The organism is Curtobacterium sp. NPDC089689, from assembly GCF_044749145.1.
Classification (GTDB): domain Bacteria; phylum Actinomycetota; class Actinomycetes; order Actinomycetales; family Microbacteriaceae; genus Curtobacterium.
On the sequence record NZ_JBIVHJ010000004.1, the window covers coordinates 57,102 to 114,772 of the forward strand.

Annotated in this window: 49 protein-coding genes and 1 tRNA gene (2 of these 50 cut by a window edge); 31 read left to right on the forward strand and 19 right to left on the reverse strand. The window is 71.1% G+C overall.

Features of this window, described 5'->3' with window-relative positions:
- From ACIPYW_RS15095 to ACIPYW_RS15120, 6 genes are all read right to left on the reverse strand, one after another.
- Positions 1 to 638, reverse strand: the start of a protein-coding gene (locus tag ACIPYW_RS15095; protein WP_400414933.1) for an SPFH domain-containing protein. 817 nt of this gene lie to the left of the window's left edge; the window shows 638 of its 1,455 coding nt (coding positions 1-638); its start codon is at positions 636 to 638; its stop codon lies off the left edge, out of view.
- Between the two features lie 164 nt (positions 639 to 802).
- Positions 803 to 1,870: an ABC transporter permease gene (locus tag ACIPYW_RS15100; RefSeq protein WP_400414935.1), complete on the reverse strand. Its 1,068-nt coding sequence runs from the start codon at positions 1,868 to 1,870 to the stop codon at positions 803 to 805.
- A gap of 2 nt (positions 1,871 to 1,872) precedes the next feature.
- Positions 1,873 to 2,958 (reverse strand): ABC transporter permease, encoded by a 1,086-nt coding sequence (locus tag ACIPYW_RS15105; protein ID WP_400414937.1) that lies wholly within the window; start codon positions 2,956 to 2,958, stop codon positions 1,873 to 1,875.
- Positions 2,955 to 3,797: an ABC transporter ATP-binding protein gene (locus tag ACIPYW_RS15110; RefSeq protein WP_400414939.1), complete on the reverse strand. Its 843-nt coding sequence runs from the start codon at positions 3,795 to 3,797 to the stop codon at positions 2,955 to 2,957. Before ACIPYW_RS15110 ends, ACIPYW_RS15105 begins: the two co-directional genes overlap by 4 nt.
- Positions 3,794 to 4,618, reverse strand: a complete 825-nt coding sequence (locus tag ACIPYW_RS15115; RefSeq protein WP_400414941.1) for an ABC transporter ATP-binding protein — start codon at positions 4,616 to 4,618, stop codon at positions 3,794 to 3,796. Before ACIPYW_RS15115 ends, ACIPYW_RS15110 begins: the two co-directional genes overlap by 4 nt.
- A 76-nt stretch (positions 4,619 to 4,694) precedes the next feature.
- Positions 4,695 to 6,377, reverse strand: coding sequence for an ABC transporter substrate-binding protein (locus tag ACIPYW_RS15120; RefSeq protein ID WP_400414944.1), 1,683 nt, complete (start codon positions 6,375 to 6,377; stop codon positions 4,695 to 4,697).
- Positions 6,378 to 6,527: 150 nt separating this feature from the next.
- Between ACIPYW_RS15120 and ACIPYW_RS15125 the strand changes: the two genes are divergently transcribed.
- A complete protein-coding gene (locus tag ACIPYW_RS15125) occupies positions 6,528 to 7,172 on the forward strand; it encodes a TetR/AcrR family transcriptional regulator (protein ID WP_400414945.1) in 645 nt (214 codons plus the stop codon).
- Between the two features lie 58 nt (positions 7,173 to 7,230).
- Here the strand turns inward: ACIPYW_RS15125 and nadE are convergent, their stop codons facing one another.
- The 3 genes from nadE to ACIPYW_RS15140 all read right to left on the reverse strand — a co-directional run bounded on the left by nadE (position 7,231) and on the right by ACIPYW_RS15140 (position 10,532).
- Entirely contained in the window at positions 7,231 to 8,067 is an 837-nt protein-coding gene (gene nadE / locus ACIPYW_RS15130) for an ammonia-dependent NAD(+) synthetase (protein ID WP_400414947.1), read from the reverse strand.
- Positions 8,068 to 8,092: 25 nt separating this feature from the next.
- Positions 8,093 to 8,263, reverse strand: a complete 171-nt coding sequence (locus ACIPYW_RS15135; protein WP_400414949.1) for a hypothetical protein — start codon at positions 8,261 to 8,263, stop codon at positions 8,093 to 8,095.
- 184 nt (positions 8,264 to 8,447) lie between these two features.
- Positions 8,448 to 10,532: a choice-of-anchor G family protein gene (locus ACIPYW_RS15140; RefSeq protein WP_400414951.1), complete on the reverse strand. Its 2,085-nt coding sequence runs from the start codon at positions 10,530 to 10,532 to the stop codon at positions 8,448 to 8,450.
- A 404-nt stretch (positions 10,533 to 10,936) separates the two neighbouring features.
- Between ACIPYW_RS15140 and ACIPYW_RS15145 the strand changes: the two genes are divergently transcribed.
- Both ACIPYW_RS15145 and ACIPYW_RS15150 read left to right on the forward strand, forming a co-directional pair.
- Positions 10,937 to 11,380 (forward strand): MarR family winged helix-turn-helix transcriptional regulator, encoded by a 444-nt coding sequence (locus ACIPYW_RS15145; RefSeq protein ID WP_400414952.1) that lies wholly within the window; start codon positions 10,937 to 10,939, stop codon positions 11,378 to 11,380.
- 213 nt (positions 11,381 to 11,593) lie between these two features.
- Complete coding sequence (locus tag ACIPYW_RS15150; protein ID WP_400414954.1) at positions 11,594 to 13,027, forward strand: MATE family efflux transporter; 1,434 nt, start codon at positions 11,594 to 11,596, stop codon at positions 13,025 to 13,027.
- Between the two features lie 192 nt (positions 13,028 to 13,219).
- Here the strand turns inward: ACIPYW_RS15150 and ACIPYW_RS15155 are convergent, their stop codons facing one another.
- On the reverse strand, positions 13,220 to 13,891 hold the full coding sequence (locus ACIPYW_RS15155) for a hypothetical protein (protein WP_400414956.1): 672 nt from the start codon (positions 13,889 to 13,891) through the stop codon (positions 13,220 to 13,222).
- 52 nt (positions 13,892 to 13,943) lie between these two features.
- Positions 13,944 to 14,513, reverse strand: a complete 570-nt coding sequence (locus ACIPYW_RS15160; protein WP_400414958.1) for a TetR/AcrR family transcriptional regulator — start codon at positions 14,511 to 14,513, stop codon at positions 13,944 to 13,946.
- A gap of 91 nt (positions 14,514 to 14,604) precedes the next feature.
- Here ACIPYW_RS15160 and ACIPYW_RS15165 point away from each other — a divergent pair, with 91 nt between their 5' ends.
- Positions 14,605 to 15,627, forward strand: a complete 1,023-nt coding sequence (locus ACIPYW_RS15165) for an aldo/keto reductase (RefSeq protein ID WP_400414961.1) — start codon at positions 14,605 to 14,607, stop codon at positions 15,625 to 15,627.
- Positions 15,628 to 15,664: 37 nt separating this feature from the next.
- On the opposite strand, the gene ACIPYW_RS15170 is transcribed toward ACIPYW_RS15165, so the two are convergent.
- The 3 genes from ACIPYW_RS15170 to ACIPYW_RS15180 all read right to left on the reverse strand — a co-directional run bounded on the left by ACIPYW_RS15170 (position 15,665) and on the right by ACIPYW_RS15180 (position 18,265).
- A tRNA-Arg gene (locus ACIPYW_RS15170) sits at positions 15,665 to 15,736 on the reverse strand.
- A 68-nt stretch (positions 15,737 to 15,804) separates the two neighbouring features.
- Positions 15,805 to 15,969 (reverse strand): hypothetical protein, encoded by a 165-nt coding sequence (locus ACIPYW_RS15175; protein WP_400414963.1) that lies wholly within the window; start codon positions 15,967 to 15,969, stop codon positions 15,805 to 15,807.
- Between the two features lie 331 nt (positions 15,970 to 16,300).
- Entirely contained in the window at positions 16,301 to 18,265 is a 1,965-nt protein-coding gene (locus ACIPYW_RS15180; protein ID WP_400414965.1) for an AMP-dependent synthetase/ligase, read from the reverse strand.
- 144 nt (positions 18,266 to 18,409) lie between these two features.
- Here ACIPYW_RS15180 and ACIPYW_RS15185 point away from each other — a divergent pair, with 144 nt between their 5' ends.
- From ACIPYW_RS15185 to ACIPYW_RS15195, 3 genes are all read left to right on the forward strand, one after another.
- Entirely contained in the window at positions 18,410 to 19,363 is a 954-nt protein-coding gene (locus ACIPYW_RS15185; protein WP_290132121.1) for an ROK family glucokinase, read from the forward strand.
- 34 nt (positions 19,364 to 19,397) lie between these two features.
- Entirely contained in the window at positions 19,398 to 20,123 is a 726-nt protein-coding gene (locus ACIPYW_RS15190) for a lysophospholipid acyltransferase family protein (protein WP_400414967.1), read from the forward strand.
- Between the two features lie 95 nt (positions 20,124 to 20,218).
- Positions 20,219 to 21,604 (forward strand): class II 3-deoxy-7-phosphoheptulonate synthase, encoded by a 1,386-nt coding sequence (locus ACIPYW_RS15195; RefSeq protein ID WP_400414970.1) that lies wholly within the window; start codon positions 20,219 to 20,221, stop codon positions 21,602 to 21,604.
- 393 nt (positions 21,605 to 21,997) lie between these two features.
- Here the strand turns inward: ACIPYW_RS15195 and pknB are convergent, their stop codons facing one another.
- On the reverse strand, positions 21,998 to 24,073 hold the full coding sequence (gene pknB / locus ACIPYW_RS15200; RefSeq protein WP_400414972.1) for a Stk1 family PASTA domain-containing Ser/Thr kinase: 2,076 nt from the start codon (positions 24,071 to 24,073) through the stop codon (positions 21,998 to 22,000).
- A 128-nt stretch (positions 24,074 to 24,201) separates the two neighbouring features.
- Complete coding sequence (locus ACIPYW_RS15205) at positions 24,202 to 25,494, reverse strand: LysM peptidoglycan-binding domain-containing protein (protein WP_400414975.1); 1,293 nt, start codon at positions 25,492 to 25,494, stop codon at positions 24,202 to 24,204.
- Between the two features lie 172 nt (positions 25,495 to 25,666).
- Here ACIPYW_RS15205 and ACIPYW_RS15210 point away from each other — a divergent pair, with 172 nt between their 5' ends.
- Positions 25,667 to 26,023, forward strand: a complete 357-nt coding sequence (locus ACIPYW_RS15210) for an Rv2175c family DNA-binding protein (RefSeq protein ID WP_290132116.1) — start codon at positions 25,667 to 25,669, stop codon at positions 26,021 to 26,023.
- 90 nt (positions 26,024 to 26,113) lie between these two features.
- Here ACIPYW_RS15210 and ACIPYW_RS15215 read toward each other — a convergent pair whose 3' ends face one another.
- A complete protein-coding gene (locus ACIPYW_RS15215) occupies positions 26,114 to 27,232 on the reverse strand; it encodes a polyprenyl synthetase family protein (RefSeq protein ID WP_400414978.1) in 1,119 nt (372 codons plus the stop codon).
- An 83-nt stretch (positions 27,233 to 27,315) separates the two neighbouring features.
- On the opposite strand from ACIPYW_RS15215, the gene ACIPYW_RS15220 reads away from it, so the two are divergent.
- The 20 genes from ACIPYW_RS15220 (at position 27,316) to ACIPYW_RS15315 (ending at position 49,325) form a co-directional block, all read left to right on the forward strand.
- Positions 27,316 to 27,708 (forward strand): DUF3040 domain-containing protein, encoded by a 393-nt coding sequence (locus tag ACIPYW_RS15220; protein ID WP_290132114.1) that lies wholly within the window; start codon positions 27,316 to 27,318, stop codon positions 27,706 to 27,708.
- Positions 27,709 to 28,604: 896 nt separating this feature from the next.
- Positions 28,605 to 29,036, forward strand: a complete 432-nt coding sequence (gene mraZ / locus ACIPYW_RS15225) for a division/cell wall cluster transcriptional repressor MraZ (RefSeq protein WP_290132113.1) — start codon at positions 28,605 to 28,607, stop codon at positions 29,034 to 29,036.
- Positions 29,037 to 29,143: 107 nt separating this feature from the next.
- On the forward strand, positions 29,144 to 30,103 hold the full coding sequence (rsmH, locus tag ACIPYW_RS15230; protein ID WP_290132112.1) for a 16S rRNA (cytosine(1402)-N(4))-methyltransferase RsmH: 960 nt from the start codon (positions 29,144 to 29,146) through the stop codon (positions 30,101 to 30,103).
- Between the two features lies 1 nt (position 30,104).
- Positions 30,105 to 30,806 (forward strand): hypothetical protein, encoded by a 702-nt coding sequence (locus ACIPYW_RS15235; RefSeq protein ID WP_400414983.1) that lies wholly within the window; start codon positions 30,105 to 30,107, stop codon positions 30,804 to 30,806.
- An 88-nt stretch (positions 30,807 to 30,894) separates the two neighbouring features.
- Positions 30,895 to 32,664, forward strand: coding sequence for a peptidoglycan D,D-transpeptidase FtsI family protein (locus tag ACIPYW_RS15240; RefSeq protein ID WP_400414985.1), 1,770 nt, complete (start codon positions 30,895 to 30,897; stop codon positions 32,662 to 32,664).
- Between the two features lie 14 nt (positions 32,665 to 32,678).
- Positions 32,679 to 34,316, forward strand: a complete 1,638-nt coding sequence (locus tag ACIPYW_RS15245) for a Mur ligase family protein (RefSeq protein WP_400414988.1) — start codon at positions 32,679 to 32,681, stop codon at positions 34,314 to 34,316.
- Positions 34,313 to 35,839, forward strand: a complete 1,527-nt coding sequence (gene murF, locus ACIPYW_RS15250; protein ID WP_400414990.1) for a UDP-N-acetylmuramoyl-tripeptide--D-alanyl-D-alanine ligase — start codon at positions 34,313 to 34,315, stop codon at positions 35,837 to 35,839. The genes ACIPYW_RS15245 and murF overlap by 4 nt, the downstream gene beginning before the upstream one ends.
- Positions 35,836 to 36,939 carry a phospho-N-acetylmuramoyl-pentapeptide-transferase gene (mraY, locus tag ACIPYW_RS15255; protein ID WP_290132107.1) on the forward strand — a complete coding sequence of 368 codons (1,104 nt, stop codon included), beginning with the start codon at positions 35,836 to 35,838 and terminating at the stop codon, positions 36,937 to 36,939. The genes murF and mraY overlap by 4 nt, the downstream gene beginning before the upstream one ends.
- Complete coding sequence (gene murD / locus ACIPYW_RS15260; protein ID WP_400414992.1) at positions 36,929 to 38,467, forward strand: UDP-N-acetylmuramoyl-L-alanine--D-glutamate ligase; 1,539 nt, start codon at positions 36,929 to 36,931, stop codon at positions 38,465 to 38,467. Before mraY ends, murD begins: the two co-directional genes overlap by 11 nt.
- On the forward strand, positions 38,439 to 39,857 hold the full coding sequence (ftsW, locus tag ACIPYW_RS15265) for a putative lipid II flippase FtsW (protein ID WP_400414994.1): 1,419 nt from the start codon (positions 38,439 to 38,441) through the stop codon (positions 39,855 to 39,857). The genes murD and ftsW overlap by 29 nt, the downstream gene beginning before the upstream one ends.
- Positions 39,854 to 41,089: a UDP-N-acetylglucosamine--N-acetylmuramyl-(pentapeptide) pyrophosphoryl-undecaprenol N-acetylglucosamine transferase gene (locus ACIPYW_RS15270; RefSeq protein ID WP_400414996.1), complete on the forward strand. Its 1,236-nt coding sequence runs from the start codon at positions 39,854 to 39,856 to the stop codon at positions 41,087 to 41,089. The genes ftsW and ACIPYW_RS15270 overlap by 4 nt, the downstream gene beginning before the upstream one ends.
- Positions 41,086 to 42,504 (forward strand): UDP-N-acetylmuramate--L-alanine ligase, encoded by a 1,419-nt coding sequence (gene murC, locus ACIPYW_RS15275; RefSeq protein ID WP_400414999.1) that lies wholly within the window; start codon positions 41,086 to 41,088, stop codon positions 42,502 to 42,504. The genes ACIPYW_RS15270 and murC overlap by 4 nt, the downstream gene beginning before the upstream one ends.
- Positions 42,501 to 43,721: an FtsQ-type POTRA domain-containing protein gene (locus ACIPYW_RS15280; RefSeq protein ID WP_400415002.1), complete on the forward strand. Its 1,221-nt coding sequence runs from the start codon at positions 42,501 to 42,503 to the stop codon at positions 43,719 to 43,721. The genes murC and ACIPYW_RS15280 overlap by 4 nt, the downstream gene beginning before the upstream one ends.
- 170 nt (positions 43,722 to 43,891) lie before the next feature.
- A complete protein-coding gene (ftsZ, locus tag ACIPYW_RS15285; RefSeq protein WP_400415004.1) occupies positions 43,892 to 45,058 on the forward strand; it encodes a cell division protein FtsZ in 1,167 nt (388 codons plus the stop codon).
- A 115-nt stretch (positions 45,059 to 45,173) separates the two neighbouring features.
- Positions 45,174 to 45,851, forward strand: coding sequence for a YggS family pyridoxal phosphate-dependent enzyme (locus tag ACIPYW_RS15290; RefSeq protein WP_400415253.1), 678 nt, complete (start codon positions 45,174 to 45,176; stop codon positions 45,849 to 45,851).
- Positions 45,852 to 45,894: 43 nt separating this feature from the next.
- Complete coding sequence (locus tag ACIPYW_RS15295; RefSeq protein ID WP_400415007.1) at positions 45,895 to 46,449, forward strand: cell division protein SepF; 555 nt, start codon at positions 45,895 to 45,897, stop codon at positions 46,447 to 46,449.
- A gap of 117 nt (positions 46,450 to 46,566) precedes the next feature.
- Complete coding sequence (locus ACIPYW_RS15300; protein ID WP_290132099.1) at positions 46,567 to 46,866, forward strand: YggT family protein; 300 nt, start codon at positions 46,567 to 46,569, stop codon at positions 46,864 to 46,866.
- Positions 46,867 to 47,045: 179 nt separating this feature from the next.
- Complete coding sequence (locus tag ACIPYW_RS15305) at positions 47,046 to 47,735, forward strand: DivIVA domain-containing protein (protein WP_290132098.1); 690 nt, start codon at positions 47,046 to 47,048, stop codon at positions 47,733 to 47,735.
- A gap of 2 nt (positions 47,736 to 47,737) precedes the next feature.
- Positions 47,738 to 48,391 (forward strand): signal peptidase II, encoded by a 654-nt coding sequence (lspA, locus tag ACIPYW_RS15310; RefSeq protein ID WP_400415010.1) that lies wholly within the window; start codon positions 47,738 to 47,740, stop codon positions 48,389 to 48,391.
- Between the two features lie 10 nt (positions 48,392 to 48,401).
- Positions 48,402 to 49,325, forward strand: coding sequence for an RluA family pseudouridine synthase (locus ACIPYW_RS15315; RefSeq protein ID WP_400415012.1), 924 nt, complete (start codon positions 48,402 to 48,404; stop codon positions 49,323 to 49,325).
- Between the two features lie 247 nt (positions 49,326 to 49,572).
- Here ACIPYW_RS15315 and ACIPYW_RS15320 read toward each other — a convergent pair whose 3' ends face one another.
- The gene (locus ACIPYW_RS15320; protein ID WP_400415014.1) at positions 49,573 to 50,982 is read right to left on the reverse strand and encodes an MDR family MFS transporter; all 1,410 of its coding nucleotides are present in this window, start codon (positions 50,980 to 50,982) and stop codon (positions 49,573 to 49,575) included.
- A 68-nt stretch (positions 50,983 to 51,050) separates the two neighbouring features.
- On the opposite strand from ACIPYW_RS15320, the gene ACIPYW_RS15325 reads away from it, so the two are divergent.
- From ACIPYW_RS15325 to ACIPYW_RS15335, 3 genes are all read left to right on the forward strand, one after another.
- On the forward strand, positions 51,051 to 51,629 hold the full coding sequence (locus ACIPYW_RS15325) for a TetR/AcrR family transcriptional regulator (protein ID WP_400415016.1): 579 nt from the start codon (positions 51,051 to 51,053) through the stop codon (positions 51,627 to 51,629).
- Between the two features lie 309 nt (positions 51,630 to 51,938).
- A complete protein-coding gene (gene dnaE / locus ACIPYW_RS15330) occupies positions 51,939 to 55,421 on the forward strand; it encodes a DNA polymerase III subunit alpha (protein ID WP_400415254.1) in 3,483 nt (1,160 codons plus the stop codon).
- Between the two features lies 1 nt (position 55,422).
- Positions 55,423 to 56,220, forward strand: coding sequence for a hypothetical protein (locus tag ACIPYW_RS15335; RefSeq protein ID WP_400415018.1), 798 nt, complete (start codon positions 55,423 to 55,425; stop codon positions 56,218 to 56,220).
- Between the two features lie 117 nt (positions 56,221 to 56,337).
- Here ACIPYW_RS15335 and ACIPYW_RS15340 read toward each other — a convergent pair whose 3' ends face one another.
- Positions 56,338 to 57,671 carry the 3' portion of a glycosyltransferase family 2 protein gene (locus tag ACIPYW_RS15340; RefSeq protein ID WP_400415019.1) on the reverse strand. 121 nt of this gene lie beyond the right edge of the window, so 1,334 of the gene's 1,455 nt are visible here — the last part of the coding sequence; the start codon falls outside the window, past its right edge; the stop codon is at positions 56,338 to 56,340.

Sequence of the window (57,671 nt, forward strand, 5' to 3'; positions counted from 1 at the left end):
CGGACACGGGCGCGCTCGGCACGACCGAGGTCGCTGATGTACTCGTTGCGGTCCGAGATGCCCTTGATCTCGAACGAGTCGACGTCGAGGCCCTGGCTGTGCAGGGCGTCCTTCGCGACGTCGAGGACCGCGACCGTCAGCTGGTCGCGGTTGCGGATGATCGTCGACACATCGGTCGCGCCGATCGAGGCGCGGAGCGAACCCGACAGGACCTCGCGCGCGAAGTCGTCGATCTTCTTCTCCTGGCCGAGGAAGCGCTGCGCCGCGGCACGGATGGAGGCGTCCGCCTCGCCCACCTTGACGAGCGCCACCGCCTCGACGTCGATCGTGACGCCGCGGGAGTCCTGCGCGTTGACGTTGATGTCGATCGCCCGCGAGCTCAGCGACAGCTTCGCGACCCGCTCGAAGAACGGGCGGACGAGCACGCCGGCGCCGAGGACGACCTTGATGCCGGACTCGACGGTCTCGGTGCCGTCGGCGTTCTTCACCTTGCGCGACCGCTTGCCGGTGATGATGAGCGCCTCGTCCGCACCGGCGTTGCGGTAGACGAGCTTGGCGTAGACGAGCACGATCACCGCGAGGACGATCACGCCCACGATGACCAGCGGGACGGCGCCGAGTGCGAACAGGACTTCCATGTCTCCCCCTCACGGAAGCCGCCGTCCGGCGGGCGCCGAACCGGGATTCCGCATGTGTTGTTCTGTTCGCCCCACCCTACCGGGCCGCATCGACGGACGGGAGGCGCGGTGCAGGACGGACCTGCACCGCGCCTCCCGGCCGGCGTCGCGTCAGCGCGCTGACGTCACGATCCCCCCGCACCGTCCGGGGCGCCCGACCCGGTGCGGACCTGCGTGACCGCGGCCGTCGGGTTCATCCCCTTCTTCTTCATCGCGCGCGCACGCTCGCCCGCCGAGCGGAGCCGTGGGTTGACGTACTCGTCGATGCCGAAGTTGATGAGCGACAGCGCCACGCCGAGCAGCGCGATGCAGAGGCCGGCGGGGACGTACCACCACCAGTAGTCCGGGAACGCGTTGTTCTGCTGCGCCCAGAACAGGATCGTGCCCCAGTTGAGGTTCGACACCGGGATGACCCCGATGAACGCGAGTGTCGTCAGACCGAGGACGGCCGCGGTCATCGTCCCGACGAAGCTCGACGCGATGATCGCCATGAGGTTCGGCAGCATCTCGACGAGGATGATGCGGTGCAGCGGTTCGCCGTTCGCCCTCGCGGCCTGGATGAAGTCCCGGTTGCGGAGCGACATCGTCTGGGCGCGGAGCACGCGGGCACCCCACGCCCACCCGGTGAAGCCGAGCACGGCGGCGACGACCCAGAGCGGCGGGTCCTGGAACTGCGACGCGACGATGATCATGAGCGGCAGGCCCGGGATCACGAGGAACACGTTGGACAGTGCCGACAGCGACTCGCTCTTCCACCCGCGGAGGTAGCCCGCGGTGACGCCGACCGCGATCGCGACGACGGTCGCCATGATGGTCGCGAGGAAGCCCACGACGAGCACGCCACGCGTGCCGTAGACGAGCTGGCTGAACACGTCCTGCCCGATGTGCGTCGTCCCGAGCAGGTGCTGGAACGACGGGGGCTGGAGCGTCGCGTCGAGGTTCTGTGCGTTCGGGTCGTCCGGCGCGATGAGCGGTGCGGACACCGCGACGATCGCGAACACCCCGAGGATGACGAGGCCCGTGGCGGACTTCGGGTTGCTGAACATCGCCATGGAGGCACGGAGCTGCGACCAGAAGGTGCGGTCACCTCCGCGCGCGGTGCGTCCGGAGGGCTCGTCGGTGACGACCGCCGCGGTCTCCGGGGCACCGGCACCGACGGGGTTGATCAGGATCGGCGTCTTCTCGGTGGTCATGGTCAGGACTCCGTCTGGCGGGTGCGGGGATCGAGGATGGCGTACGCGACGTCGGCGACGACGTTCGCGACGAGGACGGCCAGCACGAGCACGAGGAAGATCCCCTGCATGAGCGCATAGTCCTTGGCGTTCGTGGCGTTGAGGAGCAGCAGGCCGATGCCGGGGTAGGAGAACACCATCTCCATGACGAGCGTCCCGCCGACGATGAAGCCGATCGCGAGGGCGAAGCTCTGGATCTGCGGGAGGACGGCGTTCCGCGCGGCGTACTTCCAGAGGACGCGACGGTTCGGCATGCCCTTCGCCTGCGCGACGGTGATGTAGTCCTCGTCGAGCACGGTCAGCATCATGTTGCGCATCCCGAGGACCCACCCGCCGAGCGAGACGATGACGATCGTGACGACGGGCAGGACCGCGTGCGACACGACCTCGCTGATGAACGGGCCGTTCCAGCCGGGTTCCACCCCGATCTCGTAGGCGTGCCCGGCGGGGAACCACCCGAGCGCGGTCGAGAACACCGCGATGAAGATCAGGCCGAGCCAGAAGTACGGCACGGTCCCGAGGAACGTCGTCACCGGGACGAGCGCGTCGAGTCGACTGCCTCGGCGCCACCCGATGACCGCGCCGACGGCGGTGCCGGTGAGGAACGAGATGATCGTCGCGACACCGACCAGGCCGAGGGTCCACGGCAGCGCGGAGGCGATGGCCTCGCCGACCGGGGCGAGCCCGGTCGAGATCGAGATGCCGAGGTTGCCGTGCAGGAGCATGTCCCAGTAGTCCACGTACTGCTGCCACAGCGGCACGGTCTTGTCGAGGCCGAACAGCGCACGGAGCGCCTTCTCGGCATCCGGGGTGATCTGCCCCTGGCTCCTGGCCATGAACGCCTGCACCGCGTCGCCCTTGAGCATGCGCGGGAGGAAGAAGTTCAGCGTGATCGCCGCCCACAGCGTGAACAGGTAGAACAGCACGCGCCCGCCGATGAACCGCCACGGCACGCGCCGTCCCTGCCCGTCGGCCGCGGCCGCGGTGGTGCCGACGAGGGTCGGGTCGACCGGTGCCGGATCAGCCGGCGTCTGGACCTGGGCGCTCACCGCGCACCTCCTGCGTTCTGTGCTGCCAGCGAGCCGTCCGTCGGCCGCTGCTCCGCGAGCGTCCGGAAGTGGAGCTCGGGGTCGGGTGATGCGGCGCGGAGCTCCCGCGTGTAGGGGTCCTGCGGGTTCAGGATCACGTCGTCGGCGGGCCCCTGCTCGACGACCCGGCCCTGGTTGAGCACCATGATCTCGTCGCTGAAGTGTCGTGCGGTCGCCAGGTCGTGCGTGATGTAGAGGACGCCGAGGCCCTCCTCGCGCTGGAGTTCCGCGAGCAGGCCGAGCACACCGAGCCGGATCGACACGTCGAGCATGGACACGGGTTCGTCGGCGACGAGGAGCGACGGCCGGGACGCCAACGCGCGGGCGATCGCGACGCGCTGCCGTTGACCGCCGGAGAGCTCGTGCGGACGACGGTCGATCACGGCGTCCGCGTCGAGCCGGACCCGCTCGAGCAGCCGCCGGACCTCGGCGTCGACGTCCCGGGACGGGACGACGTGGTCGAGCCGGAGCGGGCGCTCCACGTGGTGTCGGATGGAGTGGTACGGGTTCAGCGAGGCGAACGGGTCCTGGAACACCATCCGCAGCTGCTGCCGGTACTTCCGGAGGCCCTTCCCGAAGGTCGGGACGGGCTTGCCGTCGAGGAGCACGGTGCCGCTCGTCGGTCGTTCGAGCTGGGTCAGGATCTTGGCGATCGTGGACTTGCCGCTGCCGGACTGTCCGACGAGGCCGAGCGTCTGTCCCGACGACAGGGTGAAGCTCACCGCGTCCAGAGCACGGAGCTGGCCGGACCCTCGGACGTTGTAGGTCTTGGTGACGGTGCGGAACTCGAGGGTCGTCATCGCGCGACCACCCCTTTCTCGCCGGTGAGGCGCGGGAACGACGCGAGGAGTCGCTGGGTGTAGGGGTGCTGCGGGTCGTTCCAGATCCGCTCGGCGTTCGCCAGCTCGACGATCTCGCCCTCGCGCATGATCGCGATGCGGTCGCTGATCTCGAGCAGGAGCGGCAGGTCGTGGGTGATGAACACGACCGAGAAGCCGAACTCGTGCCGGAGCTGCGAGATCTGCTTGAGGATCTCGCGCTGCACGAGCACGTCGAGCGCGGTCGTCGGTTCGTCCATCACCATGAGCTGCGGTCGGAGGGCGAGCGCCATCGCGATCATCACCCGCTGCCGCATGCCGCCGGAGAGCTCGTGCGGGTAGGAGCGCCGGCGGGCTCCCCCGACCTTGACGATCTCGAGCAGTTCGACGACGGCACGGCGCCGCTCGGCCCGGCTCAGGTCTGGTCGGTGCACCTCGAAGACGTCCTCGAGCTGCGAGCCGATCGTGGCGACCGGGTTGAGGGCGTTCATCGCGCCCTGGAACACCATCGAGATCTTGTCCCAGCGGAACCGGCGCATGGCTTCCGCGTCGAGGGCGTTGAGGTCGACGTCCGTGCCGTCCGCGTCGTGGAACGTGACGGAGCCGCTCGTGATGACCGCCGGTGAACGGAGGAGTCGCTGGACGCCGTACGCCAGCGTCGTCTTGCCGCAGCCGCTCTCGCCGGCGAGGCCGACGATCTCGCCCCTGCCGATCTCGAGGTCGACGTTCTTGACGGCCCGGACCGGTGGGTCCACGTCGTACACGACGGAGAAGTCGCGCACGGACAGGAGTGTTCCTGACATGCTCTGGTCGCTTTCTCGTTCGCCGGAGGCGGGGCGGCGCCGCTGCCTCGGCGCCGCCCCGGGTTCTTCGGATGGACTACTTCTCGACGGGCTTCAGGTTCATGAGCACCTGCACGGCCTGCGGTGTCGTCGGGTCGGCCGTCGCGTAGGGGTCGTCCTCGCTCGGCCAGCCCGTGAACTCGCGGGTGTTGTACTCACCGAGCTGCGGGTGCGTCCCGATCGGGATGGCGGGCACCTCGTCGACGAAGATCGTCTGGATCTGGTCGAGCAGCTTCGTGCGCGTCGCGTCGTCGGTGGCGTTGGCGTACTCCTTGAGCAGCTTGGTCGCCTCGGGGTTGTCGTACCGGCCGAAGTTGTCGGCGACCTGGCCGCCGTGCTCCTGCTCGAGGTACGAGCCGTTCATCGTGTCGTCGTAGATGTGCCAGGGGTTCGACCCGGAGCCCGTCCAGTGCAACGCGGCGTCGAAGTTGCCGGTCGCGATGTTCGAGGTCCAGGTGTCGGCGTCGGGCGTGGACACCTTGACGTCGGCACCGAGGGTCTTCTTCACCTGCGTCGCGATGAGCTGGATGCCGGTGACGTAGTCGTTCCAGCCCTGCGGGTTCTGCAGGGTGAAGGACACGGCCTTGCCCGACGGGTCCGTCAGCGCGCCGCTCTTCCAGGTGTACCCGGCGTCGGTCAGCACCTTCTTGGCGCCCTCGACGTCGATCGAGAACTCCTTGTCCTTGTACTGGTCCGCGATGTACTGGTCACCGGTCGGCTGCGGGATGCCCGTGACGTTCTTGAGCTCGGGTCCGGCGTTGCTGCGGGCCTTCTCGGCGTGGGCCTTGCGGTCGACGACCATGTTGACGGCCTTGCGGAACGCGACGTTGTCGAACGGCGCCTTCGTGGTGTTCACCGTGATCATGTCCGGGCTGAGGATGTTTGCTCCCCAGAAGACGTTGTGCTTCGGGTCCTTGTCGACGTAGTTCTTCTGGAAGTCGGTGATGAAGATCTGCGCCCAGTCGGTCTCGCCGTTCTGCAGACCGCGGAGGAGACCGGTGTTGTCGTTGTACTCGAGGTACTTGAGCTGCGCGACGGGCACCTTGCCGCCCCAGTAGTCCGAGCGGGCCTTGAGCACGACGCCCTGCGACGAGAACGTCGAGATCGTGTAGGGACCGGTCCCGACGGCGTCCTTGACGGCGTCCTTCGTCGGGTCCTCGATGTCCTTCCAGACGTGCTCGGGGACGATGCTCACCTGGAGGACGTCGCCCTGCTTGACGAACTTCGACTCGCCGAACTCGAGGACGACGTTCCCGCCCTCCTTCTCGACGCTCGTGAGCTTCATGCCGGCGAGGTCGAGGGCGGGGTTGTCCTTGATGAGGTTGTACGTGTAGACGATGTCGTCGGCCGTGAAGGGCTTGCCGTCGCTCCACTTCACGCCGGAACGCGGGGTCACCGTGAGCTGCGTGTAGGCCTTGTTCCACTCGACCTTCGAGGCGAGCCACGGGGTGGTCTCGTTCTTCCCGACCGGGTTCACCATGGCGAGCGGCTCGAAGATCATCCGGTCGTACCCGAGCGACATCCCCGAGCCGGTGCTGATGAAGGGGTTGTTGATCTGCGTGGCGAGGACGGCTGACCCGTCGGGCTTCGCGATCGTCAGGGACGAGCCGGCCGAGCCGCCGGACCCGCCGCCCTGTCCATTGCTCGCACAGCCGGTGAGCGCCAGGGCGCCGAGCGCCACGACGGCCGTGGCCGTGATCAGGTGTTTGGTCAGCTTCATTGCTTCTTCCTCCGGGAACGACGTTGTTTCCGCGGCCTGGCCTCCCAGGCGACTGCGGCCGAACCTAACCTGCTTACTGACCAGAAAGCAAGTAACGATTCACACCGGTGTTACGCTCCCGTCCCAGGCACCGAGCGAGAGAGTGGCGCCATGACGACAGCTGCGAACAGCACCGGCGCGCGGCCCGAGACCGAGCGGAAGCGCCGCGACATCCTGCGCGCGGCAGCGGAGACGTTCGGAGCGAAGGGCTCGACCAACGGCACGCTCGCGGACATCGCCGAGCAGGTGGGCATGACCCACGCCGGCGTGCTCCACCACTTCGGATCGAAGCAGAACCTGCTGCTCGAGGTGCTCCGGTTCCGCGACCGGGACGACGTCGCGCACCTCGACGACCAGCAGATGCCGGGAGGCCCCGGCCTCTTCATGCACCTCGCCGGGACGGCTCTCCGGAACAGCCAGCGCGCCGGGATCGTCCAGGTGTTCACGGTGCTGTCCGCGGAGTCCGTGACGGACGGCCACCCGGCCCGCGACTACTTCGAGCACCGGTACCGCACCCTGCGGGCCGACGTCGAAGGCGCGTTCCGGGAGCTCTGCGCGGACGAGGGGGTGACGGACCCCGTCGCGGTCGACCACGCCGCAGCGGCGATCCTGGCGGTCATGGACGGACTGCAGCTGCAGTGGCTCCTCGAGCCGGCGGCGGTTGACCTCGCCGCGGCGAGCGAGTTCGCCATCCAGGCGATCGTGAACGAGGTGCTGCGACCCGGTCCGTCGGTCGCGTCCCACACGGCTGGATGACGGACTGGAGGCACGGTGCGGGCCCGCACCGTGCCTCCCGTCCGTCAGATGGACGCGTCTACCGCGCGTCGACGGTCGCCCGCCACCAGTCGTCGAAGGGGGTCGCCGGGACGGCGCGCTTGTGCGCGGTCGCGCGGTAGCGCGACTCGATCGCCTCCGCGACCTCGTCCGGCACGTCGTGCCCCTGCAGGTACGCGTCGATCTCGGCGTAGGTGAGCCCGAGGTTCGCCTCGTCGGTCTGTCCGGGCAGGTCGTCGAGCAGGTCCGCGGTCGGTGCCTTCTCGTACAGGCGGGCCGGGGCTCCGAGGAACTCGAGGAGCTGGCGCCCCTGGCTCTTCGTCAGGCCGGTCAGCGGGGTGAGGTCCACGCCACCGTCGCCGTACTTCGTGAAGAATCCGGTCACGGCCTCGGCCGCGTGGTCGGTCCCCACGACGAGGAGCCCGCGCTGCCCGGCGACGGCGTACTGGGCGACCATGCGCATCCGGGCCTTCACGTTGCCCTTGACGAAGTCGCTCAGCTCGACGCCGGAGGCCAGGGTGTCCTGGACGACCCCGTCGACACCGTGCTCGATGTTGACCGTGATGCCGGGCTCGGCGCCGATGAACCGAAGGGCGAGCTGCGCATCGTCCTCGTCGGCCTGCACGCGGTACGGCATGCGCACGGTCGTGAAGGTGACGTCGTGGCCCTCGGACCGGAGCGACTCGACGGCGAGCTGCGAGAGCTTGCCGGCGAGGGTGGAGTCCTGTCCGCCGCTGATCGCGAGGAGGTAGCCCTTCGCGCCGGTGGTCAGCAGGTAGTCACGCAGGAACCCGACCCGACGGTCGATCTCCTGCTGCGGGTCGATGGTCGGCTGGACGTCGAGGTCCGCCGCGATCTGGGCTTGGAGTTCACGCACGGAGCCAGTATCCCCCGTGCGGGCCTCAGCGGACAGGTGTCGCCTGGTCGGGACGGATGGTGTTGTCGTGGTCGGCACCGATCGCACACGTGCAGACGACCGACAGGGTCTCGGACGGCGCGTGGGTCAGCCGGAAACGTTCCACGTGGGGCGGCCCGACGTGGCGGTCGAGCGGGTGGGTGTCGTGGTCGTGCACGGTGCTCCTCATCGGTGGGACGGCGTCGTGCGGCAGGGAGGGTGCCCGCCGATGGTGACGCCGGTGCGGTGGTGACCCGATCACCACCGCACCGGCGTGGGAGGCCGCGACCCGAACGCGCCACCTCCCGGGAGTGCGCGGGTGCCGGCTACCCTGACCGGCACCCGCGCGGGTCGCGTGTCGTCTACGCCGTGCGGCGGAGGCGACGAGCGAGGAGCGTGCCGCCACCGGCGGCGAGGAGCAGACCGGCGATCAGCATGATCGGCAGGAGCTCGGCGCCGGTGTAGGCGAGCGAGCCGCCACCACTGCCGGCACCCGGGCCGACGCCGGCGCCGGGGCCGTCACCGCCCGGGCCGCCCGGCGTGCCGGGGGCGCCCGGGTCGGTCGGGTCGGTCGGGTCGGTCGGGTCGGTCGGGTCGGTCGGGTCGACCGGAGCCGCGGCCACCGCGAAGGTGACCGAGTCCGGGTCGCTCACGAGCGTGCCGATGGTCTCGACCGCGACGGCCTCGTGGTCACCGACGGCGACGTCCGGGAACGTCACGGTCCAGGTGCCGTCCTCGTCGGTGACCGTGGACTGCGTGCCGTCCTCGTCGCCGTCGAGCGTCACGTCGACGTCCGAGCCGGGCTCCGCGGTGCCGCTGACCGGCACGTCGGTCGTGTCGCCCTCGGTCGGGACGGTGACCTCGGTGCCGTCCTCCGGGTCAGTGATGGCGATGCCGGCGAAGGCGTCGGCCTGCACGGTCGCGGTCGCGATGTCGACCGTCGCCGCGTCGGCCGCGGGGAGCAGCTCGATGCGGACGGCACGGACCGTGGTGGCACCGGTGGCGTCACCGTCCGGGTCGCTGAACGCCGGGGCGGTCTGCGAGTTGACCGTGATCGCGACGAGCTGGTTGAGCGCGCCGAGCAGCGGGTCGAGCGCCGTGACGACGTCTTCGAGCGTGTCGACCACGCCGGTCAGCGCACCGGCGAGGAACTCCTCGGTCAGGACGCCGCCGACCGCGGTGGGCACGACCGGCAGGAGCAGCGTCTCGACGATGCCGTCGAGTGCATCTCCGAGCCCCGGGACGTTCGCGACAACGAGGGCTCCGGTGCCCACGACGTCTGCCTCGATCCCGGCCGACGAGCCGTCGCGCAACGCGCCGAGCGATGCGTCGAACGTGATGTCGAGACCGGCGTCAGCGCCGAGCACCGTGGCGTCCGTCGCGAGGGCGACGGTGACCGTGGCTGCGTCGAGGGCGTCCTCGACGGCCGAGCTGATCAGTGCCGGCACCTCCGTAGTGAGGATGTCGGCGATGTCCGCCTCGATCTGCTCGTTGATGATCGCGCTCGCGAGCAGCCGGGTGTTCGGCTGCTGCTCGTTGAGCGTGTACAGGTCGTCGAGGTCGATCGTGATCGTGCCGGTCGACAGGTCGATCGTGACCGCCCCTGACGTGATCGGGGCTTCGGTGACCGACGACACGGCCTGTGCGAGATCGACGTTCGCGGTGACCGTCGCAGTGGTGTCGCCGACCGTGATGCCGGGAACGGCACTCAGCGCGTCGGTGAGGTCGTCGGTGACGGCGCCGGTGAGGGCGGTCGTGAGGCCACCGGCCCCGAGGGCGGTGTTCACGGTGCCACTCGCGGTGTCGAGGGTCGTGGAGAGGGCCTCGGTGAGGTCGGCGACCGCCGGGCTCACGACGGACACGTCCGCGCTGGCCACCTGGTAGTCGGTGCTGACGTCGGCACCCTCGAAGGTGCGGGTCGCCTCGGCCCGCGCGGAGAGCGCCCCGAGGTCGACGGACGCCTCCTCGATCAGCCCGTCGAGGTCGAGTCCGTCGAGCAGCGGCGTCAGGTCGACCCTCGCGCCGTCGCTGCCGGGAGCGCCGACCTGGATCGCCCCGTTGCCCGACACCGCTCCGGCCGCAGCGACGGCTCCGGTCGTCGACGTCGAGGAGTACTGCCCGACGACACCGACGTCCACGAGCCCGTTGGCCCCGAGGAGCGGGATGCCGTTCGGCGCGTTCACGCCGATGGTGTTGAGGACGTCGAGGTCGAGCGGGTTCGACCCGCCGTCGGCGGCGCCGCCGGGAGCGGTCGCACCGTACGACCCGGCGAGCGCCGCGATCGTGTCGAGGTCGACGGTGCCGCTGCCCGCGAGCAGGCGGCCCTCGGCCTGGGTGACGTCGGTGGCGGCCGCGTTCGCGGGGAGCGCCGCACCGCCGATGATGACCGCGGCCACCGTGGCCGTGGCGCCCGCGCGCAGCGCGAAGCGTGTTGCTGTGGATGGCATTGTGCCTCTTCCTCCGGCGGATCCCTCCGCCGCTGATCCATCCCCGGGTGGTTGGTCCGGGGATCCGACGAGACCGCTGGTGGGGCGGTCTCGGAGTCACGTGTGCGCGTCGAGCTGCGCGCGGACGGGCTTCAGCGGATCGCGTCACCTCCGTGGATGAAGGGTGGGACGCCGGCGCTCACGCAGGACTGCACGCGTCGTGCGGTCGCGGAGTCGTTCCGGTCCATCCCTGATCCCCCTCGGGTGTGCACGGCTTCGCCGTCGTGCTGAGGACTGCGCGCGGGTGGTTGATCCGCGCTCCCTGAACAACCTACAAGGAAGCGCCCACACTCTGGCGATACCCCCGTTCGGGGGCGGCCGAGCAGCCGTTGACAGTTAGAGGTCGAACAGTTAGAGTTCTGACCATGACGCAGCAGGCTCCGCAGTTCGACACCCCGCTCCAGCTCATGCGCTGGATCGGGTGGGCACAGCGCAAGGCCGCCGAGGAGTGGGTGCGCGACCGCGACCTCACGCAGGAGCAGTCCTTCGTGCTCGGGTACCTGCAGCGTTCGCCCGGCGCCATCCAGCGCGAGCTCGCCGAGGTCACCCGGACCAGTGCCGCAAGCGTCTCGAGCCTCCTGCAGGGACTCGAGCGCCGCGGACTCGTCGAGCGGCGCGCCGACGTGGAGAACGCACGGACGAAGCGGGTCCACGCCACCGAGGCCGGCGCCGCCCTCATCGCCGGCTTCGAGGACGCCATGTACGCCCTCGACGACGAGATCCTCGCACCACTGACCCCCGACGAGCGCACCACCCTGCACAACCTCCTGCGCAAGGTGACCGCAGCCCTGCCGGAGCCCACCCGGTAACGCGCCACGGGCCTCCCGACCGGAGGCACCCAGCACAGCGACGGCGACCGCCGGCCGCTGTCCCCGTCGCGCCCCGACACCCGTCGGCGCGACCGCCCGCGCCCCGACACCCGTCGGCGCGACCGCCCGCGCCCCGACGCTCGTCGGTGCGCCCCCGCACGCCGTGCCGACGACCGTCGGCGCGCGCTCCGCCCTGCCCAGAAGGAGGCAGCCATGAGCACCACCACGCAGCCCGACCACGTCGCCGACCGGAACCGCTGGTACCTGTCCGCCGCTCCGATCATCCGCGCCCTCGTCCACCTCTGCGTGCCGATGGCCGCCGCGATGGTCGTCAGCGCTGTCTACAACGTCGTCAACGCGGGCTTCGTCGGCTCGCAGCACGACACGTCCCTGCTCGCCGCGATCACCTTCGGCACCCCACTCCTCGGCCTGGTCATGGCCGTCGGCGGCGTGTTCGGCGTCGGCGGCAGCGCGCTGATGTCCCGGATGCTCGGTGCTTCCGAGCACGACCCGGCCAGGGCACAGGACATCAAGCGCGTCGCGGCGTTCTCACTCTGGGGCGCCGTGGCCACCGGCGCGGTGCTCGGTGCCGTCGGGCTCCTCCTGCTGCACCCGCTCGTCGCGCTGCTCGGCGCCGACGCTCCGGCCGCCCCTGCCACGAGCGCGTACGTCGCCGTGATGCTCGCGTTCGTCCCGGCGCTCGCCGCGTCCTTCGCACTCGAGCAGATCGTCCGCTCGGAGGGCGCCGCTCGGCAGGCGATGATCGGGCTCGTCCTGTCGACCCTCGGCAACCTGGTCTTCGACGTGCTCTTCATCCTCGTGCTGCACTGGGGTGTGGCCGGCGCCGCGCTCGCGGTGGGCTTCGGCAACCTCGTCGCGATCGGCTACTGGGTGACCTGGCTCCAGCGGCACAGCGCGAACGTCAGCTTCGCGCCGCGGTGGTTCACGCTGCGCGGCGACGTCGTGCGGCCGGTCCTCGGCATCGGCGCGGGCGAGCTGCTGCAGTCGGCGTTCCTCATCGTCACGACGCTCGTCCTGAACAACCTCGCGAGCGCGTACGGGGACGACCCGCTCGCGGCGATGGGCGTCGCGGTCCGCATCGCCCAGGTCCCGGAGTTCCTCGTCATGGGGATCACGATCGGCGTGCTGCCGCTCCTCGCGTACGCCTTCGGCAAGGGCGACGCGGCGCGGCTCCGCTCGGCACTCCGCGCGGCGGCGCTGGCGGTCGGTGCGATCGTGCTCGTGTTCTCCGGCACCGTGTTCGTGTTCCGCGAGCAGGTCTTCACGGTCTTCTCGGGCGACCACGCCGTGCTCGCGATCGGCGTGACGATCCTCACGGCGCAGCTGGTCGCTACGATCGTCAACGGGTTCACCGGGCTGCTGACGTCCCTGTTCCAGGCGACCGGGATGGTCGCTCCGGCCATGACGCTCTCGCTGGCCCAGGGAGTGCTGTTCATCCCGATCGTGTTCGTCGGGAACCTGTGGTTCGGGCTCGCCGGGATCATCTGGGCGCTCACCGTGACCGAGGTCCTCGTGTTCGCCGCGGCGCTCGTGCTGTGGGCGGTGTCCCGGGCACGGATCGCCCGAGGCCTCGCCGAGGGGTCGCCGGAACGCGCGGAGGCGGCGCTCGTCGAGTCGGCTGCCTGAGCGGCAGGCCGGCCGGACCACCGGACGGGAGGCCCGTGGCGGCGGCGCCTCGGGCCTCCTGTCCGGTGGTCCCCACGTCGGGCGCGGGGCGCTCCGCCGATCAGCACGTGGCGGATCACCCCGCGATGCTGGTCCGGGCTCCGCGCGACGTACGTCCTGCACGGTGTCCGTTGCGGACCCTGTGCGTCGCGGTCAGCGCACCGGCGGGAGGGTCGCGACCGAGACGCCGACCGCCGAGGCCACCTCGCGGACGCGCTGGTCGAGCTCCTCGCCACGGAGGTGCTTCGGGAATCCGAACACGACGCGGTAGGCCGGCACGTCGATCCACACCGGCGCGTTCGGGTCGCCCGCGAGGACCCGGATCGCGTCGACCCGTCCGAACGCGTACCGACCGACGGCCTTCGCGTCGCCGCTCGCCACCGAGACGACCGCGGCGCGCGGGATGCCGACGAGGAGCGTCGGGGTCGATCCGCCGGAGTACAGGCCGATGCCGTTGCCGTCCGCGACGAGGGTGCCGTAGCCGCGCCGGGGCACCGACTCCCGGGGCAGGCCGAGGGCGCCGGCCGCCCAGTCGATCTGCTTCCCGAGGTCACGGCTGACCCGCACCGGTACGAGGTGGGCGCCGGGGTGCCGAGCGACGAGCGCCTGCTCGCGGCGCCGGGTGTGCGCGTGGTACGCGAGGTTGATCACCTCGACGATCACGAAGAAGAGCGCCGCGAACCCGAGGAGGCTCAGGACGATGCCCTCGGTGCTCATCCCCTCCTCGTGCTCCCGGTACGCGAGCAGGCCGAAGCGCAGCACCAGGTACCCGACCAGCACGACCAGACCGATCACGCCCCCACGGCGTCGTCCGTTGTTCCCCATCGCGCCAGACTAGGGCCGCCGCCGGGCGGGGCAGGCGTTGCTGCACGCTCCCTCAGCCGCGGCGGACGCGAAGACCGTCGAGCAGCACGCGCACCATCGGGTTCGGCGTGCCGTCGGCCGCGGGCGCCCGGTGGCTGAGATCGCCGATGGCCTGCAGGAGCTCCACCGCGTCGACGTCGGTGCGGACCTCCCCCGTGGCGATCGCCGCGTCGAGGAGCTCGCGCACCACGTGCCCGAGCCGGTCGACGAAGTACCCCGGCAGCGCGTCGAACGCCGGATCCCCGGAGTGCAGCGCCGACGAGAGCCCCTGCTTCGTCGCCACGAACCGGGTGAACCGGGTGACCCAGCGGTCGAGGGCCTCCCCCGGCGGGTACGCCGCGCGCAGACGGTCGGCCTCGGCGGCGGTGTCGTCGATCTCCGACGTGAAGACGGCGGCGACGAGGTCCGCGCGCTGCGGGAAGTGCCGGTAGAGCGTGCCGACGCCGACGCCGGCCTCGGCAGCGACCTCGCGCACGGGGGCGTCGACCCCGGACCGGGCGAACACCGTCCGGGCTGCCTGCAGGATCGCGTCGACGTTCTGGCGGGCGTCGGCGCGCAGGCGACGCGGTTCGGCGGTCGGCACAACACACCCCTTGCGTAAGCGGAACAATGTTCCGTATGGTGATCGACATCAGCGGAACGCTGTTCCGGATACGAGACTACAGGAGACCGCCATGCAGTACCGCACCCTCGGACGCACCGGCATCAAGGTGACGCCCTACGCGCTCGGCGCGATGATGCTCGGCCAGTTCGGCAACCCCGACCGCAGCGAAGGCGTCCGCATCATCCACCGGGCGCTCGACGCCGGGATCAACTTCATCGACACGGCGGACCGCTACGGCGACTCGGAGGAGGTCGTCGGCGAGGCACTGGCCGGACGACGCGACCAGGTCGTCCTCGCGACGAAGTTCCACGGCCCGGTCGACGACGACGTGAACCACCGCGGAGCATCACGTCGGTGGATCGTCGAGGCGGTCGAGCGGTCGCTCCGGAACCTGCGCACCGACCACATCGACCTCTACCAACTGCACCGCCCGGACCCGGACACCGACATCGACGAGACCCTCTCGGCGCTCACCGACCTCGTCCGGCAGGGCAAGGTCCGCGCGATCGGCAGCTCGTCGATGCGCGGCTCCGAGATCGTCGAGGCACAGTGGGTGTCGGAGCGCCGCGGGTTCGAGCGGTTCCGCACCGAGCAGCCGAACTACTCGATCCTCGATCGGGAGATCGAACGCGAGGTCCTGCCCGTCGCGCAGCGGTACGGCATGGGGACGCTCGTCTACAGCCCCCTCGCGGGCGGCTCGCTGACCGGGCGGTACCGTGCCGGGCAGTCGAACGACGAGTTCCGGGCGAGCACCGGCATGCGGCACTTCCGCGACGAACGACGACTGGCCGCGATCGAGCAGCTCATCGCGCTCGCCGACGAGACCGGGATCCGGCTCACGCACCTCGCGATGGCGTTCACGATCGCGCACCCGGGGGTGACGTCGGCGATCGCGGGGCCCCGCACGATGGAGCAGCTCGAGGACACCCTGGCCGGGGTGGACGTGGTGCTCTCCGACGAGGTCCTCGACCGGATCGACGCGATCGTCCCGCCGGGCGAGAGCATCGGGGCGATGGACATGGTGTACCGCGGGCCCGAGGTCGGCTCCCCGGCGATGCGCCGCCGCCCCGAGGACGAGCGCGCCGCTGCCTGACGGTGCTGGTGCTCGGTGCTTGGCGCTTGGTGCTCGGTGCCCCTGGAGGGACTCGAACCCCCAACCGTTTCCTTAGGACGGAACTGCTCTTCCATTGAGCTACAGAGGCTGGCTGGACCACTCTAGCGGGCGCGACCAGGTGACGGACCGGCTCTGCTGCTCAGGCGGACGCCCGGCTCATCGCCGAGGGCGTCGCAGCACCACGAGCACGAAGACCGCCACGATGGCGACCACGACCACGGCAGGGAACAGCAACGGCGGGATCCACTCTGCAGTCCCCACGGCGTCGCGGCAGTCCGACACCGTCGTCGCGCACGACCCGGCCGCTTCGATGAGGCTCATGGACGCATGCTAGGCGAGGACACCGCAACCGGGTCTGCCCTGCGGTGGTGGGTCGCCTCCGCCGCGGCCTGCGAAGGCGCGACCATGACACGGACGGGAGGCGGGGGGGGGGGCGGGCCCCCCCCCCCCCGCCGCCCCCCCCGGCCCCCCCCCCCCCCCCCCGGCGCCCCGGGCCCCCCCCCCCCCCCCCGCGGCCCCCCCCCCCCCCGCCCCCCCCCCCCCGCCCGCGCCCCCCCCCCCCCCCCCCCCCCCCGGGGCCGCCCGGCCCCCCCCCCCCCCCCCCCCCCCGGGGCCTCCCGGCGGTTGCGTCAGTGCTGTCGCGTCCGGACCGTCAGCCGCGTCGGCGACGGCTGGTCACCACCGGCGTGGCGGTGGTCTGCACCTTCGAGCCCGAGTAGATGTGCTCGATGTCCGCGGCGAAGTCCCGCACGATGACCGGACGCTTGATCGTGAGCTTCGGGGTGAGGTGCCCGGACGCCTCCGTGAGGTCGGTGTCGAGGATCGTGAACGACCGGATCGACTCCGCACGCGAAACCCGCTGGTTCGCGGTGTCCACGGCCTCCTGCACGGCCTGGTGCACCCGCTCGTCGTAGGCCGCCTCGTGCGGGTCCAGCACGGGGGAGATGCCCCGGGCCTCGCACCAGCCGGGGAGCATGTCACGGTCGAGCGTCACGAGCGCGGCGACGAACGGCTTGCCCTCGCCGACGACGATCGCCTGCCCGACGAGCGGGTGTTCGCGGATGCCGTCCTCGAGCGGGGCCGGGGCGACGTTCTTGCCGCTCGCGGTGACGATGAGCTCCTTCGCACGACCGGTCACCGTGAGCACGCCGTCGGCGTCGAGGCGGCCGAGGTCGCCCGTCCGGAACCAGCCGTCGGCGAAGGCGTGGTCCGTCGCCTCGTCGTTGTGCCAGTACCGGTCGAAGACGTCGACGCCGCGGATGAGGATCTCGCCGTCGTCGGCGATGCGGACCTCGACACCGGGGAGCGCACGTCCGACGGTGCCGATCCGGAGCTCCGCGGCCCGGTTGACCGTGGCCGGCGCGGTGGTCTCGGTGAGGCCGTAGCCCTCGAGGATGTGGACGCCGATCGAGCGGAAGAAGTGCGACAGCCGCGGCGAGAGCGGAGCCGAACCGCTGACGGCGTAGCGGACGCGTCCACCGATGGCGTCCCGGAGCTTGGCGTAGACGAGCTTGTCGAACAGCGCGAACCGCAGCCGGAGCCCGAGCGGCACCTTGCCCGTGTTCAACGCCTCGGAGTGCGCGACAGCGGTGGCCGCCGCCGCGCGGAAGATCCGGCCCTTGCCGCCGAGGTCGGCCTTCTGCTCGGCCGAGTTGTAGATCTTCTCGAAGACCCGGGGGACGGCGAGGAGGAACGTCGGCTTGAAGGTCGACACGGCCTTCATGAGGTCCTTCGTGTCCGGCTCGTGGCCGACCAGCACGCCCGCGGAGAGCGACATCGCCGCGATGAAGCGCGCGAACACGTGGGCCATCGGGATGAACAGCAGCGTGGACGATCCCTCGGCGATGACCTCGGGCATGGCCTCGGACGCGCCCTCGACCGTGCCGGTGAAGTTGTCGTGCCGGAGCACGCAGCCCTTCGGTCGGCCGGTGGTCCCCGACGTGTAGATGATCGTCGCGTCGTCGTGCCCGTGCACGGTGGCCGTGCGGGCGTCGAGATCGTCGTCGCTGACGTCCTCGCCGAGGCGGGCGAGGTCGTCGAGCCCGCCGCCGTCCATCGTCCAGTGCTGCCCGAGGTGGGGCAGGTCCGGCGCGATGCCCGCGACCCGACGCGCGTGCTGCTCCTGCTCGACGACGATCGCGACGGCCTCGGAGTCCGAGAGGATCCAGCGGATCTGGTCGGGGGAGCTCGTCTCGTACACGGGGACCGAGACGAGTCCGGCGGTCCACACCGCGAAGTCGACCAGGGTCCACTCGAGGCGTGTGCGGGAGAGGATCGCGACGTGCGCGCCCGGCTCGAGGCCCGCGGCGACGAAGCCCTTCGCGATGGCACGGACGCGTGCGAGCGTCTCGGCCGCGGTGATGGGCGTCCAGGTGTCGCCCTGCCGCTGCGCGAGGATCGGCCGGTCGGGCGTGAGTCGCGCACGCTCGGTGAGGAGGCGGGCTGCCGAGCCGTGGTCGGGCGCGACGGGACCGGCGCCGGGACGCGAGGCGTGCCTCCCGGACGGTGTGGCGTCCGCCGGGGCCGCGGCAGACCGCGTGGTGGGCTCGGTGCCGGTCGCGGCGGCGTCCTGTTCGGCGGCGGCATTGGTGAGGCGCTCGGGTCGCTGATCGTTCACGGTGACTCCCTCGTCGGCCGGTTCGATTCGAGTACGCCTCATCGTCGAGGCGACACCGCCAGCATAGGGGCCGTCGCACGGAGAACCCCGTGGAGCGGGCCGTGCGTTCGGTGTGGACACGGCGAACCGGTAGGCTCGTGGACCGTGCACGCCATCGGAATCGACATCGGGGGCACCAAGATCGCGGGAGCGGTCGTCTCGGAGCTCGGCGAGATCCTCGCCGAGGACCGCGTCGCCACGAACGCTGCGGACCCGGACGCCATGCTCGACGACGTCGTGACGATGGTCACGCGCCTCCGGGCCTCCCACGAGGTCAGCGCGGTGGGGGTCGCCGCGCCGGGCTTCATCGACGCGTCGCAGTCGATCGTCTACTACACGCCGAACATCCGGTGGCGGAACGAGCCCCTGCGCCAGAAGCTCCAGGAGCGCATCGGCGACCTGCACATCACCGTCGACAACGACGCGAACGCGGCCGGCTGGGCGGAGTTCCGCTTCGGGGCCGGTCGGCTCGTGTCGGACATGACCATGCTGACGATCGGTACCGGTGTGGGCGGCGCGATCGTCACCGAGGACCGCCTGTTCCGCGGTGGCTTCGGCACCGGCGGCGAGATCGGCCACCTCCGGATCGTCCCGAACGGCCTGCCCTGCGGCTGCGGCGCCCGCGGCTGCATCGAGCAGTACGGCTCGGGTCGTGCACTCCAGCGCATGGCGAACGACGTCGCGGACGCCGGCGGCATCGGGTCCGCGCTCGCCGACGCCCGCGAGCAGAACGGTGGCCAGCTCGACGGCAAGGTCGTCGGCGACCTGATCCTCGCGGACGACCCGGGTGCACTCGCGGCCCTCCGGCGGCTCGGGCGGCACCTCGGTGAGGCCTGCGCGTCGCTGTCGGCCGTGCTCGATCCGCAGCTGTTCGTGTTCGGCGGCGGCGTCGCGAGCGCGGGGGACCGGCTGCTCGAGCCGATCAAGCAGGCCTACCTCAGCAACCTCCCGGCCCGGGGCTACCACCCGGAGCCCGACTTCGTGATCGCGGAGCTCGTGAACGACGCGGGTGTCGTCGGAGCAGCCGACCTCGCCCGGATCCACGCCCGGACGGCGTAGGGTCGGCCACACCCCACCTCCCTCGGAGTCATCGATGACCTACTGGCTGCTGAAGAACTTCCTGCTCGGCCCGCTCATCCTCACGCTGTTCCGACCGTGGGTCGTCGGCCGTGAGCACGTGCCCACCACGGGGCCGGTCATCTTCGCGTCGAACCACATCTCGTTCATCGACTCGGTGATCCTCCCGGCGGTGCTCGACCGCCGCATCTCGTTCCTCGCCAAGAGCGACTACTTCACCGGCCGCGGCCTCAAGGGCTGGGCGACGAAGACGTTCTTCAACGCCATCGGTCAGCTGCCGATCGACCGCTCCGGCGGCAAGGCGTCCGAGGCCTCGCTCCGGACGGGGCTGCAGGTCCTCGCCCGCGGGGAGCAGCTCGGCATCTACCCCGAGGGCACCCGCAGCCCCGACGGCAAGCTCTACCGCGGTCGCACCGGCATCGCGCGGATGATCCTCGAGGGTCGCGTCACGGTGGTCCCGGTCGCGATGGTCGGCACCCGTGAGGTCCAGCAGATCGGCCAGCGGTTCCCGAAGTTCAAGCGCGTCGGCGTCGTGTTCGGCAAGCCGCTCGACTTCTCCCGCTTCCAGGGGTTCGAGACCGACCGCTTCATCCTCCGCAGCGTCACGGACGAGGTCATGCACGAGCTCGCCGGGCTGAGCCGGCAGGAGTACGTCGACGTCTACGCGACGAGTGTCAAGGAGCGTGCGAGCTCCGCGCGGGAGCAGGTCATGAAGGAGCGCGGCGGGGCCTCCGGACGGTAGGCTCACAGGGTCCGGCAACCCGGCCGGACGGCGGGTCGCGACCGGACATCCGGTCGCCCGACCGGCCGTGAGCCCAGAACACCGAGGTAACGCCCTTGTTCGAGTCGACCGACTTCGTCGCCCTGCAGGATCCGGACGTCATCGAGGGGCTCGACCAATGGCGCACGCTCCCGATCAAGCAGCAGCCCACGTGGCCGGACGCGGCAGCAGCAGAGGCGGCCTCGGCCGAGATCGCGACGCTGCCGCCCCTCGTCTTCGCTGGCGAGGTCGACAAGCTCCGTGAACGGCTCGCCGCCGCGGCCCAGGGGAAGGCGTTCCTGCTCCAGGGCGGTGACTGCGCCGAGACCTTCGCCGGCGCCACCGCCGACTCGATCCGCGACCGCGTCAAGACGATCCTGCAGATGGCCGTCGTCCTCACGTACGGTGCCTCGATGCCCGTCATCAAGATGGGCCGCATGGCGGGGCAGTTCGCGAAGCCGCGTTCGAGCGACTTCGAGACCCGCGGGGACGTCACGCTGCCGGCGTACCGCGGTGACATCGTCAACGGCTACGACTTCACGCCGGAGAGCCGGCAGGCCGACCCCCGTCGCCTCGTGCAGGGGTACCACACGGCTGCGTCGACGCTGAACCTCGTCCGCGCCTTCACGCAGGGCGGGTTCGCCGACCTGCGCCAGGTGCACTCGTGGAACAAGGGCTTCGCGTCGAACCCGGCGAACGCCCGGTACGAGCACCTCGCGAAGGAGATCGACCGCGCGATCCGCTTCATGGACGCCTGCGGTGCCGACTTCGAAGCGTTGAAGCACGTCGAGTTCTACGCCTCGCACGAGGGGCTGCTCATGGACTACGAGCGCCCGATGACCCGCATCGACTCCCGGTCCGGCCAGGCGTACGACACCTCCGGCCATTTCATCTGGATCGGGGAGCGCACCCGTGACATCGACGGCGCGCACGTCGACTTCCTGTCCCGCGTGCGGAACCCGATCGGTGTCAAGCTCGGCCCGACGACCTCGGTCGACGACATGAAGGCACTCGTCGAGAAGCTCGACCCGAACCGCGAGCCCGGACGCCTGACCTTCATCACGCGCATGGGCGCCGGGAAGATCCGCGACGAGCTGCCGAAGCTCCTCGAGGCCATCAAGAGCATGGACGCCAATCCGCTCTGGGTGACCGACCCCATGCACGGCAACGGCCTCACCACCCCGACCGGCTACAAGACGCGCCGCTTCGACGACGTCGTGGACGAGGTGCTCGGGTTCTTCGAGGCCCACCGCCAGGTCGGCACGTACCCGGGCGGCATGCACGTCGAGCTCACGGGCGACGACGTGACGGAGTGCCTCGGCGGCTCCGAGCACATCGACGAGGCGACGCTCGCGACCCGGTACGAGTCCCTCTGCGACCCGCGGCTGAACCACATGCAGTCGCTCGAGCTGGCGTTCCTCGTCGCCGAGGAGCTCGGGGCACACCCGCACACCGCGCGCTGAGCGCGGCGCGCGGCTGCGGCGCGTGCGGCGCATGCGGCGCATGCGGCGCGTGCGGCGCATCTGCCCGCGAAAGCGACAGAACCCCGCGACCCCGTCGCGGGGTTCTGTCGCTTTCGCGGGGCACCCGGCGGCGCGCAGCGCGCTCTTGTCGCTTCCGCAGTGCGGTCGCGCCGGGTGCGCACGTGACGGCCGGGAGGCGCGGGGCGGGCTGGCACCGTGCCTCCCGGCCGTCGGGTGGTCGCGAAGGCGACAGTCTTGCGCGGCGCGGTGGTGCACATCTGTCGATTTCGCGGAGCGGACGGCGGCCGGCAGCGCGCTTCTGTCGCTTTCGCGGGGCGGTCGCCCGCGCGGCCGCGCACCTGCACGTCCGCGCGCCGCGCGCCGCGCGCGGCGCTACTGCTCGTACGCGAGGGTGATCGTGTCGCCGCGGTGCACGGTGGTGCCCGCGGGCGGGTCCGTCCCCGTCACGGGGAGCGTGGCCTTCCAGTCGTAGAAGCCGCAGAGGATGTTCGTGCAGTCCGGGACAGAGACCTTGAGCCCGAGGCCCTCGAGGGTGCTCGTCGCGTCGTTGATCGTCTTGTCGTGCACGTCCGGCAGCTGGATCGGCGCCGGACCCTTCGACACGACGACGTCGATCTTCGTGCCCTGCACTGCGGGGTCGTCGGTCGCGGACGCCGAGATGATCTGCCCCTCGGGCACCTGGTCGTCGTACTTGGCGTCCTGCGACCCGAGTTCCAGGCCGACGCCGTCGAGTGTGGACCGCGCATCGTCCACGGTCTTGCCGACCACGTCGGGCACGGGGCCGAGCGAGACGGTCAGTGTCACCGGGCCGCGCTCGGCGTAGGTCTCCGTCTTGCCGAGGTCGACCGCGCCGGAGGCATCGCGTCCGGTCGCGGCGATGACGGTGTCCTTCGCGGCGTCCGCGGAGAACTGGTACTGGGTGTCCTGCAGCTCGAAGTCGTCGTCGAGCGCGGCGGTGACGGTCGACTCCGGCTGGCCGATGATCGCGGGGAGGGCGATCATGCGCGGCCCGTCGGAGAGGACGAGCTGGATCGCGGTGCCCTTCCGGACCTCGCGCTTCGCGGCCGGCTTCGTCGTGGAGACCTCGCCCTTCGCGATGACCGCGTCGAACCGGTGGCCGTTCGACGCCGCCGTGCGCAGCCCCTGCGCCTCGATCAGTTGGCGGGCCTGCGACACGCTCTTGCCGGCGACCTCCGGGATGCGGACGTTGCCGAGCGGCCCCGGCCCGTACACCCAGCCGATCGTCCCGCCGATGAGCGCCAGCAGCACGACGATCGCGAGGACGATCCACCCGCGCTTGCGGCGCTTCGCGGACTTGTCGGCGAGCCGCTGTGCCGCGGGGGAGAGCACGCCGGGTTGCCCGCCGGTGCGGCGCGGACCGGGCTGGTTCCGTCCGCGCTGCCGCGGTGCGGTACCGGCCGCGGCGGCGCCCGTGCCGGCGGCGACGCCTGCTGCCCCGGAGGCCGCGCGGTCGAGGACGGTCGTGTCGTCGGCGTCGTCCTCCGGTGCCGAGCCGTAGGAGGCCGGGGTGTGGGACGCCGGTCCGTCGGACGGGAGGATCGCGGTGGCGTTCTCGGGTCGGAGCACCGCGGTCCGGTACTGCCCGGTCGCGCGCTGGGCTCCGCCCGACATGTGGTCGAGCATCTCCCGCGCATCGGCCGGCCGGTCGTCGGGGTTGCGTGCGGTCGCCCAGGCCACGAGCTCGTCGAGCTCCGGCGGGACGCCGGGGATCGCCGCGCTCGGGCGGGGCACGGTGTCGTTCGCGTGCTGGTACGCGATCTGCATCGGCTGGTCGCCCTTGTACGGCTGCTCACCGGTGAGCATCTCGTAGAGCATGATGCCGAGCGCGTAGATGTCGCTGCGGGAGTCGGCGGCGCCCCGGGTCACGAGCTCGGGGGAGAGGTACGCGATCGTGCCGAGCAGCGCGGCCCCGGTCGCCGTGTTCGCCGTCGAGGCGCGCGCGAGGCCGAAGTCGCCGAGCTTGATCCGACCGTCGTCGGCGAGCAGGACGTTCTCGGGCTTGAGGTCGCGGTGCACGATGCCGGCGCGGTGTGCGGACGCGAGCCCCGCGAGGACGGCGCGGAGGATGTCGGTCGCCTGCTCCGGCGTGAGGGCGTGGTGCTCCTGCAGGAGGTCCCGCAGCGTGATGCCGGGGATGTACTCCATGACGATGTAGGCGGTGTCGTCCTCGGCACCCTGGTCGTACACGCCGACGAGGTTCGGGTGCGAGAGCCGGGCGGCGGAACGGGCCTCCTGGATGAAGCGCTCGCGGAACGCCTGGTCGTCGGCGAGGTGCCCGTGCATGATCTTGATCGCGACGCGCCGCTCGAGTCGGACGTCGGTGGCGAGGTAGACCGTCGCCATACCGCCGCGGGCGATGCGGGAGCGCACACGGTACCGTCGGTCGATCATCCGACCGATCATGGGGTCCGTGGCGTTCGTGGTCATCTGCGGCATTCTACGAATCCGGGCTGCACGAGCCCGTACTGACGCTCCGACCGTTACCCGATCTCGACCTCTGGGATGAGTCGCACTGGCCGATCGGCTGAGCGATCGTCAGGAAGACGTGCCCGCACTCAGAGCGAGGCGAGCCAGGTCTCCGCCGGGCCGGCCCACTTCGCGTACGCCTTCGGGTACGCCGACACCTGCACGGCCTGCGCGGCGTCCGTCACGCTCATCGACGCCCAACCCGGGACACCGAGCAACCCGCGGGTCTTGCCGGGGTTCCCCGCGAAGAACCGCTTGGCCGCGGTCGAGGGGTCCTGCAGGGAGGCGGCGCTGCCCCAACCCTGGCTCGGCCGCTGCTGGAAGAGGCCGACCGAGTCGCGGTCGCCGTGCGAGAGGTTCCTGAGGCTCGACTCCTGCATCGCGGCGGCCAGGGCGACGACGAGCCCGCGCTGCGGGACGCCGAGCGAGCGACCCACGCTGACGATCGTGGCCGCGTTCCGCCACTGCTCGGCGCTGAGGACCGTGCTCGAGACCGACGCTCCGGTGGACCCGGTCGAGGTCGCCGCAGCGGTCGACACGGTGGCTCCCGGCAGCACGAGCGTCTTGCCCGCGTAGATCGTGCTCGTGTAGCTGAGGCCGTTCGCGGCGAGGAGCGCCTTCACCGACACGTGGTGCGCGGCGGCGATGGACGCGATCGTGTCGCCCGAGACGATCTTCACGTGTCCGCTGCTGGTGGACGCCGTGGATGCGGGCCGCGGGGAGGCACTCGACGACGAGGTGCTCGGAGTGCTCGCGGCCGAGGCGGAGGGCACCCGGAGGGTCTGCCCGGGGTAGATGACGCTCCGCTGCGAGAGGTTGTTGGCCCGGAGGAGCGCCTGCGTCGACACGCCGATCCGGGAGGCGATGCCCGACACGGTGTCGCCCGAGCGCACGTGGTAGCTCCCCGTGGTCGACGTCGTCGTCGTCCGTGCCGGAGCGGCCTGCACCGCGGGGGTGCTGGCGAGGTGGAGGGTCTGCCCCGGGTGGATGATCGTGTTCCAGCCGAGGCCGTTGCGCACGAGCACCTCCTGCGCAGAGAGGCCGTAGCGTGCCGCGATCGCGGACACGGTGTCGCCTTGCCGCACGGTGTAGTTCGTGGGCACAGCGGTGGTGGGGGTCTTGGAGACGGCGGCGACCGTCGTGACCGTGGTCTCGGCCGGACGCGCGACGGCGGTGGTGAACACCGGGCCGTCGCTCTCGTTGCGGTCCTGGTCCACGTGCCGCTTGTTGGCACCTCCCTCGTCGTCGTGCCGCGCTTCGAGGTGCGCGACCGGTCCGGTCAGGCCGGCGGTCACGGCGATCGTTCCGGCGAGGACGATCGGCATGGTCGCGAAGCGGGCGGATCGCGCGCGTCGGGCGGCCTCGTCTGCAGCGTTGTCCACGGTGGTCTCCTGTCCTCGGTGAGCCGGTCACGCGCGCGTGTGCGCACTCACAGGTGGCTCAACGCTGGCATGGGCTGATTCCCAAGTCAACCAGAGAGTCGAATGTTGCGCGTGTGACTGGTGTGACGAACGGGGTGTACGACACCTCGCGTCGCTCTGGCAACATGGGCGTGTGAGTCCTGCACCCACTGACGACGCGACCCTTTCCGAACGCTGGCTGACGGTCCCCGACCTCGTCGAGCTGTTCGGCGTGACCCCCGGCCGGGTCCACCGGCTCTTCGAGCAGAAGACACTGCTGCCCGCCCGGGTGGACGGTGTGCTCCGGGTACCGAGCGAGTTCCTCGACGGCTCCGAGCCGCTCCCCGAGCTCCGCGGCACGCTGATCGTGCTCGCCGACAACGGCTTCTCCGACGACGAGGCGGTGCGCTGGATGCTCGCCGTCGACGACGCGATCGGCGACTCGCCGATCAACGCGCTGCGCGCCGGCCGCAAGGCCGAGGTGCGCCGCATCGCGCAGTCACTGCTCTAGCTGCGACCGCGGCTCTGGCGGCGACGCGCTGACGGACTGGAGGCGCGGTGCGGGCCCGCGCTGAGCCTCCGGTCCGTCCGTCGCCTCCGTCTACGCGACGCGGCGCGTGACCGTGTCGGCCAACGACGCGAGCTGCTCACGCGCCGACGGCGTGAGCGGTGCCGCGTCGAGCGCGGCCTTGGCGCGCTGCACGTGCCGGTCGATCGAGCGCTCGACCGCCGCCACGGCGCCCGAGTCGGTGAGGGTCGCGCGGAGCATCTGCACCTGCGCCTCGTCGAGGTCCGGGTCGCCGAGCAGCTCGTCCAGCAGCTGTCGAGGGCCGGGGGAGAGCGTCTTGCGGGCGCTCGCGATGAGGACGGTGCGCTTGCCCTCGCGGAGGTCGTCGCCGGCGGGCTTCCCGGTGACCTCGGGGTCGCCGAAGACGCCGAGCATGTCGTCGCGGAGCTGGTACGCCACGCCGAGGGGCAGTCCGAAGGAACGGAGACCCTCGAGCTGCGACTCGCTCGCGCCGGCGACCAGGGCGCCGATGACCAGCGGGGCCTCGACCGAGTACTTCGCTGACTTGAAGACGATGACGCGCTGGGCGCGGAGGAGGTGCTCGCCCTCGTCGATCGCCGGCCACGCGGTCTCCTCGTGCACGTCGAGGTACTGCCCCGCCGTGACGTCGAGGCGCATCGCGTGGAACTCCTGGCGGACGATCCGGGCGCGGGCGGGATCGAGGAGCGCGAGGCCCTCGTCGAAGACCGCGTCGCTCAGGGAGAGCAGCAGGTCCCCGAGCAGCAGCGCCGAGTTCGTGCCGTACTGCGCGCGGTCGCCGGTGAACCCCGAGTCGCGGTGGAGCGCCTCGAACCGACGGTGCACCGCGGGGAGGCCGCGACGGGTGTCCGAGCGGTCCATGATGTCGTCGTGCACGAGCGCAGCGGCGTGGAACACCTCGAGCGCTGCGGCGACGGTGACGACCGCCTCGGCCGTGGTCTGGCGGGAGCCCTCGGCGAGGGGGTCGAACGACCCGGAACGCCCGGCCACGGACTGCCAGCCCCAGTAGCAGAACAGGGCCCGGAAGCGCTTGCCGCCGGACAGGAGGTCCCGCGCGTACTCGTCGAACGGAGCGAGGTCGGGGCTGATCGCGAGGAGCCGTTCACGCTGCTCGTCCAGGGCCCGTTCGATCCGAGCGGAAACGAGGTCCACTAATCGCGTACTCTCAGCCACACTCCCTACCCTAGTGGAGTGGTCGGGACGTAGAATCGGCCGACCAAGACCTTGCGTCGATCCCAGGAACAGAGGGAACACAGATGCCACTCTCGGAGCAAGAGCAGCGCCTCCTCGAAGAGATGGAGCGCAGCCTCTATCAGAACGACTCCGACTTCGTCGCGCGCGTCACGCGGCGCCAGGGTCGTCCGACCTACACGTCGATCGCGCTCGGGGTGCTCGGTGCACTCGCGGGCGTCGCCGTCGTCATCGTCGGACTGGTCCTCCGCCAGCCGCTCGTCGGGATCCTCGGGTTCGTGATCATGCTCGCCGGCGTGTTGTTCGCGCTGCGCCCGGGCATGCGGGCTCCCAAGGCGAAGCCGGGCCGGACGCCGAGGTCCGGCGGTTCGTCGGGGTCGAAGCGTTCGTCGTCGGGCGGGTCCTTCATGGACCGCATGAACGAGCGCTGGGACAAGCGCAACGAGCAGGGGCAGTAGCTCCACCTCCTCCACACGTCGCAACGGGGTCGGTCCTTCGGGACCGGCCCCGTTCCGCGTGTCCGGGGCGGGGCACGAAGCGCGGAGTGCGCGCGCGGGAGCGCCGCGGTCGGTGGGCCGGGCGACGGGCGAGGGCTGATCGCAAGACGTGCCGCGTGCGGGTTGCCGTGGTCGCAAGAAGTGTCGGCCGCGGCGAAGGCGAGCGGCACGTTGTGCGACCAAGTGCGCGGCGTCGTCCGGAGGTGCCGAGCGTCGTGCCGCACGCGTCCGGCTCGCCTGATCGCGAGACGTGCGGGGTCGGTGGGCTGGGTCTGGTCGCACGACGTGCCACGTGCGGTCGACGTGGTCGCACGAAGTGTCGGCCGCGCCGAAGGTGAGCGGCACGTTGTGCGACCAACGCCGGGCGGACGCGACGGGCGGGACGCAGGTACGGAGCGCGGGCCGTTGGCTGCCGTGGTCACGACATCCCGCGTGCACGTCGTCGAGTGGTCGCGAAGTGTCGCCCGTGACGTTCCGGAGCGACCGTCCGTGACCGTACGACGTGGATCACGCGGGGAGTCGTGACCGCGCGACGTTCGCGAACCGGGGCCTCGACGATGCGGCGCGGGGCACCGGGGTGACCGCACGGCGGAGGTGAGCGGCGTGGCGGGGGTGCGCCGCGCCTCCAGGCCGTGCTGGGGCCGTGAAAGCCCTCCACTTTCCTCCACACCCTCCACTGCCCTCCACACCCCCGTGTTTCCGGGGGTACTGCGCGTCTGAGCGGGTGCGTATCTCGATGGAAGCCGCCCCAGAAGGGGGCACAGGGGTGTTTTCGGAAGCGCAAACCTGGGCACGGGGAGGGGAGTGGAGTAAAGTGGGGCCAGCAACGGTCCGGTGGAGCGGAGGGGAGGCCCGACGTGCTGCTCGGTACCTACGCCCCGAAGCTCGACGAGAAGGGTCGCGTGATCCTCCCCGCCAAGTTCCGGGACGAGCTGTCCGGGGGGCTCGTGATGACCCGCGGGCAGGAGCGCTGCGTCGTCGTCTTCAGCGCGGACACGTTCGAGGAACTCCACGAGCGCATCCGCACCGCTCCGATGACGTCGAAGCGCACCCGGGACTACATGCGTCTGTTCCTCTCCGGAGCGAGCGCCGAGCAGCCCGACAAGCAGAACCGCGTCACGATCCCGCAGAACCTCCGCGACTACGCGGGGCTCGAGCGGGACCTGACGGTCATCGGCTCCGGTGACCGTGCCGAGATCTGGTCGACCACCGCGTGGGAGGCCTACTACGCCGAGGTCGAAGAGGGCTTCGCCGACAACGACGAGGAGGTGATCCCGGGGATCTTCTGATCCGCGGATCGGGACTCCCAGCCGTGGTGCCCTGACGTCACTTCCCCGACGTCAGGTCGCATGGATGGGGATCCGGACCCGCGGCCCGGAAGGACACAGGGGCTGACATGGCCGAAGACCAGAGGGAACGCTTCCCGCACACGCCGGTGATGCTCGAGCGCATCGTCGAGCTGTTCACACCGACGCTCGAGGGACCCGGCAAGGTCGTGGTCGACGCGACGCTCGGCATGGGCGGCCACTCCGAGGGACTGCTCGAGCGGTTCCCCGAGCTGACGCTGATCGGTCTCGACCGTGACACCGACGCCCTCGGGATCGCGGGGGAGCGGCTCGCACGGTTCGGTGACCGCGTCCGGCTCGTGCACACCGTGTACGACGGCATCGCCGACGCGATCGCGGGCGAGGGCTTCGACGAGGTCGACGGTGTGCTGTTCGACCTCGGTGTCAGCTCGCTGCAGCTCGACCGTGCCGAGCGTGGCTTCGCCTACAGCCAGGACGCCCCGCTCGACATGCGCATGGACCGCACCGAGGGGCAGACCGCGGCCGACGTCCTCGCGACGTACGACGAGGGCGAACTCCGTCGGATCTTCCAGCGCTACGGCGAGGAGAAGCTCGCCGGCCGGTACGCCCGGGCCATCGTCGAGCGTCGTGCGACGAAGCCGTTCGAGATGTCGGGCGACCTCGTGCAGGTCCTCCACGACGCCACGCCGGTGGCCGTCCAGCGCCAGGGCCACCCCGCGAAGCGCGTGTTCCAGGCGCTGCGCATCGAGGTGAACGCCGAGCTCAGCGTGCTCGAGCGGGCCATCCCGGCAGCGCTCGACGCGATCGCGGTGGGCGGCCGGATCGTCGTCGAGTCGTACCAGTCCCTCGAGGACCGCATGGTGAAGCGCGAACTCGTGGCTCGCACGACCTCGAGCGCCCCCGCGGGCCTCCCCGTCGAGCTGCCCGAGCACCGTCCCACCTTCCAGCTGGTCGTCAAGGGCGCCGAACTGGCCGACGAGGCCGAACGCGCCGCCAACCCCCGAGCCATCCCCGTGCGCCTGCGCGCGGCCGAACGGATCCGGAAGTGACATGAGCACGAACCTCGCACTCGTCGACCCCGTCGTCCCGTCCCGCGCGCCCCGGCCGTCCCGCCAGGACCAGCGTGACCGGCCCGAGCTCGTCGAGGTCGCGCCGAGCAAGGCGCAGCGTCGTGCCCGGCCGCGGATCGCGTACGCGATCGTGGCGGTCTCGGCGCTCGGCATCCTGCTCCTGGCGCAGCTCGGGATCAGCATGGTGCTCAGCCAGGGTGCCTACACGCTGAACTCGCTCGACGCCGAGCAGACCAAGCTCACGCGGACGCAGCAGTCGCTCTCCGAGGAACTGCGCGTGCTCGACTCGCCGCAGAACCTCGCCCGGAACGCGCAGGGCCTCGGCATGATCGCGAACTCGACGCCGGTGTACCTCGACCCGAAGACCGGGCGGGTGTACGGCACGCCGACGCCCGCGAAGGCGGACGAGGCGACCGCGGCGACGGAGAACCTCGTGCCGAACTCGCTCCTGCAGGACGTACCGCTCGTCACCAAGGGCAAGGGGACCGAGAAGGCCGCAGCGGAGGAGGGCGACGCGACGAGCACGTCCGACGCGACGAGCAAGACCGACGCGACGAGCACGACCGACACTGCGAAGACCGACGCTGAGAAGACCGGGGGCGCCAGCGCGTCGGACGGGGCAACCTCGAAGTCGTCCGTAGAGTCCGACCCGAACCAGCTCCAGGCACCGACCACCCGGTGACCGTGGCGCTGGTGGCCGCCACCACCGGCACCGCCATCACTGGGACCGGCACCACCGGGACCGCCACCACCGGGAAGGACCGCGCCGCGTGACCAAGACGATCCGCAACCGACGACTGCGCTACAGCGTGGTGATGATCGCCGTGATCGCCCTCGTGGCGGTGTTCGTCGTCCGGCTCGTCGACATCCAGGTGGTCCAGGCAGCCGACCTCGACAAGGCGTCCGAAGCGAAGCGGAGCATCCCGGTCACGGTGTACGGGGACCGCGGCGCGATCGTCGACCGAAACGGCGTCGAACTCGCCGACAGCGTCACCCGGTACAACATCACGACGGCGCCCCGCCTGGTCTCGAAGTTCAAGGGCAAGCTCGGCGGCACGCGGGTGAAGGAGGTCAGTGTCGACACGGCCCTGGACGCCCTCGTCAAGGCCTCCGGCGGCGACCTGAAGACCATGCGCGAGAACATCGCGGCCGACCCGAAGTCGGACTTCGCGTACCTGGTCAAGGGCCTCGACGTGAAGCACTACGAAGCCGTCATCGCCCTGCAGATCCCGTGGGTCTACGCCGCACCGCAGGCTGCCAGGGTGTACCCGACCGGCGCCACCACCGGCAACATCACCGGCTTCCTGGGCACCGACGGCGCCCAGGCTGGCCTCGAGTACGCGTACGACGCGTGCCTCGCCGGGGTGAACGGCTCGCAGACGTACGAGCGCGGCGCGGACGGCGTGCAGCTCCCCGGCTCGACCGTGACGACGAAGCAGGCCAAGGACGGCGGGACGCTCGAGACGACGATCGACAGCGACCTGCAGTACATGGCGAACCAGACGATCGCGTCCGCGGGGAAGCAGCTGCAGGCGCAGTCCGCGACCGCCACGGTCATCAACGCGAAGACCGGCGAGGTCCTCGCGGTGGCAGATTGGCCGACGGTCGACCCCAACGACGTGGACGCGACGACCGACAAGGGCGCCTACGGGTCCCGGGCGATCACCGACACCTACGAGCCCGGGTCGACGATCAAGGCCGCCATCGCTGCCGCCCTGATCAACGAGGGCAAGTCGAGCCCGACCGACGGCACCACCGTCCCGTACTCGCGGACGTTCCCGTGGGGCGGGACCATCCACGACGCCGAGTTCCACCCGACCGAGCAGCTCACGCTCACGGGGATCCTGCAGGACTCGTCGAACGTCGGCATCACCGAGCTCGGTGAGCGCCTGACGAAGCAGCAGCGCTACGACTACATGAAGAAGTTCGGCCTGTTCGAGCCCGAGTCCGCGATCGACTACCCGGGCCAGCCGGGGATGCAGTACGGCTCGACCCCCGACTGGGACTCCCAGACGAACATCAACTCGATGTTCGGGCAGGGCATCTCGACGACGGCCCTCCAGGTGGCGAGCATCTACCAGACGCTCGCGAACCAGGGTGTCCGGATCCCGCTGCACTTGGTCAAGGGGTGCGAGACCGCGGACGGCAAGACGATCGACGCGCCCGACGTGCAGCCGGAGCGGGTCGTCTCGGCCAGCGCGGCCCAGCAGACGGTCAAGATGCTGCAGAGCGTCGTCAAGGGCGGCACGCTCGTGGGCATGCAGCCGATCTCGGGCTACAACGTCGCCGCGAAGACCGGTACCGCCGAGGTGGCCGAGGGCTCGAAGGGCTACGGCGGCCAGCGCATCATCTCCGTGGCCGGAATGGCACCTGCGGAAGACCCCCAGTATGTTGTCACGGTGACGTTCACGAAGCCGCAGACGAGCAAGTTCTCGTCCGGTGCGGCTCCGGCGTTCCGAACCCTCATGTCCCAGGTGCTCGAGAAGTACCGAGTAACCCCCTCCGCGTCCGAGGCGAAGCTGTACCCGTCCACGTGGTGAGGAAGAAGGAGCACTTGTCCGCACGGATCCCCCCGGTCCTCCGGCCCGAACACCCCACCCCCCGATCGGTCGCCGAACTGGCGAACGGCTTCGGGCTGCGCGTCGTCGGCTCGCTCGACGGCGTCGAGACCACGGGTGTCACCCTGAGCGCTGCCGAGGTGCAGCCCGGTGACCTGTTCGTCGGTGTGCACGGCGCGAACCGCCACGGCGCCCAGTTCGCGACCGAGGCCGCCGAGCGCGGTGCGGTCGCGGTCCTCACCGACGCCGACGGCGTGGCGCTCGCGGAACCGTCGGGCCTGCCCGTGCTCGTGGTCGACGACCCCCGTGCGGCGCTCGGCGACGTCTCCGCGTGGGTCTACCGGACCCACCCGGACGAGGCGACCGACCTCCCGCAGCTCTTCGCGACGACGGGGACGAACGGCAAGACGAGCACCTCGTACATCCTCGAGGGCATCCTCAAGCAGCTCGGCCTCGTCGCCGGCCTGAGCTCCACCGCCGAACGGCACATCGGTGCCCTCAGCGTGACGAGCCGTCTGACCACACCCGAGGCGAGCGAGATGCACGCGCTCCTCGCCCGCATGCGCGAGGCCGAGGTCCGCGCCGTGGCCGTCGAGGTGAGCGCGCAGGCCCTCAGCCGCCACCGTGTCGACGGCATCGTGTTCGACGTCGCCGGGTTCACGAACCTCTCGCACGACCACCTCGACGACTACGCCGACATGGAGGAGTACTACCAGGCCAAGCTGCCGCTCTTCCAGCCCGAGCACGCCCGCCGCGGGGTCGTCTCGCTCGACACCGACTGGGGTCACCGCGTGGTGCAGGACTCCCGCATCCCGGTGACGACCATCACGGTGCACCCCGAGGTCGAGGCCGAGTGGCACGTCGACATCCTCGAGGCGCACGCGGCGTACACCGAGTTCCGGCTGACCGGACCCGAGGGTCGCGAGCTGACCACCCGCGTGCCGCTCATCGGCTGGCACATGGCCGCGAACGCCGCGCTCGCGATCGTGATGCTCGTCGAGGGCGGGTTCGAGCTCGGTGCGATCGCGCAGGCGCTCGAGACCGGCCACCGCCGCTACCCCGACGAGGACGAGCGTGAGGAACGCGGCGAGCGGACGAGCGCCATCGAGTGCTACCTCCCCGGACGCACCGAGCGCGTCTCCGGCGAACACGGCCCGAGCGTCTACGTGGACTTCGGGCACAGCCCCGACGCGTTCGAGAACACCCTCGCTGCCGTCCGCCAGTTCACGCCCGGTCGGGTCCTCATGCTGTTCGGCGCCGACGGCGACCGCGACACCACGAAGCGTGCGGACATGGCGCGGGTCGCCGCCGCCGGCAGCGACGTGCTCGTGATCACCGACCACCACCCGCGCTTCGAGGACGCCGCGTCGATCCGGAAGACCCTGGTCGACGCCGCGCGCGAGGCGTACCCGGACCACGAGCTCTACGAGGTCAGCCCGCCCGAAGCCGCGATCCGGAAGGCCGTCGGTCTGCTCGGCGAGGGCGACTCGATCCTCTGGGCCGGCCCCGGCCACCAGGACTACCGCGACATCCAGGGTGTCCGCACGCCCTACTCGGCTCGCGACGAGGCCCGTCAGGCCCTGCGCGAGGCCGGGTGGGAACCGAACAGCGGCCCGGTGGAGGAGACCCGATGATCCCCATGACCCTCGCCGAGATCGCCGCCGCGGTCGACGGCGAGCTGATCGGTGGCGCCCAGGACCTGGTCGTCGACGGCTCCGTCGAGACGGACTCCCGGCTCGTGAGCCCCGGCAGCGTCTTCTTCGCCCTCCCCGGCGAGGTCACCGACGGCCGCCGCTTCGTCCCGGCCGCGACCGAGGCCGGCGCCGCCCTGGTCATCACGCCCGAGCGCGTCGAGACCGCCGCGCCGCAGATCGTCGTGGCCGACGGGTACGCCGCCCTGGCCGCCCTCGCCCACGAGGTCGTCGCCCGCGTGCGCACCTCCAGTGCCGACCGCGTCGACGCCGAAGGCCGTCCCGCGCCGCTGCGCGTCGTCGGCATCACGGGCTCGAACGGGAAGACGAGCACGAAGAACATGCTCGCCACCATCCTGTCGACGCAGGGCGAGACGATCGCGCCGAAGGGCTCGTTCAACAACCACGTCGGCGCACCGATCTCGATGCTCCGGATCACGCACGACACCCGCTTCCTCGTGGTCGAGATGGGCGCGAGCGGCAAGGGCCACATCGCCAAGCTCGTCTCGATCGCGGAACCCGACGTCGGCGTCGTCCTGAAGGTGGGCCTCGCGCACGCCGGCGAGTTCGGCGGGATCGAGGCCACCCAGAAGGCAAAGTCCGAGATGGTCACCGACCTCCCGGAGACCGCCACGGCGCTCCTCAACGTCGACGACGACCGTGTCGCCGCGATGCGCGACCTGACGCGCGCTCGCGTCGTCGGGTTCGGCACGTCGGCCGACGCCGACTACCGCATCGGCGGCATCGAGACGGACCGGACCGGCACGCGGTTCACGCTGATCGGGCCGACGGGCGACCAGCCTGGGCCCACGCCGCCGGTTCCGGATCGACGCGCCAGCGGCGAGCCGGCCGTGCCGGTGGGGAGAGGCACGGATCGCCCCGCCGAGACCGCCGACGTCCGCCTCGCCATCATCGGGGAACACCACGCGATGAACGCCAGCGCGGCGCTCACGGTGGCGAACCTGTGGGGCGTCCCCCTCGCCACCGGCGCCGAGGCGCTCGCGTCGATGACGCGGGCCGAACGGTGGCGCATGGAGATCCTCCCGGGTGGCCCGGAGGGCGTGACCGTCATCAACGACGCGTACAACGCGTCCCCGGACTCGACCGCAGCGGCGCTGCGGACCCTGGCGCAGATCGTGCGGCCGGGGGAGCGCGCGGTCGCCGTGCTCGGCGAGATGAGCGAGCTCGGCGAGTTCGCGACCGAGGAGCACGACCGGCTCGGCCGGCTCGTGGTCCGGCTCGGCATCGGGCAGCTCGTGGTCGTCGGCCGCGGCGCGATGCCGATCCACCAGGCCGCCACCCTCGAGGGATCGTGGGACGGCGAGTCAGTGTTCACCGAGGACGTCGACGAGGCCGTCCGCACCCTCGAGACCATGCTCCGCCCCGGTGACGTGGTCCTCGTCAAGTCCTCGAACTCCGCCGGACTGCGCTTCCTCGGAGACCGACTCGGAGGAGTCACCGAATGATCGCGCTCCTGGTCGCCGGCGCCGTGTCGCTGGTGTTCACGCTGCTGCTCACGCCGCTCTTCATCAAGCTGTTCCACCGTCTCGGGTGGGGGCAGTTCATCCGCGACGACGGACCCCAGTCGCACCACACCAAGCGCGGCACGGCCACGATGGGCGGCATCGTCCTCATCATCGGCTCGGTGATCGGCTACTTCGTCGGACACCTCGTCGGCCGCGACTCGGTGACCCTCTCCGGGCTGCTCGTGCTGTTCCTCATGGTCGGCCTCGGGTTCGTCGGCTTCGTCGACGACTTCCTCAAGGTCCGGCGTCAGCGGAGCCTCGGCCTCGGCGGCTGGGCCAAGGTGCTCGGCCAGGTGATCGTCGGCGTCATCTTCGCCACCGTCGCCCTCGTGGTGCCCTCCGGCAACGGCAAGCCCCCGGCGTCGACGATGATCTCCGCGATCCGGGACATCCCGTGGCTCGACCTCATGGCGCTCGGGACGGTCATCGGGACGATCCTGTTCCTGGCGTGGATCGTGCTGCTCACGGTGTCGACGTCGAACGGCGTCAACGTCGCGGACGGCCTCGACGGGCTCGCGACCGGGTCGAGCATCCTCGCGATCGGTTCCTACGTCATCATCGGGTTCTGGCAGTCCAACCAGCAGTGCGGCAGCCCGCGCCTCGACGAGACCACCGCCCACGCCTGCTACACGGTGTCGAACCCGCTCGACCTCGCGGTGGTCGCCGCGGCCGTCGTCGGCGGGCTGATCGGGTTCCTCTGGTACAACACGTCCCCGGCACAGATCTTCCTCGGCGACACCGGCTCGCTCGGCCTCGGCGGTGCCCTCGCCGGACTCGCGGTCCTCAGCCGCACCGAGCTGCTGCTCGTCCTCATCGGCGGCCTGTTCTTCATCGTCACCGGTTCGGTCATCCTGCAGCGGGCGTACTTCAAGATCACGCACGGCAAGCGCATCTTCCGGATGAGTCCGCTGCACCACCACTTCGAGCTCAAGGGCTGGGCCGAGGTGACGGTCGTCGTGCGGTTCTGGATCATCGCCGGGCTGTGCGTCGTCGGCGGCGTCGGCCTCTTCTACCTGGAGTGGATCACCCGTGTCGGCTGACGCCACGACCCCCGACCGGCTCACCGGTCTCGACAGCTGGTACGCGGAGGGCTGGAAGGGGCTCCGGGTCGCCGTGCTCGGCCTCGGGTCGACGGGCTTCTCGGTCGCGGACACCCTCGTCGAGCTGGGCAGCGAGGTCACGGTGTACGCACCGGACGGCCCCGCGGACACGATCGAGCTGCTCGACGTGATCGGGGCGCGGTTCGAGCGCACCCCGCTCGACGCCGTCCCGGATGCGCTCGTCGCGCAGGCGCCCGACGTCGTCGTGGTCTCGCCGGGTCTGCCGCCGCACAACGCCTCGGTCCGGTGGGCCGTCGAGCACAGCACCGTGTGGGGCGACATCGAGCTCGCCTGGCGGGTGCGCGACAAGGTCGTCCGCGGCCCGGTCGCCGCCCCGTGGGTGACCATCACCGGCACGAACGGCAAGACCACCACCACCCAGCTGACCACCGCGATGTTCGAGGCCGCCGGGCTCCGTGCGGTGTCGTGCGGCAACATCGGTGTGCCGGTGCTCGACGTCGTCCGCGACCCGGACGGCTTCGACGTCCTCGTGGTCGAGCTGTCGAGCCACCAGCTGCACTACATGGCCGACGCCGGCGACGGTGCGGTGGTGCCGCTCGCGAGCGCCTGCCTGAACATCGCCGACGACCACCTCGAGTGGCACGGCTCGGCCGAGGCCTACCGCGCGGCGAAGGCGAAGGTCTACGAGCGCACCGTGATGGCGTGCGTCTACAACACGACCGACGAGGTCACCCGGACCATGGTCGAGGGCGCCGACGTGGTGGAGGGCTGCCGCGCCGTCGGGTTCACCCCCGGGGTCCCCGCACCCGGTGACGTCGGGATCGTCGAGGACGTCCTGTGCGACCGCGCGTTCGGGGAGGACCGCCGGTCGAGCGCCCTCGAGCTCGCGACCCTCGCGGACCTCGAGGAAGCCGGGCTCGCGAGCCCGCACATGACGATGAACGTCCTCGCCGCCGCCGCGCTCGCCCGTGCCGCCACCGTGCAGCCCGCCGCGATCCAGCAGGCCGTCCGGGGCTTCCGCGCCGACCACCACCGGACCGAACTCGTCGCCTCTGCGGACGGCATCACCTGGGTCGACGACTCGAAGGCGACGAACCCGCACGCGGCGACCGCGTCCCTGGCGTCGTTCGACACCGTCGTCTGGATCGTCGGGGGGCTCTTCAAGGGCGTCGACGTCGACGGGCTCGTGCAGCGGTTCGGCCCCGGTGTCCGCGGCGTCGTCGTCATCGGCACCGACCGCGCGCCGGTGCTCGAGGCATTCGCGCGACACGCGCCGTCGGTCCCGGTCCTGCAGGTCGAGGCATCGGACACTGATCAGGTCATGCCCGAGGCGGTCCGGCATGCCGCATCGGTCGCGAGGCCGGGCGACACGGTCCTCCTCGCCCCGGCGGCGGCGTCGTTCGACCAGTTCGACTCGTACTCCGACCGGGGGCGTCGGTTCGCGGCGGCGGTCCACGAGCACCTGGGAGGAAACGGCGATGGCGGACCTTCCGGCGAACGGCCCTAGCGGCGCAGCGAGTGCACGCGGCACGGGCGCGACCGGCGCGTCGAGCGCGCGCGGCACGGGCGCGACCGGCACGTCGAGCGCGCGCGGCACGGGCGCGACCGGCACGTCGAGCGCGACCGGCACGGGATCGTCGCGGCGCCGCCCGACGGGCGCCGTCGTCGCGGTGAAGAACGTGTTCGTCGCCGAGTCGGCCACGTTCTACACGATCCTCGGCGTCACGCTCTTCCTCGTCGTCTTCGGCGTCGTCATGGTGCTCTCGTCCTCCAGCGTCGAGCAGTACGCCGCCACGCACGACTTCTTCGGCGCCGCGTCCCGGCAGGGGCTCTACGCGGTGCTCGGTGTGCCGCTCATGCTCATCGCCAGCCGGGTGCCCGCCCGCGCCTGGCGGAAGTGGGCGATGGGGATCCTGGGCGCGGCGCTCGTACTGCAGTTGCTCGTCTACACACCGCTCGGCGTGGAGATCCAGGGCAACCGGAACTGGATCTCGATCGGCTCGTTCAGCGCGCAGCCCTCCGAGGCCGTGAAGCTCGGACTCGCCCTCGCGGTCGGCGCGATCATGTACGTCAAGCGGGACAAGCTCGACAACTGGAAGGAGCTGTTCGTCCCGATCGGCATCGCCATCGTGCTGCCGCTCGGACTCGTGCTCCTCGGCGGCGACCAGGGCACGGCGATGATCATGCTCATCCTCGTCCTCGGCGCCCTCTACGTCGGTGGCGCCCGGGCGAAGCACCTGCTCGTGGTCGTCGGCACGATCGCCGTCGTGCTGCCGTTCATCACGATGACGTCGGCGTCGCGGTCGTACCGCATCAACGCCTGGCTCTCCGGCTGCACCGACTCGAACCAGTTCCAGGACCTCTGCTGGCAGCCCGTGCACGGCATGTGGGCGCTCGCGTCCGGCGGCGTCTTCGGTGTCGGACTCGGCAACTCCAAGGCGAAGTGGTCCTGGCTGCCCGAGGCCGACAACGACTACATCTTCGCGATCATCGGCGAGGAACTCGGGCTCATCGGCGCCGTCGTCGTGCTCGCGCTCTTCGTGGTCCTCGCGGTCAGCATGATCAAGGTCATCCGGCAGAGCCGCGACCCGTTCGTCAAGACCGTCACCGGCGGGATCCTCGCGTGGATCATCGGGCAGGCGCTCGTCAACATCGCGGTGGTGCTCGGGCTCCTGCCGGTGCTCGGGGTGCCGTTGCCGCTCATCTCCGCGGGTGGCTCGGCGCTCATCATGACCCTCGTCGGCATCGGAGTGGTGCTGTCGTTCGCGCGGGACCTGCCCGGCAAGCGCTCCGACGACCCGGGCCTCGATGCCCGGACCACCCTCCGCGGCGCCAGCACCGGCGCCCGCGCCGGCACCACCCCGCGCAGTCCGCGCACGAACGGAGCCCAGCGGTGAGCCGCTACCTCTTCGCCGGCGGCGGGACCGCCGGCCACGTGAACCCCCTGCTCGCGGTCGCCGACCGGCTGACCGAGCGCGACCCCGACGCCGAGGTGCTCGTCCTCGGGACCGCCGAGGGCCTCGAGTCCCGGCTCGTCCCGATGCGCGGGTACGAACTGCTGACGATCCCGCGCCTGCCCTTCCCGCGGAAGCCGAACGCCGCCGCGCTGCGCTTCCCCGGCGCCTTCCGGCGCGCGGTGCAACGCACCGAGCAGATCATCCGCGACCGCGGCGTCGACGTCGTCCTCGGGGTCGGCGGCTACGCGGCCGCTCCCGCCTACATCGCGGCCCGTCGCACCGGGACGCCGATCGTCGTGCACGAGCAGAACGCCAAGCCCGGTCTCGCGAACCGCCTCGCCGCGTTCCTCACCGAGCACGTCGGTGTCACGTTCTCGAACACCCGACTCCGCCACGGCCGCGTCGTCGGCATGCCGCTCCGTCGCGAGGTCGAGTCCCTGGACCGCCGTGCGAGCCGGGCCGAGGGGCTCGCGGAGTTCGGCCTCGACGCCGACCGCCCCGTCTTGCTGGTGACCGGTGGGTCCTCGGGAGCCCGGAGCATCAACCGCACGGTGAACCGCAGCGCAGCCGCGATCGTCGGCGCCGGGTGGCAGGTGCTGCACGTCGTCGGTGCGAAGTCGGACATCGGGCCGAGCGACCTCGACGGCTACCACGTGCTGCCCTACTGCGACCGCATGGACCTCGCGTACGCCGCGAGCGACTTCGTGGTCTCGCGGTCCGGCGCCGGCATGGTCTGCGAGCTCACCGCCGTCGGGCTGCCGAGCGTCCTCGTGCCGTACCCGGTCGGCAACGGCGAGCAGCGGCACAACGCGAAGGACGTCGTCGACGCCGGGGGAGCGGTCCTCGTGGCCGACGGGGAATTCGACCAGGACTGGGTGACGTTCCAGCTCCTGACGCTCCTGCAGGACCGTGCCCGCGTCGCGAGCATGGCGGTCCGGGCGGGCAGCGTCGGACACCGCGACGGCGCCGACCGGATGACCGACCTCGTGCTCGACGCCGCACGGAGCGCAACCCGCGCCGGGCGGAGCGACACGACCGGCGACGCAACCCGCGCCGGGCAGAGCGACACGTCCGGCGATGCCGCACGGAACGCACCGCGCACCGAGACCGGCGACGCAGCACGCGACGCCGACGGCCGGCCGAGCACCGGCAGCACCACGGAGGAACCATGACCATCAAGCCGGACCTGACCCAGCCGATCCCGGACGACCTCGGTGCCGTGCACTTCGTCGGCATCGGTGGTTCCGGGATGAGCGGCATCGCCCGGATGTTCCTCGCCGCCGGCCACCGCGTCAGCGGGAGCGACGCCCGGAAGACCGCGACCACGCAGACGATGCGAGAGCTCGGCGCCGACGTGCACATCGGTCACGACGCCGCGAACGTCGGCGAGGCGGACACGATCGTCGTCACGAGCGCGCTCTGGCCGGACAACCCCGAGCTGCTCGAGGCCCAGCGCCGCGGCATCCCGGTGCTGCACCGGTCCCAGGCCCTCGCGGCGCTCATCGCCGGGCAGCGCCTCGTCGCGGTCGCCGGTGCCCACGGCAAGACCACCTCGACGGGCATGATCGTCACCGCCCTCGTCGAGCTCGGCCTCGACCCGAGCTTCGTGAACGGCGGCGTCATCCAGTCCCTCGGCACGAGCTCGGCCCCGGGTTCGAGCGACCTCTTCGTCGTCGAGGCCGACGAGTCCGACGGCTCCTTCCTGCTCTACGACGTGGCCGTGGCGCTCGTCACGAACGTCGACGCCGACCACCTCGACCACTACGGCAGCGTCGAGGCGTTCACCGAGGCGTTCGTCGACTTCGCCGCGAAGGCCTCCGAGCGCCTGGTCATCTCGAGCGACGACGGCGAGGCCAAGCGGGTCACCGCGGGAGTCCGTGCCCGACCCGACGCGCCGGAGATCGTCACGTTCGGTGAGGCGGACGACGCCGACGTCCGCATCGAGCGCATCACCGAGTCGGCCGGGGTCGAGGTCGACTTCCGCGCCGGTGGCGAGTCGCACCACCTGACCCTGCGGGTGCCCGGGCGGCACAACGCCGTGAACGCGGTCGGGGCCTTCGCGGTCCTCACCGGCCTCGGCGTCGCGCCCGCCGACGCGATCCGTGGGATCGAGGCCTTCGGCGGCACCCAGCGACGCTTCGAGCTCCACGGCGTCGAGCGCGGGGTGTCGGTGTACGACGACTACGCGCACCACCCGACCGAGGTGGCGGCGGCGCTCCGGGCAGCGCGCAACGTCGTCGGGGACGGCCGGATCATCGCGATCCACCAGCCGCACCTGTATTCGCGCACACGGCTCATGGCCGGCGACTTCGCGAAGGTCTACGAGGAGCTCGCGGACCACACCGTCGTGCTCGACGTTTACGGTGCGCGCGAGGACCCCGAGCCCGGCGTCACGGGCGCGCTCGTGCAGGAGCGCTTCGCGGACCAGTCCCGCGTCGACTTCCTGCCCGACTGGGACGAGGCCTCGGCCCGCGCGGCCGCGGTCGCGCAGGACGGCGACATCATCATGACGCTCAGCTGCGGTGACGTGTACCGGATCATCCCGCAGGTGCTCACGGCGCTGCACGACGGAGCGCAGTCCCGGTGAAGCGTCCCGAGGGGTTCGACGAGCGTCCGGAGCCGACCGCTCCGGACGAGGACGCCCCGGCGCCCCGGCAGCGTCGTGCCCCCCGGCTCCCGCGTCGACCGGTCGCGCCGACACCCGAGGACGGCCTGGAGGCTCGGGTCGACCCCGCCCCGCCGGCTGCGGGACCCGAGGCGGCCGGGCCGGAGGACGAGGCAGCGCCGTCCTCGCGTGACCGCGCGTCCGCCCTCGCCGGCGCCGCCGGCCGCCGCCTGGGCGCCGGGCTGTCGTCCGTCGCCGGGCGACTCCGCGAGTACGCACCGGACGAGGACCACCCCTCCGACGACCGCCGCGGACCGCGCCCCCGTCCGGACGATGCGACGTCCGACCGCTCCGTCCACGACGACGGCCGGGTCAGCGACGTCCTGGAGACCCCGATCGGGACGAAGGTCCGCGCCGCCGAGACCGCCCGGGAGGCTCGCGTCGCCAGGCGCCGCCGCCGTCTCCTCGAACGCGCCGAGGTCCGCCGCTTCACCCGGCGCAGCCGCCACCGCCGTGCCGCGTGGATCACGGCGGCCGGGATCGTCGTGGTGCTCGGCGCTTCGATCCTCGTCGCGGTGTACTCGCCGCTCATGGCCCTGCAGACGATCGAGGTCAAGGGCACGAACCGGGTGGACGACGCCGCGCTCCGACGGGCGCTGTCCGGTCAGATCGGCACGCCGCTCGCCCGACTCGACTTCGACGAGGTCAAGCGGGACATCGCGCAGTTCCCGCTCGTCGAGAGCTACGTCACCGAGGAAGCGCCGCCGCACACCCTCGTCGTGACCGTCACCGAGCGCACGCCCGTGGTCGCCGTGCAGTCCGGCCGCACCTTCGACCTCGTCGACCCGGCCGGCATCGTCGTGCAGTCGGCGAAGGACCGCCCGGCGTCGATGCCCCTCGCCGACATCGGCAGCGCGAAGCTCGGTTCCCCGGTGTTCCGCACCATGTCCGAGGTGGTCCTGGCGCTCCCGTCGTCGGTGCGCTCGCAGACGAAGGCCGTCAAGGCCTCCACCGCGGACGACGTCACCCTGACGCTCAAGGACGGCTCGAAGGTCGTCTGGGGGAGCCCCGACGCGTCGGACGCGAAGGCCCGGCTCCTGGCCGCGCTCGTGCGGGACCACGAGACCCGAGACCCGGGGTCGGTCGTCGAGTACGACGTCAGCGCGCCCGACAACGGCGTCATCCGCTCGGCGAAGTAGGCGTCGGAGCCGTCCCGGGCACCGGAGTCGGGCGGAATCGGGCGACACGCGGCGTGGCGGCTGTGCCTCGTCGGGAGGGCACCCGTAGCGTCGACGCAAGCACCACACCTAGCAGCAAAAACCCTGACTTTCAAGTAGAGGTTGAGGGTTCAACCGGAGGCCGGACTGACGTGACCACGAACCACAACTACCTCGCCGTCATCAAGGTCGTCGGTGTCGGCGGCGGCGGCGTCAACGCCGTGAACCGCATGATCGAGCTCGGCCTCCGCGGCGTGGAGTTCATCGCGATCAACACCGACGCGCAGGCTCTGCTGCTCAGCGACGCTGACGTCAAGCTCGACGTCGGCCGCGAGATCACCCGCGGCCTCGGCGCCGGCGCGGACCCCGAGGTCGGCCGTCGCGCCGCCGAGGACCACGCCGAGGAGATCGAGGAAGCCCTCGCGGGTGCCGACATGGTCTTCGTCACCGCGGGCGAGGGCGGCGGGACCGGTACGGGTGGTGCTCCCGTGGTGGCCCGCATCGCGAAGTCGATCGGCGCGCTGACGATCGGCGTCGTCACGAAGCCGTTCAGCTTCGAGGGCAAGCGTCGGCAGTCCCAGGCCGAGAACGGCGTCGCCTCGCTCAAGGACGAGGTCGACACGCTGATCGTCGTCCCGAACGACCGCCTCCTCGAGATCTCCGACCGCGGCATCTCGATGGTCGAGGCCTTCGCGACCGCCGACCAGGTCCTCCTCGCCGGCGTCCAGGGCATCACCGACCTCATCACGACCCCCGGCCTCATCAACCTCGACTTCGCCGACGTCAAGTCGGTCATGCAGGGTGCGGGCTCGGCGCTCATGGGCATCGGCTCCTCGCGCGGGGCCGACCGGGCGATCAAGGCCGCCGAGCTCGCGGTCGCCAGCCCGCTGCTCGAAGCCTCGATCGACGGCGCGCACGGCGTGCTCCTGTCGATCCAGGGCGGATCGAACCTCGGCATCTTCGAGATCAACGACGCCGCCCGCCTGGTGCAGGAGGCCGTCCACCCCGAGGCGAACATCATCTTCGGTGCGGTCATCGACGACACCCTCGGCGACGAGGTCCGCGTGACCGTCATCGCCGCCGGCTTCGACGGTGGCGAGCCGACGGCGCAGCAGAAGGAGCGTCGCTCGAGCTGGGTCGAGGCGGACGGTGGCGCGTCCACCGGCGCCGCGGCCGGTGCCGCCGGCGCGACCGGTGCCATCGAGGACTCGTCGTCCTCGTGGGCGTCGCAGGAGCACGAGGCGCCGGCGCAGCGCGCCGCCGACCCGGCCTTCGACGACGACGACGACGAGCTCGACGTCCCCGACTTCCTGAAGTAACACTGCCGTGGCAGGTGATCCGCGCCTCTCCCAACCGGCACGGCCGGATCGCCGCTGGCGCGTCGATCCGGAACCGGCGGTCGGGGCCCAGACCGACTCGTCTCCAGGCGACGGACTGGAGGCGCGTCTCGCGTCCGTCAGGAGCGGCATCGCCGACGCGGCGCGGGTCGCGGGGCGCCGCCCCGACGAGATGACGCTCATCGTCGTGACGAAGTACCACCCGGCGTCGCTCGTCCGCGAGCTCGCCGCGCTCGGCGTCACCGACGTGGGGGAGAACCGCCACCAGGAGGCGCAGGCGAAGGCCGCCGAGCTCGCCGACCTGCCGCTCACGTGGCACTTCGTCGGGCAGCTGCAGTCGAAGAAGGCGCGGCAGGTTCGTCGGTACGCGCACGTCGTGCAGTCGCTGGACCGGGATTCGGTGGTGGACGCCTTCGCCCCGACGGACGCCGAGCCGGAGCCGCCCGTGATCGACGGTTTCGTGCAGGTCAACCTCACGGACGACCCCGAGCGCGGAGGCGTCCGTCCCGATGCCGTCGAGGCCATGGTCGACCGCGTGCTCGGCACCGGGACGATCCGGCTGCGGGGCGTGATGGCGGTCGCGCCGCTCGACGAGGAGCCCCGGGCGGCGTTCGCCCGGCTGCGCGGGATCTCGGAGCGCGTGGTCTCCCTCGCGCCCGGTGCGACGGACATCAGCGCCGGCATGAGCGGCGACTACGCGGAAGCGATCGCCGAGGGCGCGACACACCTCCGGATCGGGACCGCAATCACGGGGAAACGCCCGGACGCACCGTAGCCTCGACAGCAGGGCAACCACGAGCACGAACCCGGGAGGAACCATGGCTGGTCCGCTGAAGAAGACGATGGTCTACCTCGGCCTCGCCGACGAGGAACTCGAGTACGAGGACGAGCCGCAGGCCGCCCCGGCGCGTGCCCAGGCCGCCCCGGCGGCGACTCCCGCTCCGGCTGCTCAGGAAGCCCCGGCGGCGGCTGAACCCGCACCGACCCCGGCCCCCGAGCCCAAGGCGCACACCCCGCAGCGCGGTGCCCAGGTCACCCCGCTCCGCCGCTCGCACACGACCGCACAGAAGGCGACCCCGGTCCAGGAAATGAACGAGATCCTCACCGTCCACCCCCGTGAGTACAAGGACGCGCAGTCCATCGCCGAGAGCTTCCGCGACGGCATCCCCGTGATCATCAACCTCACGCAGATGACCGAGGCGGACGCGCGGCGCATGATCGACTTCGCCTCGGGGCTGTCGCTCGGCCTGTACGGCAAGATCGAGCGCGTCACCAACAAGGTCTTCCTGCTCTCCCCGGCCCACGTCGCAGTGAGCGGTGAGGCGCCTGAGGTAGAGTCCGACATCGAGGCGAACTTCTTCGCCCAGTCCTGAGCCGGACCCGGCGCGCGCTCACCGCCTGCGCCGTACCGGCCGGCCCACCCGCCCGTGACCGACAGTCCGTGAGCAGCCAGCGCGGCTGACGGTCACCCGAGACGAGCGAGCCCCACCGTGACCGCGATCCTCCTGGTCCTGTACTACGCACTCCTGCTCTACATCATCGTGCTCTGGGGTCGGTTCGCCCTGGACCTCGTGCAGACCTTCAACCGGCAGTGGCGTCCGCGGGGCGGGATGCTCGTCGTGGCGGACGTGGTCTACACGATCACCGACCCGCCCATCCGGTTCGTGCGCCGGCTCCTCCCGCCCATGCGGATGGGCCCCGTGGCGCTCGACTTCGGCTGGACGATCGTGCTGCTCGTCGCGATCATCGTCCGGTTCATCGTCGGACTGCTCATCACGGCCTCGGCCTGATCGACAGCCCCGACACGCGCCACGCCAGGCGCGGTGACGACTCCCCACCCCCGTCGGTGTACGGTGGTCGGGATCGATGCTCGCCCCGGCGCGGCATCCGCACCACACGGTACGACTGGTAGATTCGGTCGCACCGGTAGTGGTTCCACACGTTCAGCAGTTCTATTGAGGTGACGGCAATGGCTTTGACGCCGGAAGACGTAGTCAACAAGCGGTTCCAGCCGACGAAGTTCCGCGAGGGCTACGACCAGGACGAGGTCGACGACTTCCTCGACGAGGTCGTGGTCGAGCTCCGCCGCCTGACCGCGGAGAACGACGAGCTCCGGCAGCGCCTGCAGGCCGCCGAGTCGGCGCCGAAGCCGGCCGCGACCGAGCAGGCCGCGGAGCAGCCTGCCCCGACCCCCGAGCCCGAGCCGGCCCCCGTCGCCGCCGCTCCGGAGCCCGCGCCGGTTGCCGCTGCCGCACCCGCCGCTGCCACGGTCTCCCCGGACGAGGACACCGAGGGCACCACGAACCTCCTCACGCTCGCTCGTCGTCTGCACGAGGAGCACGTCCGCGAGGGCATCGAGAAGCGTGACGCGCTCATCGCCGAGGGCACCGCGCAGGCCGCTCGCCTCGTCTCCGACGCCGAGGCCAAGCAGCGCCAGATCATCGCCGACACCGAGAACACCAACCGTCAGCGTGTGGCGGTGCTCGAGCAGGAGCAGCGCCAGCTCGAGGGCAAGATCGACGAGCTCCGCACGTTCGAGCGCGACTACCGCGCTCAGCTGAAGAGCTACATCCAGGGGCAGCTCAACGAGCTCGACACCTCTGGCGGCACCGAGCAGTCCGGGTTCGCCCCGGCCTCTGCCTCGGGCGTCGGCAACTGACGTTGTCACGACCAGCACCACGAGCGAAGGTCAGTGTCCGCGCGATCGCGGCACTGGCCTTCGCCGCTGTCGTCGTGGTGGCGCTCGACCAGGTCGTCAAGGCGATCGTCGTCGCGAACCTGCCGTACGGCCGGCCCGTGGCGGTGCTCGGGAACGCCCTGCAGTTCTTCTACGTCCGGAACCCCGGGGCCGCGTTCTCCTTCGCGGTGAACATGACGTGGGTGTTCTCGATCGTCTCGGCGGCCGTCGTCGTCGCGATCATCGTGTTCGCCCGACGGATCCGGTCGATGTGGTGGGCGATCGTCCTCGGGATGCTGCTCGGTGGCGCGCTCGGGAACCTGCTCGACCGGCTCTTCCGTGAGCCCGGCTTCGGCCGCGGGCACGTGGTGGACTTCATCTCGACGCCGTGGATGATGCCCGCGATCTACAACATCGCCGACTCGTTCATCTGCGTGAGCATGGTCATCTTCGTGCTGCTCGTCATCCTCGGGGTGAACCTCGACGGCACGCGCGCGGTCAGCGAGAAGCAGCGTCGCGAGCAGGACGCCGCGGTCGCGACCAGCGAGGCGGAGGCGAGCACTGCCTCCCGGCCGCGCGTCGAGGACCCGCGTGCGCCGCGCGACGGCCGCGACCCGCTCGGCCACGACGCGACGTGAGGTCCCGCACGTGACCGAGTCCCGTTCGCTCCCCGTCCCCGACGGACTCGCCGGTGAGCGCGTCGACGCCGCCATCGCCAAGCTGCTCGGCTTCAGTCGGTCGTTCGCGGCCGACGTCGTCGCCGCCGGCGGCGTGACCGTCGACGGCGTCACCGTGGACAAGTCCGACCGGTTGCACGCCGACTCGTGGCTGCAGGTCGAGTGGACGCCGAAGGAAGCCCCGCGGATCGTCCCGGTCGAGGTGCCCGGCATGACGATCGTGCACGACGACGAGGACATCGTCGTCGTGGACAAGCCCATCGGCGTCGCCGCGCACCCGTCTCCCGGGTGGGACGGCCCGACCGTCCCCGGGGGCCTCGCCGCCGCGGGCTTCACGATCGCGACCTCCGGGGCCGCCGAGCGGGCGGGCATCGTGCACCGGCTCGACGTCGGCACGTCGGGGCTGATGGTCGTCGCCAAGACCGAGCTTGCCTACACGCACCTGAAGCGGGCGTTCAAGGAGCGCACGGTCGACAAGGTCTACCACGCGCTCGCGCAGGGCCACCCGGACCCGACCTCCGGCACGATCGACGCCCCGATCGGCCGGCACCCGTCGAGCGACTGGAAGTTCGCGGTGACGGCGGACGGCAAGCCGAGCGTCACGCACTACGAGACCCTCGAGGCCTTCCGGTCGGCGACCCTGCTCGAGGTGCACCTCGAGAGCGGGCGGACGCACCAGATCCGCGTGCACATGGCGGCGACGCGGCACCCGCTCGTGGGCGACACGATGTACGGAGCCGACCCGGTGCTCGCCGAGGAGCTCGGGCTGACCCGGCAGTGGCTCGACGCCGTGCGGCTCGGGTTCGAGCACCCGCGCACCGGGTCGTGGGTGGAGTTCGAGGCCTCGTACCCGGACGACCTGCAGCAGGCGCTCGACCGCATCCGCGCGGCGTAGGGGCGCCGGGGGCGCTCGGCGTCGTGCCGAGGTTCCGGGATCGCGGCATCTCGCGCCGCGTACGGCCGATCCGTGGAACCTCCGCGACACGGGGGCGGCGAGGCGTGCGACCCCCTCACAGGAGCGTGTCGCGTCGTGCGCGCTCGGCGTCGCGAACCGCGCGTGGCGCGACCCCACGACGGACGGGAGGCGCGACCCCATGACGGACGGGAGGCGCGGTGCCGGGGTGCACCGCGCCTCCCGGCCGTCAGCGGGTCGCGCCCACGGCCGTCGGCACGCTGGACGGCGGGGCCGACTCCACGGGCCGACGTCCCGGGAGGAGGAGCGCCGTCGCGGTCGCCAGCGCGGTGATCGCGATCGCCCACCAGAACGCCTCGTGGAAAGCCGCGACCGGGTGTCCGCCCGCTGCCGCTCCGGAGAGGACCACCGCCAGGACAGCGGTGCCGAACGCGCCTCCGAGTTGCTGCGCGAGACGGGTGATCGTGCTCGCGTGCGGCATCTCCGGCTTCGCGAGTCCGGTGAAGCCCACGGCCATGATCGGGATCATGACCGCCCCGAGCCCGAAGCCCCGCACGACGAGCACCGCGCTCGTCGTCCACACGGGCGTGTTCCCGTCGGCCAGGGCGAACGGGATCGTCGCCAGGAGCACCACCGCGAACCCGACGACCGCGACCCAGCGAGCACCGAGCCGGTCGGTCAGCCGTCCGGCGAGCGAGCGGCTGAGCAGTGAACCGACGCCCTGCGGGATGAGGAGCAGCCCGGCCCCGAGCGCGTCGGCGCCGCGGAGCTCCTGGAACGACAGGGGGAGCAGCAGCATCCCGCCGTAGAGCGATGCACCCATCAGGAACATCCCGAGCGACGCGGCCGCCAGCGGACGGTGCCGCAGCAGGGTGAGGTCGACGAGGGACCGGCTCCCGCGGCGGGTGGCGCGGAGCACGAAGAGGACGAGCAAGGCCACCCCAGCCGCCAGCGGGACCCACACGTCGGTGCGGCCGAAGCCTCCGGCGCGGCTCGCGTTGCTCAGACCGAAGAGGACGCCCACGACGGCGGGGGAGAGCAGCACGAGTCCGAGCGCGTCGAGCCGTCCGGCGCCCGTCGGGCCGTCGGTGGGGATGAACACCCGTGCGAGGACGAGTCCGACGACGGCGAACGGCACGTTCACCCAGAACAGCCACTGCCACGAACCCGCGCCGAGGACCAACCCGCCGATGACCGGTCCGAGGATCGGCCCGAGTGCCGTCGGCAGCGACACGACGGCCATGAGACGACCGACGTCCCGGCCACCGGCAGCCTGCATGAGCAGCGTGGTGAGGAGCGGCATCATCGCGCCGGCGCCCACGCCCTGCACGACCCGGAACACGACGAGGCTCGTGACGTCCCAGGCGAGCGAGCAGAGGATGCTGCCGACGAGGAACACCATGAGCGCGGCCATCCAGAGCCGACGGCCGCCGAGGCGGTGCTGGAGCCAGCCGACGACCGGCACGGTGACGCCCATGGCGAGGAGGTACCCCGTGCTCACCCACTGGACGGCGTCGACGCCGGCGTGGAGGTCGTGCGCGAGGGTGTGCAGGGCGACGCTGACGATCGTCGAGTCGAACAACGGTGCCATCGCGCCCACGACGAGTGCGACGGCGAGTCTGGAGAGGGATCGGTCCACGATGCTCCTTGGATACGGTTTCGTTTCTTAACGAGGCTGACCGTAGACCCGCGCGCTAAGATACGCAAGTGGATCTTGCGAAGACGCGTCGCCGCGGGGAAGAACTCGAGACCGCGCTGCTCGACGCCGCGTGGACGGAGCTGCAGACGGTCGGGTACCCGGCGCTGACGTTCGACGGCGTAGCGGCCCGGGCGGAGACGTCGAAGCCCGTCCTCTACCGGCGGTGGCCGACGAAGGTCGACCTCGTGCTCGCCGCCCTCCAGCACGGCGGACTGTTCCGCCGCCGTGAGCTCGTCGACACAGGGTCGCTCCGCGGTGACGTGCTCCGCGCCCTGCGGGACTTCAACGCCTCGCGGTCCGGGTTCATGGCGGCGATCAGCGTCTACATGGCGAGCATCAACCAGGAGACGGGGATGTCACCGGGGGACCTCCGCGACCGGCTGCTCGGCGGGCGCTCGACGATCGGGCGGGTGATGCTCGAGCGGGCGGCGGAGCGCGGGGAGATCCCACGGCGGGACTGGCCGGACGGGATCGCGTCGCTGCCGTCGGACCTCGTGCGGCACGACCTGATGATGTCGTTGCGGACGCTGCCGGACCGACGGATCGTCGAGATCGTGGACGACATCTGGCTGCCGCTGGTGCGGTGAAGCCGGGCGCGTCCGGGGGTACGGCCGACGCGCCCGACCGCGTTCGCCCAGGTCGCAGGATGTGTCGCTCTCGACTGTCCGAGGCGACACTCCGCGCGACCTCGGCGGCACGCACGCGGCACGTCGTGCGACCTCGGCGATGTGCACTCGCGCGTGTCGCCGTGCACGCACGCACCGCCACGCCGACGCGCCGTGGATGTGGGTGGTCGCGGTTAGGCTGTTCCCACACCGCAGCAGCTCCCGCGAACCGGAGGTTCCGTGTCGGATTCCGACTCCTTCGTCCACCTGCACGTGCACAGCGAGTACTCGATGCTCGACGGTGCCGCGCGTCTCGGCGACCTCGTGGCCGAGACGGCCGCGCAGGGCATGCCCGCCGTCGCCGTCACCGACCACGGCAACATGTTCGGCGCGTTCGAGTTCTGGAAAGCCGCCAAGGCCGGCGGCGTGAAGCCGATCATCGGGACCGAGGCGTACATCACGCCCCGCACGCACCGCTCCGACAAGACCCGTGTGCGCTGGGGCGACGGTGGTGGGGACGACGTGTCCGGTGCGGGTTCGTACACGCACATGACGATGTTCGCCGAGAACACGACGGGCATGCACAACCTGTTCCGTCTGTCGTCGAAGGCCTCGATCGAGGGGTACTACTTCAAGCCCCGCATGGACATCGAGCTCCTGCAGGAGTACCACGAGGGCATCATCGCGACGACGGGCTGCCCCTCGGGGGAGATCCAGACGCGCCTGCGCCTCGGACAGTACGACGAGGCCGTCAAGGCAGCGGCGGACTACCGCGACATCTTCGGCAAGGAGAACTACTTCGCCGAGATCATGGACCACGGGCTCGAGATCGAGCGGCGGATCATGAGTGACCTGATCCGCCTCGCGAAGGACCTCGGGATCCCGCTGGTCGGCACGAACGACCTCCACTACACGCACGCCCACGACGCGAAGTCGCACGCGGCGCTCCTCTGCGTGCAGTCCGGCGCGACGCTGAACGACCCCAACCGGTTCAAGTTCGACGCCGACGAGTTCTACCTGAAGACCCCGCAGCAGATGCGGCACCTCTTCCGCGACACCCCCGAGGCCTGCGACAACACGCTGCTCATCGCCGAGCGGTGCAACGTCGAGTTCGACACCGCCGCGAACTACATGCCGAAGTTCCCGGTGCCCGAGGGCGAGACCGAGCACTCCTGGTTCGAGAAGGAGGTCCGCGCGGGCCTCGAGTACCGCTACCCGAACGGCATCACGCCCGAGGTGCAGGAGCGCGCCGACTACGAGGTCGGCATCATCAACCAGATGGGCTTCCCGGGGTACTTCCTCGTGGTCGCCGACTTCATCAACTGGTCGAAGAACAACGGCATCCGCGTCGGCCCGGGCCGTGGATCCGGCGCCGGCTCGATGGTGGCGTACGCGATGCGCATCACCGACCTCGACCCGATCCGGCACGGCCTGATCTTCGAGCGCTTCCTCAACCCCGACCGCGTCTCGATGCCCGACTTCGACGTCGACTTCGACGACCGGCGCCGCGGTGAGGCGATCAAGTACGTCACCGAGAAGTACGGCTCCGAGCGCGTCGCGCAGATCGTCACCTACGGCACGATCAAGGCGAAGCAGGCGCTCAAGGACTCCTCGCGCGTCCTCGGCTTCCCGTTCGGCATGGGCGAGAAGCTCACGAAGGCGATGCCGCCGCCCGTGATGGGCAAGGACATCCCGCTCACCGGGATCTTCGACAAGGACCACCCGCGCTACAAGGAAGCCGTCGACGTCCGCACCGTCGTCGAGACCGACCCCGAGGCGAAGACCGTCTTCGACACCGCGCTCGGGCTCGAGGGGCTGAAGCGCCAGTGGGGCGTGCACGCGGCCGGCGTCATCATGTCGAGCGACCCGCTGATCGACATCATCCCGATCATGAAGCGGGAGCAGGACGGCCAGATCGTCACGCAGTTCGACTACCCGGCAGCGGAGTCGCTCGGCCTGATCAAGATGGACTTCCTGGGGCTCCGCAATCTCACGATCATCAGCGACGCGCTCGACAACATCCGGACGAACCGGGGGATCGAGCTCGACCTCGAGACCATGGGCCTCGAGGACGACGACGCCTACAAGCTCCTGCAGCGCGGCGACACCCTCGGCGTGTTCCAGCTCGACGGCGGCCCGATGCGCGGCCTGCTCCGACTGATGAAGCCGGACAACTTCGAGGACATCTCCGCGCTCATCGCCCTGTACCGTCCGGGGCCGATGGGTGCGAACTCGCACACGAACTACGCGCTCCGCAAGAACGGCGAGCAGGCGATCACGCCGATCCACCCCGAGCTCGCCGAGCCCCTGGCCGACATCCTGGACCAGACCTACGGTCTGATCATCTACCAGGAGCAGGTCATGGCGATCGCGCAGAAGGTCGCCGGCTTCTCGCTCGGACAGGCGGACATCCTCCGTCGCGCGATGGGCAAGAAGAAGAAGTCGGAGCTGGACAAGCAGTTCGCCGGCTTCGAGCAGGGCATGAAGGACAACGGGTACTCCGACGCGGCGATCAAGACGCTGTGGGACATCCTGCTGCCCTTCTCCGACTACGCCTTCAACAAAGCGCACTCGGCGGCCTACGGCGTGGTCTCGTTCTGGACGGCGTACCTCAAGGCGCACTACCCGGCCGAGTACATGGCGGCACTCCTCACGAGCGTCGGGGACGCCCGCGACAAGCTCGCGCTGTACCTCAACGAGTGCCGGCGCATGGGCATCAAGGTCATGCCGCCGGACGTCAACGAGTCGATCGGCTTCTTCGCGGCCGTCGGCGACGACATCCGCTTCGGCATGGGCGCCATCCGCAACGTCGGCTTCAACGTGGTCGACGACATCGTGAAAGCCCGCACCGAGAAGGGCGCGTTCGAGTCGTTCCACGACTTCCTCCGCAAGATCCCGATCTCCTCGGCGAACAAGCGCACGGTCGAGTCCCTCATCAAGGCCGGTGCGTTCGACGAGTTCGGCAATACTCGGCGCTCCCTGGTCGAGATCCACGAGGGATCCGTCGAGTCCGCGGTGAAGGTCAAGCGCGACGAGGCGAACGGCAACGTCGGGTTCGACTTCGACTCGCTGTTCGCCGAGGTCGCCGAGGAGCAGCCGTCCGCCGCGCCGGTGTCGCAGGTACCCGACCGACCGGAGTGGTCGAAGCGCGACAAGCTCGCGTTCGAGCGGGACATGCTCGGCCTCTACGTGTCCGACCACCCGCTGGCCGGCCTCGAGATCGAGCTCGCGAAGCACCAGTCGATCACCATCGCCGACCTCATCGCGGCCGACGACTCGGTCGAGGGCGAGACCGTCACGGTCGCGGGCCTCCTGACGAGCGTGCAGCACCGCGTGGCGAAGTCGTCGGGCAACCCGTACGGCATCGTGCAGATCGAGGACTTCGGCGGCGAGATCGGCGTCATGTTCCTCGGCAAGACCTACCAGGAGTTCGGCCCGTCCCTCGTGGCGGACTCCATCGTCGTGCTCCGTGGGCGGGTGAACGTCCGCGACGACGGCAAGGCCCTGCACGCGGTGAGCATGTTCCAGCCGAACGTGGGCGACGTCATGGGTTCCGGCCCGCTGACCCTCAGCCTGCCCGAGCGTCAGGCGACGACCGAGATCGTCACCGAGCTCGCGGCGGTGCTCGGACGGCACAGCGGTGCGACCGAGGTGCGGCTGAAGCTGCTCAAGGACGACGTCGCTCGGACGTTCGAGCTGCCGTTCCCGGTCAACCTGACGCCGGACCTCTTCGGCGAACTGAAGAGCCTGCTCGGGCCGCGCTGCCTGGTGTGACGTGACGCCCGACCGCCCCGACGACGCCGTCCTGCGCGCCTTCGGGGCGGCCGGCGTCGCCCCCGTCCGGCTCCCGGGCGGCCGCGGGCTGACCTGGCGTGCTCGAGCGATCGTGCTCCGACCGGACGACGGCGCAGCCGTGACCGACTGGCGCGCGGACGTCCTCGCGACGCTGCCGCACACCCCGGAGTTCCGCACACCCCGCCCGGTCGCGACGGCAGACGGTGCGTGGCGGTCCGGCGGCTGGGAGGCCTGGGAGCACCTCGACGCCCGAGCCGACCCCACGCGCATCGAGGACGTCCTCGTCGCCGGTCGCGCCTTCCACCACGCGATCACGGACCTCGAGCGGCCCTCGTTCCTCGACGACACCACCCCGGAGCGCTCCGGCAACCCGTGGTCCCGTGCCGACCGGATGGCCTGGGGCGAGCAGCCGCTCCCGGCAGACCCGACCCTCGACCGGCTCGCGCGGGCATTCCGTCCCGTCGACCTGCCGCCGCAGCTCGTGCACGGCGACCTGCTCGGCAACGTCCTGTTCGCGCCCGGTGCGCCGCCCGCCGTCATCGACTGGCCGCCGTACTGGCGGCCCGCCGCATTCGGCGAAGCCGTCGCCGTCGTCGACGCCGTGTGCTGGCACGGCGTGCCGACGGCACGCATGCACGCCCTCGGCCGCGGCACGGCCGACTGGCCGCAACTGCTGGTCCGCGCCCTCGCGTTCCGCATCGCCACGCTGCATCTGCTCGGCGCGTGGAACGCGGCCGCCGCGGCGCACCACCGACCGGTGGTCGACGCGGTCACGTGACCAACGACCGGACGGGAGGCGCGGTGCGGGCCCGCCACGGGCCTCCCGTCCGGCGACCGGTCGCCCGTCAGACCACGGGCGCCCGTCAGGTGACGGATCGGGCTTTGCTGGTCGGTGTCAGGCCCCGCGGCCGATGATCCCGCGCAACCGCTGCGCGATCCGCGGGTTGCGCGCACCGAAGGTGAGCGCCGTGAGGCGGCGGATCGACACCGTCGCGCGGTGCACGAGGAGTCCCGTCGCCTCGGCGATGTCGGACACCGCGTGCCAGCGCGCGCGCAATGCGGCGGCGTCGATCTCCGTCGCCGCGGTGGTGCGCACGAGGTCGACGAGATCCTCGCCGGTCGTCCACGTCGTGCTGCGGTTCTCGAAACGGCCCAGGATGCGGTCGATCGCGGACGCACGGTGGTTCGAGACGGCGTGCGACCAGCGGACGTCCTGCGACACGGGGTCGACCAGGATCCACCGGGGTGCGTTCGCGTTCAGGGCCGAGAGCTGTCCGAACGTCGTCAGCGCTCCGAGCGCGACGGCGACGTCGAAGATCTGCCTCGGACGTCCGCCGACCGCGATCGCCGCGCGGGGGAACGCCTGGCGGGCGGTCCGGAGCTGGGCCTTGGACACGATGAGCGTCACGACGACGTCGTCGGGCGCTGCAGCGAGGATCTGCTCCGTGCGGTCGATGACGTTGCTGGTGAGTGCCTCGGGCAGGTGCACTGCGACGCGGACCACGTCGTCGTCCGGCAGGAAGGCGTCGGCGAAGACGTCGACCGCGTCCCGGTAGCGCGCGAGGAACAGCGCGACGGCGCCGGCGTAGAACGGGTACCGCTCGAGCAGGATGCGCTCGTGCTCGAGGCGCAGCGACGGGCCCCGGTCGCCGCTGAAGCTCGTCGACCCGGTGTGCAGGACGAGGGCGCGGTTCGCGAGGACGGACTGGAAGCCGTGCTCGTTGATGCGGAGGCAGAAGTCGTTCTCCTCGCCGTAGCCCGGCGAGAACACGTCGTCGAACAGGCCGAAGCGGTCGACCATCTCGCGGCGGATGAGGAAGCAGAACCCCATCGCGACGGGGGAGACCGTGTACTGCGGCAGCAGGTACTTCGTCCGGCCGTGCAGCTCGCGAGTGCGTCGGGGAGCGAGGTTCGCCCGCGGGTTCCGCCGCGCGTAGGGGTACGAGGCGATCGTCGCGTTGTCGCTCCGCGCACACACCACGCCGATCGAGTCGTCCTCCTGGAGGACGGCCGTCATCTCGTCGAGGAAGCCGGGCAGCGGCACGGTGTCGCTGTTGAGCAGCAGGACGTCGTTGCCGGTCTGGTCGAGTTCGAGCACGGCGCGGTTGCAGTTGCCGACGAAGCCGAGGTTCCGCGCGTTGCGCGTGTACTCGAAGCCGGGGTGGTCGCCCACGAGCTCCAGGACGCGGGCCTCGATCTTGTCGACCCGCGGGCCGACATCGTTCGCGA

Coding starts and splice junctions, on each gene's coding strand:
- ACIPYW_RS15100 (WP_400414935.1), bottom strand. CDS start 1,870: ATGACCACCGAGAAGACGCCGATCCTGATCAACCCCGTCGGTGCCGGT.
- ACIPYW_RS15110 (WP_400414939.1), bottom strand. CDS start 3,797: ATGACGACCCTCGAGTTCCGCACCGTCACCAAGACCTACAACGTCCGA.
- ACIPYW_RS15115 (WP_400414941.1), bottom strand. CDS start 4,618: ATGTCAGGAACACTCCTGTCCGTGCGCGACTTCTCCGTCGTGTACGAC.
- ACIPYW_RS15120 (WP_400414944.1), bottom strand. CDS start 6,377: ATGAAGCTGACCAAACACCTGATCACGGCCACGGCCGTCGTGGCGCTC.
- ACIPYW_RS15125 (WP_400414945.1), top strand. CDS start 6,528: ATGACGACAGCTGCGAACAGCACCGGCGCGCGGCCCGAGACCGAGCGG.
- ACIPYW_RS15140 (WP_400414951.1), bottom strand. CDS start 10,532: ATGCCATCCACAGCAACACGCTTCGCGCTGCGCGCGGGCGCCACGGCC.
- ACIPYW_RS15145 (WP_400414952.1), top strand. CDS start 10,937: ATGACGCAGCAGGCTCCGCAGTTCGACACCCCGCTCCAGCTCATGCGC.
- ACIPYW_RS15150 (WP_400414954.1), top strand. CDS start 11,594: ATGAGCACCACCACGCAGCCCGACCACGTCGCCGACCGGAACCGCTGG.
- ACIPYW_RS15155 (WP_400414956.1), bottom strand. CDS start 13,891: ATGGGGAACAACGGACGACGCCGTGGGGGCGTGATCGGTCTGGTCGTG.
- ACIPYW_RS15165 (WP_400414961.1), top strand. CDS start 14,605: ATGCAGTACCGCACCCTCGGACGCACCGGCATCAAGGTGACGCCCTAC.
- ACIPYW_RS15175 (WP_400414963.1), bottom strand. CDS start 15,969: ATGAGCCTCATCGAAGCGGCCGGGTCGTGCGCGACGACGGTGTCGGAC.
- ACIPYW_RS15190 (WP_400414967.1), top strand. CDS start 19,398: ATGACCTACTGGCTGCTGAAGAACTTCCTGCTCGGCCCGCTCATCCTC.
- pknB (WP_400414972.1), bottom strand. CDS start 24,073: ATGACCACGAACGCCACGGACCCCATGATCGGTCGGATGATCGACCGA.
- ACIPYW_RS15220 (WP_290132114.1), top strand. CDS start 27,316: ATGCCACTCTCGGAGCAAGAGCAGCGCCTCCTCGAAGAGATGGAGCGC.
- rsmH (WP_290132112.1), top strand. CDS start 29,144: ATGGCCGAAGACCAGAGGGAACGCTTCCCGCACACGCCGGTGATGCTC.
- ACIPYW_RS15235 (WP_400414983.1), top strand. CDS start 30,105: ATGAGCACGAACCTCGCACTCGTCGACCCCGTCGTCCCGTCCCGCGCG.
- murF (WP_400414990.1), top strand. CDS start 34,313: ATGATCCCCATGACCCTCGCCGAGATCGCCGCCGCGGTCGACGGCGAG.
- mraY (WP_290132107.1), top strand. CDS start 35,836: ATGATCGCGCTCCTGGTCGCCGGCGCCGTGTCGCTGGTGTTCACGCTG.
- ftsW (WP_400414994.1), top strand. CDS start 38,439: ATGGCGGACCTTCCGGCGAACGGCCCTAGCGGCGCAGCGAGTGCACGC.
- murC (WP_400414999.1), top strand. CDS start 41,086: ATGACCATCAAGCCGGACCTGACCCAGCCGATCCCGGACGACCTCGGT.
- ACIPYW_RS15295 (WP_400415007.1), top strand. CDS start 45,895: ATGGCTGGTCCGCTGAAGAAGACGATGGTCTACCTCGGCCTCGCCGAC.
- ACIPYW_RS15305 (WP_290132098.1), top strand. CDS start 47,046: ATGGCTTTGACGCCGGAAGACGTAGTCAACAAGCGGTTCCAGCCGACG.
- dnaE (WP_400415254.1), top strand. CDS start 51,939: ATGCTCGACGGTGCCGCGCGTCTCGGCGACCTCGTGGCCGAGACGGCC.